This window comes from Paracoccus everestensis (assembly GCF_021491915.1).
Lineage (GTDB): Bacteria > Pseudomonadota > Alphaproteobacteria > Rhodobacterales > Rhodobacteraceae > Paracoccus > Paracoccus everestensis.
On the sequence record NZ_CP090836.1, the window covers coordinates 962849 to 1019868 of the forward strand.

Consider the following 57020-nt stretch of genomic DNA (forward strand, 5'->3'; position numbering starts at 1 on the left):
CCCGCAGCGCGGCAGCCAGCATCCGGCGTGCCCCGTCGCGAGCGATCTCGGTCAGCGGGTCCTCAACAGATTCCGGCTGACGAAGGGGGACGATGTCTGTAGTCTTCTCCATGGCGTATCGTTCCTTTTGGAAGTTCTGGCAGGCTTCAGCACCCGCCACGATACGCCGCCCTCTCAAACCCCGTCACCCATTTCCCCGAATAGCTCAGACTGGATTTGTAGTTGTAGAGCAACTGGAGCGACAAAGAGCATAAGGTGGGGCTTTTCCGAGCGAAAATTTTGGTGCAACAGCTACGAACGTGTCGAGTAGACTAGACGCATATGAAGTAGGCGTTAAGAAGGTGGGGCTTCTTCATACTGTGCAGCTGCGAGCTTAAGCAGAAACAACAGAAGAAAGATTAACTATGGTTTTTGACCCACTTGCGCAAACTGATGGTGCTGTGGCGCATATTGCGGATATTAATTTAACTCTTTCACACGAAAGCTGGTACTTAGGCCTACTAGATTCATCCCTCGCGGATGAGATGGAGGCAGTGGCGCAAGCTATAAAGAGTATTTCTAAGGGAATATTCCTCAAGGACTATGGCGCAGAAGAGGTTCCTCCTCTATTTAGTTCCAAGCTCCGATTAGAAAAACTACACCTAGTTATCGATGGTGTGCATTTTTCTCCTGGTTCGCGTCGGCTGCAAATTGGTCTTGCCATAGTTGCAAGTGTAGTCGGCATAACCGCTGGTGCAACCAGTATAGTAGCAGATTACCCTGATGCCAAAAAAAATCTTCCTGAGCTTCAGAAAGATGTGAAAGCTTTCTCAGAAGATTTATCTCGGAAAATTTCGGAATATATCGGCAAAATTCCTGTAAGGGAGGGTGAGGAGCAGCGTACCCCGGATTTGTTTATCGAAACATCTTGGAGGCGTGGCTACAAGGACCTTGGAAAGCTTTTGATAGATAATGCAGGTCGCAATACCGGGCAGTAGGAGCTTTGGATGCTCTCGGCCGTGCTGGCGTCTACTCTCGCTGTAGAAATTATGCCAGCAACGGCCGCTGCACAGTATCGGGAAGCAATGCGTCGTACTCAGTATCACCTTTCGTTTCGGCTGCAGCCATTCCTTCGTCTCTTTCAACCTGGTTATCCAACTTTTATCCATCCCCGACATGGAGAGGATCGCTTTGCTCCATGGGAAAGGAAATGAACTCTCTCCCCTAATAAGCAGTTCCGAAGCAGGAAGGCGCTTACAAAAAAACAGAAGTAAAAACAGTAACAATAGCTCCTGTTTTTGAAACAACTTCCTGGAAACCCCCGCCCCCCCCTTTGGGACCCCTGTTAGTGTTTTAAGAGGCAGACAGCCATGCCCAGTGCTCAGCGGCTGTCGCTCAAGGGGTTGTCGGGCCGCAGCCGTCTAGCCTGCCATTAGGCCCTGCCCTTGAGGCAGTGCCATCGGGAGTCATTTTGAGCTGTCAATGGAGTAGGTTTCGCCTTTTGGCAGTCCGTCGCTCCGTACGTCTTACACCCTATTGGCAGGAGATCGACCATGACGGCAATCGTTGGATATGCACGTACCAGCACACTTGAGCAGGTGGCAGGCTTTGAGGCACAGCTTCGGGACCTGACTGCGGCAGGCTGCACCAAGCTCTTTCAGGAACAGGTGAGTTCGGTAGCCAAGCGGCAACAGCTTGAGGTCTGCATGGAGTACCTAAGGGAAGGTGACACGCTCATCGTCACGAAACTAGACCGACTGGCCCGCAACGTCGCCCACCTCGGGCAGCTGGTCGCAACCCTGAAGGCTAAGGGCGTTAGCCTCCGCATTCTAGGGCTGGGATTGGATACTAGTACCTCAACGGGTGAACTAATCCTCAACATGATGGGAGCAGTTGCGCAGTTCGAGCGGCAGATGATGCTGGAACGGCAGCGGGAAGGCATCGCTAAGGCGAAGGCTGATGGCAAGTATAAGGGCCGTGCGCCCACGGCCATGAAGCAGGCCCAGAGAGTCCATGAGCTGGCCACAGAGGGGCTGAAACGATCCGAGATAGCCCAGAGGCTAGGCGTATCCGAAAGGTCGGTCTACAGGGCACTGGCGGACTGATTGCCAGCCCCAGACGGCCTAAGGGGTTCAATAGGTCAAGAGCAGTGCTTCCCGTGCTTGCTGCAATGGAAGCCCTTCTTTCCTGTATGAGCCGATGCGGCAACCTATGGGAATGAATAATCTATCAGGTGGGAGGGCGGTAGTTAATGGGGGTTTAGGAAGCACGGACATATCCGTCGTCTAAACCGCCGCTGCTGCGACCGCGAGTTTCACCAACACTGTATGTGAAGGGTTGTTCAGGAGAACCTTTCTTACCATTTCGGAATAGTTTTCAACGGTATCTGGTGCAACGTCTATGAAGCAGGGTGCACAAAACCAGCACTACGTTCCGAAGTTCATCCTTCGAAACTTTCTTGGAAATGAAAAACCCGAGCAAGTCCATGTATTTAGGAAGTCAACAGGCAAAGGCTTTACTACCTCTATTCATAACATCATGGCTGAACGGCGCTTCCATGAGCTCAGGCTGGATGACCAGTACATTGCTAGCTATGAAGACGCGATTGGGCGGATCGAGGACTCTCTCTTGCCCGCCTATCGCAGTGTCATTGAACGAGGCAGCCTCGACGGGTCACCCGAAGAAAAGCTGAGCCTCACTAGCTTTATGGCTTTCCAGTTCGTCCGCACTCGGGCTCAGCGAGACATATTTGAGGATGTGCAGGCACAGGTAGCCAAGCGGATCGGCAAGCTGGCAACTGAAGACCTAGGTCTCGGACGTATGACAGACCAAGAGCGGACGCTCCAGCATATACGGTTCATAGAGGGTGCTACACCCAGCTTCATTGCCGCGCTGATGGATAAGGACCTTGGGTTGATGAAGGCACCTCCTGGGCGGAGCTTCTACCTTTCTGATAACCCTGTGGTCCTGCATAACGATCAAACTTCCGACGGATTTTGGGGGAACCTGGGTCTCGCTGTCAAAGGTATCCAGGTTTACCTACCTTTATCGGCCGAGCTTATGCTTTGTGCATGGTGCCCAAGCTTGGTCGGCGATCTGCGGGATCGAAATGCGGAGAACAAGCGCAGGCTAGCGTCTATCATGCTTGGATCGTTCATGACCAACATCCCCGGTAGCGACAATCTTCAAAACCTGCTGAGCACACTTCGCCCGGCACAGGAGCGTATAGAGACATTGATCAAGCATTTCGATGAAGGAACTCCTGTTTCTCTCAGTGCTGAACACATGGATTTCCATAACGGCCTGCAGGTCATTTCAGCCACTCAGCACATCGTTTGCAAACACGCGGACTTCGCCTTAGCTAAACGCTTCATGACTGAGAACCCCAACCATAAAGGCTTTCATTTTAGGGTGACGTAGTCTGGCTAGGGGCCTTCACTGACCCTTCAATACTGATCCTAAGGGCGTTATGGGGAACGTGTGTAGATTACTATGAACTCTCCTTCAAATTGAAATGCAAAAGCCCGACCATGCTGGACACCAACTTCGCCACCGACGCCACCAAAGATCACCTGACAGCAGCTCGGATGGCGACCCTGCTGCGTGAGGCCAAGAGCCCCAATGCTGTGGCCTTCCGGGAGCAGGTCTTGGCTATGCTGTATGGCGTCAGAACCACGGCCGTAGAGGCTGCAGGGAAGCGCTACAGGCGGCCCCAGCAGGAGGAAGCCGCTGGTCATGCCCGGACACTTGATGCCATCTTGTGCGATCTTCTGTGGGCGTCAGACCATGCTGAGGCGCTGGGCTTCTGCTATCGGAGCGCCAACCGGCAGGCCTTCACGGATGGCGGAACTAAGGCATCGTCGCGAGCCTACGAATGGCAGGTTCCTGTTCTAGTGTCGGCAGAGCTGATTGACGTTCGTGTGGGCTACACAGCATGGGATGATTTTGACGGCGACAGTGTCGTGCTCTTCAGACGCGCCACAAGGATGCGAGCAACCCCTGCACTGATGGCTATAGCTCAACGCCACGGCATATCCGCAGACAACCTGACGGATCATTACCACAAGCTGACGTCCAAGCTGACTCGTTTGGTGGTGCTGAGGGCAGGTAAGACTGCTGGTGGGCGGGGGCAGATGCTCCGGTATCCAGATACCGAGAAGGCTGCTTCAATATGGAGCGAAGTCGAACGGATCAATGCCATCTATTCCCGTCATCAGTTCGTGGGCCTGCCTCAGCCACAGGTCTACCGGCTGTTCAACTGTGCCGATGCAGACGGGTTCGCCTTCAACAAGGGCGGGCGGCTTTACGGTGAGTTTCAGAACACCAGCAAAGAGCGGCGCAAAGATGTCACCATCGACGGACAGCCAGTCGTTGAGCTGGACCTGAAGGCATCGCATCTTACAGCTCTTTATGGCGTCACAAATACACCGATGCCCGAGGGTGATCCCTACTCCATTGAGGGGCTACCCCGTGCTGTCGTTAAAGGCGCAGTCACGGCCATGATTGGCCTAGGTCATACCGCCCTGACACGGTGGTCTTCGAAGAGTATGGCCATTTTGCTTGCTGATCTTGGGACGGAACAACCGTTGGACGCTAAGACCTTCAGCAGGCGCTATCCGGCCAGGATGGTTGCTGAGAAGGTGCTTAAGCGGCATCCGGTGCTGCGCCATCTTTCACCGAATACGTTGGACTGGGCAGACCTTCAGTTCACTGAGGGCGAGGTCTTAGTCAAAGTGATCCTTCAGCTTGGGGAGGAGCATGATATTCCAGCTCTGCCAGTGCATGACAGCATCATTGTCCCCAAGGACGGTGCAGAGATTGCCCGGACCTGCTTGGGAGCCACATTTAAAGCCGTTACTGGGCAGCTGCCCATGATTGAGATGAAGTAGGATGGGCCATTTTCAATGGGCTTAAGGAGGTCCCTGGGGGCCTCTCTAGTATCATCTCTGTATCATACGATCTTGGTATCTACTAAGATTGGGTTCACCCCAGGGACCCTCAAGGATGGCTCAGGGTGGGGCTTGGGGATCATCTTTAGGGGCTTGGTATCATATGAAATTGGGTACTCCCTGAGTAGGGCTTAGGGGAGCACCCAGGGCATTACTATGAACGCTAATATCGGCTAAAGCTGACTGCGCTTGCTCAGGAGGCTCTGACGGTATCATGGACTGCCTAAAGGCAGCACCCAGGGCTACAGAACAACCCTGAGCATGTGCTTTTGTAGCACGTCTAAGCCGTGACCACGTCCATACCCATCCCCAACGCTCTGCCTTGCCCAGCCGCCAATGGCATCCGCAACGTCTATAGGGGCCTCAACGTCCCTGAGTCTGTCCCTCATGGCGTGACGGAAGCTGTGAATGGTCTGGCCTTCCCCAACAAGATCGTTGTCCTTGAGCCACTTGTTAAGTGCTGCTGAGGCCGATGCCGCATTGACTGGGGTGTTAGGCTTGCTTGGGGCGAATGCCGGAAAGAGCAGATCGCCCTTGGTCTTCATGCCTTGTTCGGCTGCCCATAGTGCCTGACCGACAAGAGGGACCTTGCGTTCGGACGCATCAGTCTTCACCCGCCGGAGATCATGGCGCTTGATGATGATGTGCGGAACAGGCGCATCCAGAACAACATCTGACTTCCGAAGGCCAATGATCTCAGCAAGCCGCGCCCCGGTGTGGTCGTGTCTCGGAAGTGGTAGAAATTGGCTGGCGGCGTAATCTCCGGGTGAACCAACACCCACCCAACCGGCGGCGGCAACCGCCAGGGAGATCACGCCATGAAGCAGAATACCGACAGCTCGTCCTTTTCGCTACTGCCCGACGCAGGCGGGTATGATCCGATCGAGGACCGCCTGCGGGCGAATGTCCGTGCCACCATTGAGGCCATGTTTGAAGAGGAACTGGCCGAATTTCTTGGCCGTCTTCGCTATGGTCGCAGTGACGAGGGTGCCAAGGGTTACCGCCACGGGCACCGGGAGCGACAGCTTACCGGCACATTCGGCACCGAGACGGTGCGGGTGCCACGTGCCCGGATCGAGAACGAGACCGGAAAGGTCACCGAATGGCGCTCGAAGGCCCTGCCACGCTACAGGCGGCTGACGAAGAAGGCCGAGGCCCTGATCGCAGCGGTCTACCTGGCTGGCACCAACACGCGCCGCGTCAAGCGGGCGTTGTTCGGGCTGTTCGAAGGCGCGGTGAGCAAGGATGTGGTCAGCCGGGCCTGGCGCAAGGTGAAGGTCGACTGGGACGCCTGGTCCACCCGCGACCTGGCCGAGGAGGATATCGTTCGGCTTATCCTCGATGGCACCGTGATCAAGACCCGGCTGGACCGCAAGGCCACCAATATCTCGGTGCTGGCGGCGATCGGGGTGCGGCGCGACGGGCAAAAGGTTCTTCTCGCCATCAGGAACATGGGCGGCGAAAGCACGGCTGCCTGGAGCAGGTTCCTTGCCGACTTGGATGCCCGGGGCCTGCGGCGGCCCGAATTCGTGATCGTTGACGGCGCCCCTGGCCTTGAGGCCGCGCTTGTGGCGCTCTGGGGCGGGGACCTGCCCATCCAGCGCTGCACGGTTCACAAGCACCGCAACCTGCTCGGCCACGCCCCCAAGCGCCTGCATGACGAGCTGAGTGAAGACTATCGCGACATGATCTACGCTGACACAGCCGCTGAGATCGAGAAGCGTCGCAAGGCGTTCCTTCGCAAATGGACGCTGAAGTGCCGGGCCGTGGCCGATAGCCTTGAGGAAGCAGGAGACCGGCTCTTCAGCTTCACCCGCCTCGATCCCTCGCAATGGAAATCCGCAAGAACCACCAATGCCATCGAGCGCCTGAACGAAGAGTTCCGCCGCCGCATCAAGACCCAGACCGTGCTGCCCTGTGCGGAAACCGTGCCCATGCTGCTCTGGGCGCTCCTGGCCTCGGGCCAAATCCAGATGCGAAAGGTCGACGGCTGGGAAACCCTTTCTCAGCCACTCGTGCCGATGTCCCTTGACCTCGCGGCCTGACTGGAGCCAACGTCACATGCCCGGAGCCCGCTGCCCGGCAATTTCCACCACATTCGCGACACGACCCCCGGTGTCCGAGATCATGGCTATTGCCCAGCGCCGCTGATCGTTCTTGTCACGGCAGCGTTCTTGGATGGTCTTGATTTCGTTGCTGGTAAAGGACTCCCTGGGTTTGCGCTGCCCTTCCGCCTTGTTGGGAATGACCACACCAACAAAGGGGTTGTTCATGCTCAGCTCGAACTCCCTGATGGCCGTGGTGATGACCGGGCTGACCTGCTTGAGGTAGCGTTCAACTGTCGCAGGGCCGTTGCCGTTGGGGCCTTTGCCCCTCGTGATCACCTTCCGAACAAACCGGTTAGCGTGGTCACGGGTCAGGTTGTTCAGGGTAATATCCCCTGTGACCTCCAAGAGGATCGCCCAAGCCCGCTCGAACTGCTGGACTTGCTTGGGTTCCTTGGATCGCTTTCCCAACTCGATATGCTTGTCCCGTGCATCGCTGAGAGTCTTTGGCACATTCCCCGTCATCAGCATGTCACGGGTCATCATGGCCTGACGGCTTGGCTCGGATGGCTCTTCCCATTGGTCAAAGCGGCGATCAAAGAGGTCGTCAATGAAGTCCGTTACGGGGTCCAAGTCAGGATATTTAGCACCATCGCCCGGGGACAGACCCGCTGCCTGCAACTGAGCCATCGAAATCTTGGGGTCAACGTTGCCTTCCCTGTGGGCCTTCCACAGGGCGTCGAAGCGCCGGGTATGGCTGACGGCTAGCTTGCTCGCTTCAGCTTTGTCCGCCGTCTTCAGGGAAAAGTAGACCTGCTCAGGTGCCTTCTTGCTCTGAGGGTCCCTGTGAAGCTCACGGCAATCCTGCGGAATACGCCGCCGATAATACCACCTGTTCCCTTTCGGTTCGATGTGCTGACACATGACCCGGATCGCCCCAACTTCAAAGACTAAGACCACGCTGTGTAACCTCATGTGTAACCTGAGGCAAGCACACGATCCAACTAACCGCTTGTTATCTAAGCAAAAAATTTGGATAGTATGGCGGAGAGGGTGGGATTCGAACCCACGGAACCCTTGCAGGCTCAACGGTTTTCGAGACCGCCCCGTTCGACCACTCCGGCACCTCTCCGCGCTTTGGGTGGTGAGGCGGGGATTTAGAGAGGTGGGGGTTGAAGCGCAAGTGGTTTTGTCGAAAAAAACACTTGTGCCAGAAAGGATATCTGATGCTGCGGTTCCTGAGTCTTTGCCTGATGATCGCGCTTGCCGGACCGGTCCATGCGCAGCCGCGCGCACCGCTTCCCCAGCACCAGCAGACTGCCGTTGCGGTATGGGAGGTGATGCGCCTGGACAACCTTGCGCCGATCCTGCGCGAGGAGGCCGTGGCCGAAGGAACAGAGATGGCTGCGGCCATGTTCCCGCGTGGCGGTACCGGCCGCTGGGTGGACGGGATCCGCGCCATCTATGACCCTGCCCGGATCAGGATGCTGTTCGTGGCGGGCATGGCGGCGGCAATGCCCGCGGCGCGCCCGGAGGATGTGCAAAAGGGGCTGGCCTTTTACGGCACCGTTTTCGGGCAGCGGATGCTGGCGCTGGAGGCTTCGGCCCGCGTGGCGATGCTGGATGCGGATGTCGAGGCAACGGCCCGCGACGCCTTTGCCAGGGCGGTCCGGCAGCGTGACCCCCGGGCCGCACGGATCATCCGGCTGATCCAGGTCGCCGACTTGATCGAGCCGAACGTGGCCGGTGGTCTGAATGCCGCCGTTGCCTTTTCCCGCGGCTTCCAGGCAGGCGGGGGCTTTGCGATGCCCTTGTCGGACGGAGAGATCGTCCGGGATGCCTGGGCGCAGGAATCGCGACTGCGGGGGGATACCGAAGGCTGGATCGGCGCCTATCTGTTTTATGCCTATGCCGTGCTGGGGGATGCGGAACTGGATAGATACATCGCCTATGCCGGATCGGCCGAGGGGCAGGCCTTGTCGCGTCTGATGTTTGCGGGATTTGATGCGGTCTTTGCGCAGACATCCCATGACATGGGCCTGGCTGCTGCGGCAGAACTGCGGGGGCGCCAGCTATGAGCGACACGGTCTTGCTGGTGGGCATCCTGGCACAGCCCGATATGCTGGATGTGTTCGGCCTGACAGGGGTGCCCGAAAGCCTGCCCGGCGGATTGACGGGTGGCGCGCGGGCGGGGATCGACCGCGACGCATGGCCCCGCCTGGCGGCAGGGCAGGGGACGGTTGCCGCGATGCGCGTCGTGCCGAATGCGGCGCTGGTCCGCTATGCGGCCGTGATGGGGCTGGTGGCGCAGGACGGGATCCTGGGCCTGGGCCATGGCACCGCCGAGGGAGAGCCGCAGCCCCCGCTGGCCACAGCCGTTGCACGTCATATCCTGGCGATACCCGCCGACCGGTCCCCAGATGACATTGCCGCGCGGTTGCCGATGATCGGGGTCGTGGCGGCGTCTGAACTGCGCGGGGCAGGCAGCCCTCATTCGGGCGAGCCATTGGTCGAGCGGCGGATGCCGGGCGATGTGCAGATCATGTCGCGGGATGAAACCCATTCGGGTTTTTTCTCGGTCCAGGTCTGCCGCCTGCGCCACCGTACCCATGCAGGCGGCATGACCCCCATCCTGCGGAGAGAGGCGCTTGTATCCGGCGATGCGGTTGTCCTGCTGCCCTGGGATCCGGTCCGGGATCGCGTCCTGCTGATCGAACAGCTGCGGATTGCACCCGTGGTGCGCGCCGATCGGCAGCCCTGGCTGCTGGAACCGATCGCGGGCCGCGTCGATGCTGGCGAAACGGTCGAGGATGCCGCCCGCCGAGAAGCGCGGGAGGAAGCGAACCTGACGGTGACGCGACTGTTTCCGGCGATCCATCATTATCCCAGCCCCGGCGTGCTGGGCGAATACCTGTATCTTTATGTCGCCAGCGCCGAGCTGCCCGACGGGATTGAGGGCGTGCATGGCTTGGAAGCCGAGGCCGAGGATATCCGCGGCCACCTGACCAGTCGCGCCGAATTGACCCGGATGGCAATGTCTGGGCAGGTGAAAAACGGTCCGCTGGCGATGCTCGCGCTGTGGCTGGAGCTGCGGCACACGGCATTGCGTGCGGAACTGGGCATGGCCTGACCGGACGGCGGGGTTGTGCCTTGGCGGCGGTCCTGTGTAGGTAGCGCGGAACCCTAGCCTGACCGAAAGGTTGCTTGTTTATGCGAATTTGCCCTGACCTGGCCGACATGATCGGCAACACGCCCTTGATCCGCCTGCGCCAGGCCAGCGAGGCGACGGGCTGCGAAATCCTGGGCAAGGCCGAATTCATGAATCCCGGCCAATCGGTCAAGGACCGCGCGGCGCTGTACATCATCCGCGACGCGGTGGCACGCGGAGAGCTTCGTCCCGGCGGCACCATTGTCGAGGGAACGGCGGGCAATACCGGGATCGGTCTGGCCCTTGTCGGTGCCTCGATGGGGTTCAAATCGGTCATCGTGATCCCGGAAACGCAAAGCCAGGAAAAAAAGGATATGCTGCGCCTGGCAGGGGCGACATTGGTCGAGGTTCCGGCCGCGCCCTACAAGAATCCCAACAACTATGTCCGCTATTCCGGCCGCCTGGCTGAGGCCTTGGCCCGCACGGAACCCAACGGGGCGATCTGGGCCAACCAGTTCGACAACGTGGCCAACCGCCGGGCGCATCTGGAAACCACGGGGCCGGAAATCTGGGAACAGACCAACGGCAAGGTCGATGGCTTTGTCTGCGCCGTCGGGTCGGGCGGCACGCTGGCTGGGGTTGCCATGGCGCTTCAGCCCAAGGGCGTAAAGATCGGCCTGGCCGATCCCGAAGGCGCGGCGCTGCATTCCTTTTACACGACGGGGGAATTCGACGCGCCGGGAAGCTCGATCACCGAAGGTATCGGGCAGGGACGCATCACCGCGAACCTGGAAGGCTTCACCCCCGATTACAGCTGGCGCATTCCGGACGAAGAAGCCTTGCCCGTGGTCTTCGACCTTCTGGAATACGAAGGTTTGTGCCTGGGCGGATCGTCCGGCGTCAACGTCGCGGGCGCGATCCGCATGGGCGGCGAAATGGGACCGGGCCATACCATCGTCACGATCCTGTGCGATTTCGGCAGCCGTTATCAGACCAAGCTGTTCAACCTGGATTTCCTGCGCGCCAAGGGGCTGCCCGTGCCCGGCTGGCTGACGCGCGAAGCGCCCGACATTCCCGAAGTTTACCAAGGCTGACCTGATGATCCGCGCGTTCCTGGCTGTCGTCGTGACAGTCCTTGCCCTTTGTATGTCGCCTGCCTGGGCGCAGGATCCTGTTCTTCCGAATTACGAAACCTGGGACAGGATCGCCACGCAAAGCGAACAGCTGGTCGGCAATGGCGACACAACCGCCGCGCAACTGAACGACATCCGGGCGCGCATCGTCAATTGGCGAAAACAGTTTCAGGATGCCCAGGGCGTCAACGCCGATCCGATCGCCACGATCGAAAGCCAGATCGCCGCCCTTGGTCCTGCGCCTGCCGAAGGTCAGACGGAGCCTGACGACATCGCTGCGCGCCGGTCGGAATTGCAGGCCCGGCTTTCCGAATTGCAAGCTCCGCGCCTTGCGGCGGTCGAGGCATTCAGCCGCGCCGATACCATCGTGCGGCGGATCGACCAGGCCTTGACAGAACGCCAGGTCATGGAACTTGCACGGCTTTCTCCTTCGCCCCTGCTGCCGGCCAATTGGCTGCTGGCTGCGTCGGAAACGACGCGGCTGGTCAATGGCATCGTGGAAAACACCAGTCAGAGGATTGGGGAGCGGGCAACCTGGGGGGAATTGCGTCCGCGCCTACCGCAGGTGGCCGGCTATCTGATTGCGGCGCTGCTGCTGCTGACGCTGGGGCGATACTGGGTGGATACGCTGCCGCAGCGCCTGTCGGCCCGGACCAAGGATTATTCGCGCGGAGTCGTGGCCTTTATCCTGTCGCTGGCGCAAATCGCGCTGCCGATGATCGGGGTTTACCTATTGATCAGCGCCCTGACGGCGACGGGCATCTTTGGCCTGTGGACCCGGCCTTTCTTGGATGCGCTGCCCGCCGCGGGCGTGATCCTGTTCGGCAGTGCTTGGCTTGCACGGCAGTTGTTTCCCAATAAGTCGGTTGCCTATGACACGCTGAATGTCCCGCATGATGAACGCCAGAAGGCCCGTTGGCTGGTCAATGCGCTGGGGATGGCGCTGGCGGTCCACCACGTCGCCTCGGTCGCCTTTCTGCCCTTGTCGGGCCTGGCCGAACGCAATTCCCGCTTGCAGCGGGTGCCGCTGGACTTTGCGGAAGGCGGAGCCGTCGTCTGGCACTTTGCCCTGATCGTCATTGCCGCCGCCCTGCTGTTCAAGCTGGGCATGATCCTGCGCCGCCTGAAGCCCTGGGCGGATCAGTCCAACACCAGCTATCGCCATCGGGTGCTGTCGCTTGCGGGCACGCTGACCCGGCCCTTGGCCATTTTGGCGGTGATCGCCGCGGCAATCGGCTATGTGAATGTCGGCAATCTGCTGATCTGGCCCTGGATCCAATCCATGGCGCTGCTGGGCGTGCTGATCCTGCTGCAGGACTTTATCGCCGACGTCTTCAACATGCTCAAGCGCGGGCAGGAGGGGGCGCGGGATGGGCTGGCACCGCTGCTGATCGGGTTCGCCCTGGTGCTGCTGTCGATCCCGGTCTTTCTGCTGATCTGGGGTGCCTCGGGCAACGAGCTGGTCGAATACTGGAACCGCTTCCGGCAGGGCCTTACCTTGGGGGGCGTGCGCCTGTCGCCGGGCGCGGTGCTGATGTTCCTGCTGGTCTTTGCCATCGGCTATTCGATAACCCGGGCGGTGCAGGGGGCCTTGCGCACATCCGTCCTGCCCAAGACGAAACTGGACGCGGGCGGGCAGAACGCGGTCGTGTCGGGCATCGGCTATGTCGGCATCATCCTGGCCGCGATCCTGGCCATCACCTCGGCCGGGATCGACCTGTCGTCCTTCGCCATCGTTGCGGGTGCGCTGTCGGTCGGCATCGGTTTCGGGATGCAAAACATCGTGTCGAATTTCGTATCGGGCATCATCCTGCTGATCGAACGCCCAATAAGCGTGGGCGATTGGATCAGCGCGGGCGGCCAGCAGGGCATCGTCAAGCGCATTTCCGTGCGCGCCACATCGGTGGAGACCTTTGACAAGCAGCAGGTGATCGTCCCCAACAGCGACCTGATCAGCCAGCCGGTGATCAACTGGACGCGGCAAAGCAAGACAGGGCGGATCATCATCCCCATCGGCGTCAGCTATGGCACCGACACGCGCAAGGTCCACCGCATCCTCAAGGAAATCATCGAGGATCAGCCCCTTGTCACCATCGACCCGGCCCCTTCGGTGCTGTTCCGGGGCATTACCGTCGATGCGCTGAACTTTGAAATTCGCGCGGTGATATCCGACATCGGATCGGGCCTTGGCGTCACATCCGAGGTGTATCACCAGATCGTCGAACGGTTCATCCAGGAAGGCATCGGGATGCCCTTCACGACCCGCGACATCTGGAAGGACGGCGATCTGCCCTTGGCAGACGAGGCTGAGGACGAAATCCCGGCGCAGGTGGCTCAGGTGGCGCAACGCGAATTGCCCGACGACGGCAAGTAAGCCCTCAGCGGCTGGCCGTGTCGATATCGGCCAGCCCTTCGCGCGACAGCAGGATCGCCACGGGTCGCAGCCAGGGGATGTGCCAGCAGACGATCATGACCGCCACCATGATCGGCACAGCCAGGAAAGCCCCTGCGATTCCCCAGATCGCCCCCCAGAAGGCCAGGGACAGGATGATCCCGAAGCTGGACAGTTGCAGCGTTTGCCCGGTCAGCATAGGATCCAGGATGTTTCCCACCACGAAATGGACCAGCAGGCAGGCAAAGCCCACTGCGATGGTCGCGGTCGAATCGCCGGTCAGCACAAAGGCCAGAGCGACCGTGATGGCCCAGGCGATTACCGAACCGATATTCGGGATGAAGTTCAAGACAAAGGTCAGCAGGGCCATGGCCATCGCCAGTTCCAGCCCCGCCACCACATAGATCAGCCAGACGGCTGCCCCGGTCAGCGCGCTGACGAAGGTCTTGACCACCAGGTAACGGTTCACCCGCCGCATGATCGAGGCCATGATCAGCCTGATCCGCACCGCCTGCGCCGGATCGCCCGTCAACCGTTCGACCTTGACAGGCAGCCAGGTGCGTTCGGCAAACATGAAGCCCACGAACAGGATCACCAGCAGGCTGCCCGACAACAACCCCGAGGCTTGACCCGCAAGCGAGCGCAGCCAGCCGGTGATGTTGAATTCCGTCAGCGCGGCCAGCAGGCGTGTCTGGGCGTCGGGACCGAACCGCTCGATCAGCGTGGTCAAGGCGATCTGCACGGATTCGGTATAGGCGATGGCGCGGCCCACCACCTCGTTGATCTGGGACATGATCGTCGTGGACAGCCAGATCAGCCCAAGGGTGATGCCGATCAGCGCCAGCGTCGTTGCCAACCAGTTCGGCACCTTCAACCGCGAGGAAATGGCCTGGATCGCGTCCGTGGTCAGCGAGAACAGGATGATCGCAATGGCCAGGCAGATCAGCACGAAGCGCGCCTGGAACAGCAAAAACAGGATCAGCGAAAAGGCGATGATACCCAGGAACCCGGTCTGAAGCCGTTGGCGCAGCACGTCTTCGCTGGATGGGGTCAATCGGTCCCTCGCATGGAAAAAGGCCCGGCCAGCCGCCGGGCCTTGGTGTTTCAGCCTTCCGCCGCTTCTTCGTCGCCCTGTTCCGCGATGCGGGCCACGGACACCACTTCCTCGCCCGTGGCGGTGTTGAAGACCCGCACGCCTCCCGCGCTGCGCGACCGGAAGCTGATGCCGTCGACCGGCACCCGGATCGACTGCCCGGTCGATGTCGCCAGCATGATCTGGTCATCCATGTCCACCGGGAAGCTGGCGACCAGGGCGCCGCCCCGCATCGCCTTGTCCATCGCCATCACGCCCTGGCCGCCGCGCCCGCGCACCGGGTAGTCATGGCTAGAACTGATCTTGCCCGCGCCGTTGGCGGTGATGGTCAGGATCAGATCCTCGGCCGCGGACATCTCGGCATAGCGTTCCTGGGTGATCGCGGCCTCGGCCACGGCTTCCTCGTCCTCATCCGCCTCGGCGCCGTCGTCCAGGGCGCCCGCCACCGCGCGGCGCATCTTCAGATAGGCGGCGCGTTCAGCCGGATCGGCCTCGAAGTGGCGGATGACCGACATACTGACAACGCGGTCGTCCTTGGCCAGCCGCACGCCCCGCACGCCGGTCGAATCGCGGCCCTTGAAGACCCGCACATCCGTCGTGGGAAAGCGGATCGCCCGGCCCGATGCCGTGACCAGCATCACGTCGTCATCGGTCGTGGCCATGCGCACGCCGACCAGTTCCACGCCTTCCGGCAGCTTCATGGCGATCTTGCCGTTCGTGCGCACGCTGGTGAAATCCGACAGCGCATTGCGCCGCACGTCGCCCTCCGATGTCGCGAAGACCGCCTGATAGCTGTCCCATTCCGTTTCCGGCGCATCGACCGGCATCAGCGCGGCAATGGAGACACCCGGTTCGATCGGCAGGATGTTGACGATGGCCTTGCCCTTGGCCGTCCGTCCGCCCAAGGGCAGGCGCCAGGTCTTCATGCGATAGACCATGCCGTCGGTGGTGAAGAACAACAGTTCGGTATGGGTGTTGGCCACGAACAGCGTGGTGACGACATCGTCTTCCTTGGTCGCCATGCTGGACAGGCCCTTGCCGCCGCGACGCTGGCTGCGGAATTCTGCCAGGGCCGTGCGCTTGATATACCCGCCCGAGGTGATAGTGACGACCATGTCCTCGCGCTCGATCAGATCCTCGTCCATCATGTCGCCGGACCATTCGGTGATCTCGGTCCGGCGGGGGACGGCGAACAGGCTGCGCACTTCGCGCAACTCGTCGCTGATGATGCCCATGATCCGTTCGCGCGACCCCAGGATCGCCAGGTAATCGCGGATCGAATCGGCCAGTTGCTGCAATTCGCTGGTCACTTCCTGCACGCCAAGCTGGGTCAGGCGTTGCAGGCGCAGATCCAGGATGGCGCGGGCCTGGGTTTCCGACAGGTTATAGGTGCCGTCGTCGTTGACCGGATGCAGCGGATCGTCGATCAGGCGCAGGAATTCCAGGATCTCGTGCGCGGGCCAGCGGCGTTCCATCAGCCGTTCGCGCGCCTCGGAGGCATCGGCCGACGACCGGATCGTCGCCACGACCTCATCGACGTTGCTGACGGCCACGGCCAGGCCACACAGCACATGGCTGCGTTCGCGGGCCTTGCGCAGTTCGTATGCGGTGCGGCGTGCGACGACTTCCTCGCGGAAGCTGAGGAAGTAGGTCAGGAAGTCGCGCAGCGTCAGTTGTTCGGGCCGCCCGCCGTTCAGCGCCAGCATATTGCAGCCGAAACTGGTTTGCAGCGAGGTGAAGCGGAACAACTGGTTCAGCACCACATCGGGCGTGGCGTCCCGTTTCAATTCCACCACGACCCGCACGCCCTGCCGGTCGGATTCGTCCTGGACCGATGCGATCCCCTCGACCCGCTTTTCCTTGGCAAGCTCGGCGATGCGTTCGATCAGGCTGGACTTGTTCACCTGATAGGGAACCTCGTCCACGACAATGGCCCAGCGGTCCTTGCGCAGTTCCTCGATATGCGTCTTGGCGCGGATGATGACGCTGCCGCGCCCTTCCAGGTATGCCTTGCGCGCCCCGGACCGGCCCAGGATCAACGCCCCGGTCGGAAAGTCCGGGCCGGGGATGATCTCCAGCAGGCGCTCGGTCGGCAGGTCGGGGTTCTCGATCAGTTCCAGCGTGGCGTCGATCACCTCGCCCAGGTTATGGGGCGGGATGTTGGTGGCCATGCCCACCGCGATGCCGCCCGCGCCGTTGACCAGCATATTGGGGAACCGCGCCGGCAACACGGTCGGCTCGCGGTCCTTGCCGTCGTAGTTGTCCTGGAAATCGACCGTGTCCTTGTCGATGTCCATCAGCAGGAAGTTCGCGGGCTTGTCCATGCGCACTTCCGTGTATCGCATGGCGGCGGGGGGATCGCCGTCCATGGACCCGAAGTTGCCCTGGCCGTCAAGCAGCGGCAGCGACATGGAAAAGTCCTGCGCCATGCGAACAAGGGCGTCATAGATCGCGGCGTCGCCGTGCGGGTGATACTTACCCATGACATCGCCCACCGGGCGGGCCGATTTGCGATAGGATTTGTCGGGCGTGTTGCCGGATTCGTCCATGGCGTAGAGGATGCGCCGATGCACCGGCTTCAACCCGTCGCGCAGATCCGGGATCGCCCGGCTGACGATGACCGACATCGCGTAATCCAGATAGGATGTCCGCATCTCGGCGCTGATGTCGATGACCGGACCGTCATGGGGCATCACGGTCCGCGTCGCGGCGCCGTTTTCATCGCCTGCCTCGGGGGTGTCGGACAAGTCGTCTTCAGGGGTGTCGGCCACGGGATTTCCTCAACATCTTGTTGGGTTACATATAGGTGATGTGGCCGGGGGGGGCAATGTTTGCGGGGGGATTTGGCGGGTGAAACCCCACCTTACGCCCGTTTCGCCGCCACCCCCCAAACCACCGCCAGAATGCCCGAAAACACCGCGTTCCAGGCCGCCATCGACAGGCCCAGGAACCGCCAGGCCACCTCGTCGCAGCGCACCACGGGGGTGGCGTTCAGCCGGGTCAGCAGATCCTGCGCGGACATGGTCGCCAGGTTGCCCACGGTCCCCGAACAATGCGTCGGTCCCGCCCACAGCTTCAGTTCAACCCCGGTGTGATAGATCGCAAGGCCCATGGCGACGCCAGCCGCGACCATGCCCAGGATGGCCAGGCCGCGTACCCGGCCGGTCCACCAGACCAGCACCGCCACTGCGATGGCGGCGACATGGGGCCAGCGTTGCAGGATGCACAATTCGCACGGGGCATAGCCCGCCGCCTGAAAGCCAAGCGCGGCGATCAGCAACCCCGCCGATCCAGCCCCGGCCAGCAGGGAAAGGTGTCGTCCGTCCATGGTGCCCTCGTCCTTGTTTTGCCCTGTGGATCGTCCCCCGGATCGCCCGCGTCAAGCGCCTTGCGATCTTGTCGCGCCGCTGTGATCATCGGGCCATGCGGGGTTCGTGGAACCTGTGGCACGGCCCCGTGTTTTGGTCTGGAAGGCCGTTTCGGCCAATGGGGGATCACGGATCATGCAATGGCGGGGACGGCGCGGCAGCAGCAATATCGAGGATCGGCGCGGCATGGGCGCCGCAGGGGCGGGGGGCGTCGGCATCGTGGGGATGCTGGCGATCCTGGCTGTCGGCTATTTCTTCGGCATCGACATCAGCCCGGTCGTGCAGGGGCTTGACCAGGGACAATCCCGCCAAGGCCAGCCCCTGACCGAGGAAGACCAGCAATGGGGCGAATTCGTATCCGTCGTGCTGGCCGATACCGAGGAGGTCTGGGGCCCGCTCCTGCCGGAACAGGCCGGCATCGACTATGCTGACCCGCGGCTTGTGCTGTTCAGCGGCGTTGTCCAATCGGCCTGCGGGGGCGCGTCGTCGGCCATGGGACCGTTCTATTGTCCGGGTGACCAGCGGCTTTACCTGGACACGGATTTCTTCGACATGATGGCCAGCCGCATGGGCGCGGGCGGCGATTTCGCCTATGCCTATGTCATCGCGCACGAGGTCGGCCATCACGTGCAGAACCTGACCGGAACCCTGGCCGAGGTGAACCGCCTGCGCGGTCAGGTCAGCGAAAGCGACGCCAACCAGATATCCGTCCTGACCGAACTTCAGGCCGATTGCTATGCCGGTATCTGGGCGCGCCAGGCCCAGGATCGCTTCGGAACGCTGGAACAGGGCGATCTGGAGGAAGCGATGGGTGCGGCACAGGCGGTGGGCGACGACGTGATCCAGTCGAACGCGGGCCGGACCCCGGTTCCCGACAGCTTTACCCACGGCAGCGCGGCGCAGCGTCAGGAATGGCTGATGCGCGGCTTCAATTCGGGCGACATGGCCCAATGCGATACGTTCCAGGCAGCGGGGCGGTAACGCCCCAAGGACAGGAGAAAGACGATGCTGACGATCATGATGATCCTGACAATCGGCTTGGGCGCGGCCGCGTTGCGCCAACACCGGGCGCAGCCTGTCAAGGCACGGGTCCGCTGACCTCTCGCGGGATGCGGGGGGCGCGGCCTTCCTCCAGGCGCGCCCAGTCCGGCCACAGGTTCAGCCATTCCAGGGCGGCAATGGCTAGTCCTGCCGCGACCACCAGCAGCACCAGGCGGACCATCCGTGCGCTTGGCGGGTTGCGCGCCCATTTGGACGCCCGCAGCAGCCAGATCAGGTTGTTCATGGTCGTTGCCTTTTGCTAGATCGGGGCGACTCGATCAAAAACCCGGTCGCGTGACAAGTCCGAACCCTGCGAGATACCATTGCCCCACCATCAGGATACCCGCGACCTTCCCTACAGCGCCCGGCAGATGTTCGACCTGGTTGCCGATATCGAAAGCTATCCCCAGTTCCTGCCCTGGAACAGCGCCGCCCGCATCCGGTCGCGCGAAACACGTCCCGACGGGGCCGAGGAAATCGCAGCCGACCTTGTGATCAGCTTCAAGGTGTTCCGCGAACGCTTTGGCAGCCGCGTGGTGCTGTGGCCCGCCGATCCCGCCACGGGTGCGCTGAAGATCGACACCGAATATCTGGACGGTCCGTTCAAATACATGCGCAGCGGCTGGATCTTCACCGACCGGCCCGGCGGCGGATGCCATGTCGAATTCTTCGTGGATTTCGAATTCCGCAATGCGCTTTTGCAAAGGCTGATCGGCGTGGTGTTCCACGAGGCCATGGTGCGGATCGTGCGCGCATTCGAGAGCAGGGCGAAGGTGCTTTACGGGGCGGGGTAGGGCAGGCGGTGGGGTGGGTTCCACCCCACCATCCTATGACAATGCCGCCTTCAAATCCTCGGCCCGATCGGTCCTTTCCCAACTGAACGCCGTTCCGCGGTTCAATTGATACGGCTGCCGCCCGAAATGGCCATAGCTGGCCGTGGGGCGATAAATCGGGTGCAGAAGGTCCAGATCGCGGATGATCGCAAAGGGCCGAAGGTCGAAAACCTCGCGCACGGCTGCCACGATCTTGTCATGGGCCACGGTTTCGGTTCCGAAGGTGTTCAGGGAAATCGAGGTCGGCTGCGCCTCGCCGATGGCATAGCTGACCTGGATTTCGCAGCGGCTGGCAAGGCCGGCGGCCACGATGTTCTTGGCGACCCAGCGGCCCGCATAGGCGGCGGAACGGTCCACCTTGGAGGGATCCTTGCCTGAAAAGGCGCCGCCGCCATGGCGCGCCATGCCGCCATAGCTGTCCACGATGATCTTGCGCCCGGTCAGGCCGCAATCGCCCACCGGCCCGCCGATCACGAACTTGCCGGTCGGGTTGATGAAATACTTGGTCTTGTCGCTCAGCCATTCGGCGGGCAGGACCGGCTTGATGATCTCCTCGATCACGGCCTCGCGCAGGTCGGACAGCGTGATTTCGGGGTTGTGCTGGGTGGACAGGACCACCGCATCAATCCCTTCGGGGCGGCCGTCCGCACCATAGCGCAGCGTGACCTGCGACTTGGCGTCGGGGCGCAGCCATTTCAGCGTGCCGTTGCGGCGGACCTTGGACTGGCGTTCCACCAGCCGGTGCGCATAGGTGATCGGCGCGGGCATCAGCACGTCGGTTTCGTCCGAGGCATAGCCGAACATCAGCCCCTGGTCGCCCGCGCCCTGATCTTCCAGATTTTCGCGGTCGACGCCCTGGTTGATCTCGGGCGACTGCTTGCCGATGATGTTGATGACCGAACAGGTCGCGCCGTCAAATCCCACGTCGGACGAGGTGTAGCCGATTTCGTTGATGACGCCGCGAACGATGCTTTCCAGATCGACCCAGGCATTCGTCGAAATTTCGCCCGAAATGATGGCGACGCCGGTTTTGACCATGGTTTCGCAGGCCACCCGGGCGCGCGGATCCTCGGCCAGGATGGCGTCAAGGATGGCGTCGGAAATCTGGTCGGCAATCTTGTCGGGATGGCCCTCGGACACGGATTCCGAGGTGAACAGTGAATATTCCATGCATCAATACCGGTAATGTTCTGATTTGAAAGGGCCTTCGGGCGTCACGCCGATATAGTCGGCCTGTTCGCGCGACAGTTCTGTCAGCTTTGCCCCGACCTTGTCCAGATGCAGGCGCGCGACCTTTTCATCAAGCGCCTTGGGCAGGATATAGACGCCGGGCGCGTATTCGTTGCCCTTGGTCCACAACTCGATCTGGGCCAGCACCTGGTTGGTAAAGCTGGCCGACATCACGAAGGACGGGTGGCCCGTGGCATTGCCCAGGTTCAGCAGGCGGCCTTGCGACAACAGGATGATGCGGTTGCCCGAGGGCATCTCGATCATGTCCACCTGGTCCTTGATGTTGGTCCATTTGTGGTTGCGAAGGCTGGCCACCTGGATTTCGTTGTCGAAATGGCCGATGTTGCCGACGATGGCCATGTCCTTCATCTCGCGCATATGCTCGATGCGGATCACGTCGCGGTTTCCGGTGGTGGTGACGAAGATGTCGGCGGTGGCGGCCACGTCTTCCAGCAGCACGACCTCGAAGCCGTCCATCGCGGCTTGCAGGGCGCAGATCGGATCGACCTCGGTCACCTTCACACGCGCACCGGCACCTTGCAGAGAGGCCGCGGAACCCTTGCCCACGTCGCCATAGCCGCAGACCACGGCGACCTTGCCTGCCATCATCGTGTCGGTGGCGCGGCGGATGCCATCGACCAGGGATTCCTTGCAGCCGTATTTGTTGTCGAATTTCGACTTGGTCACGCTGTCGTTCACGTTGATCGCGGGGAAGGGCAGCAGCCCACGCTTGTGCAGGTCATAAAGACGATGGACGCCGGTGGTCGTTTCCTCGCTGACGCCCTTGATGGCGTCGCGCTGCCGGGCAAACCAGCCGGGGGTTTCCGCGATGCGGCGGCGGATCTGGGCGAACAGGGCTTCTTCCTCTTCGCTGGTGGGGGTGTCGATCAGGCCGGTCTCGCCCGCCTCGACCCGTGCGCCCAGCAGGACATACATGGTGGCGTCGCCGCCATCGTCCAGGATCATGTTGCAGGTGCCTTCCGCGAACTGGAAGATCCGGTCGGTATAGGCCCAGTATTCGGCCAGCGTCTCGCCCTTGACAGCGAAAACCGGCACGCCGGAGGCGGCGATGGCCGCCGCCGCATGGTCCTGGGTCGAATAGATGTTGCAGGACGCCCAGCGGACATCGGCGCCCAGGGCCGTCAGCGTCTCGATCAGAACGGCGGTCTGGATCGTCATGTGCAGGCTGCCCGCGATTCGCGCGCCTGCCAGCGGCTTTGCCGCGCCGTATTCCGCCCGCAAAGCCATCAGGCCGGGCATTTCCGTTTCGGCGATGTCCAGTTCCTTGCGGCCGAAATCGGCCAGGGCAATATCACGGATGATGTAATCGGTCACGGCGGTTCGTCTTTCGTCTGCTGTGGTTGGGGATGGGATAGCCCAAGCCCGCCACGACCGAAAGCGAAAATACCCTGCCTGCACCTGCCGGTTCGGACAGGGCCATTGCGGCTGCGGCGGAACCCCAGTATCCGCCGCAGCCCGGAGAACGGCAGTGCGCTGCACGTTCCCCGTCGATGCGACAAGCCTTCGCGGCGGTTGGCACGGGCCATCCCGTCCTGCCGCAGGTTGTCAGAAGAATCTGAAAATTTGATTAAGCCGATGTCGGGTGGCGGGGGCGACCGGGCACGGGTTGAATAGGCAACGGTGAAACGCCATCCGGGGCCTTGGGCGTCAGCCCCGGGACAGGGAATGCTTGGCCGTGGCGCGGGCGATCCGCTTGACAAAGTCCGCAAGCGCCTGTTCCGCGGCCTCAAGGGGGGTGCGGCCCGGCAGCCAGGCATCCACCCGGCCATCGACCACCATTTGCGCCAGGCCGTGGGCAAAGATCCGCGACGACAGGACCAGCCTGAGGATGTCCTCGTCATCGCGCAGGCGACCAGCAGTGCGGGCGCGTTCCAGCATCCGCGTCATCAGGTCAACGACCGAATCCACATAACGGCGAAGTTCCGGAACCTTGTCCGCATTCAGCGTCGGGTGGCTGGAGATAATGCGAAACTGGACACTGTGATCCGCAGCCCAGCGGATGTAGGCGTTGCCAAGCGCGAGGAACTGCCCCACCGCATCGTCGGGGTTGATCTTGACGACCGCCTTTGTGCAGGAATCCATGAGCCTGATCAGGGCCTGCTCTGCTACGGCGATCATCAGGCTGTCATCGTCGGGAAAGATCCGCCGCAGGGTGTCGGCTTCGGTGCCGATCCGGCTGGCAACCTGGTCCAGCCCCGGATTGCGCTTGCCCAGGTCGACCATCATTTCCAGGGCCGCGACGACGGCTTGGCCGTGCAGCCCCAGTCCCTTCATGATGTCGTCATGTCTGCTCACGTTCAGATCCTGGTCCACAAGGCTCATGTCGAGGCAAACCAACGGACGTTCCGCCCGTTGTTCCTTCCCGTACAGGAACCGATCACATTCCTTGCAGTTCCCTGCCGCTGCCCGGAACCGGCGGGCAAATGCCCGGACGGCTGCATGAACAGGAGTGCCGGACAAGGCGACGAAACCGGATGACCAGATACCACGAACATGCGCCGACGATCCCGACACGGGCTCCACCATCCAAGGATACCACACGGCCGGGCGGCTGCGAACCTCGCTAAAACGACAGGTTGACGTGGGGGAAGCTTATGCTTCCGCCCGTGCCTGGCGCTTGCGTTCGTGAGGGTCTAGGTGGCGCTTGCGCAGGCGAATGTTCTTGGGCGTCACTTCGACCAGTTCGTCGTCGTCGATATAGGCGATGGCTTCTTCCAGCGACATCCGCACCGGCGGCGTCAGGCGAACCGCCTCATCCGTGCCCGAGGCGCGGACGTTGGTCAGCTGCTTGCCCCGCAGGGGGTTCACTTCCAGATCGTTGTCGCGGGAATGTTCACCAATGATCATGCCCTGATAGATCTGTTCCTGCGCGCCGATGAAGAACTTGCCGCGATCTTCCAGCTTCCACAGCGCATAGGACACAGAAACGCCGTTTTCCATCGAGATCAGCACGCCCTGGCGACGCCCCTGGATCGGTCCCTTGTGCGGAACCCAACCATGAAAAATGCGGTTCAGGACGCCGTTGCCGCGCGTGTCGGTCATGAATTCGCCGTGATAGCCGATCAGCCCGCGCGACGGCACATGGGCGATGATCCGGGTCTTGCCGACGCCTGCCGGGCGCATGTCCACCATCTCGCCCTTGCGTTCGCCGGTCAGCTTTTCGATGACCACGCCGGTATAATCATCGTCCACGTCGATGATGACTTCCTCGACCGGCTCCAGCCGCTGGCCGTCTTCCTCGCGATAAATGACGCGCGGACGGCTGATAGACAGTTCGAATCCTTCGCGGCGCATATTTTCGATCAGCACGCCCATCTGCAATTCGCCGCGGCCGGACACGACAAAGGCGTCGCCGCCCGGCGTGTCCTCGACCTTGATGGCGACGTTGATCTCGGCCTCGCGCATCAGGCGTTCGCGGATGACGCGGGACTGGACCTTCTTGCCGTCCTGACCGGCCAAGGGAGAATCGTTGATGCCAAAGGTCACGCTGATGGTGGGCGGGTCGATCGGCTGGGCGGGCAGGGCGGTGTCCAACTCCGGCGCGGCGATGGTATCGGCGACCGTGGCCTTGGACATCCCCGCAAGCGTCACGATGTCGCCTGCCTGCGCCTCGTCGATCGGGGTCTGGGTCAGGCCGCGAAAGGCCAGCACCTTGCTGATGCGGAACTGCTCGATCCGCTCGCCGTCGCGCGACAGGGCCTTGACGGTATCGCCCGCCTTGGCGCGGCCCGCCTCGACCCGGCCCGTCAGCAGGCGGCCCAGGAAGGGGTCGGCCGACAGCGTGGTCGCCAGCATCTGGAACGGTTCACCAGCGCGCGCGATCTGCTTGGGCGGCTGGACATGGCTCAGGACCAGGTCGAACAGCGCCGACATATCCTTGCGCGGGCCGTCCAGCGTCGCATCCGCCCAGCCGCCGATGCCCGAGGCATAGAGATGGGGGAAATCCAGTTGTTCGTCGCTGGCACCCAGGTTCGCGAACAGGTCGAAGACATCGTTCAGCGCATTGTCAGGTTCTGCCGCGGGCTTGTCGACCTTGTTCAGCACCACGATGGGGCGCAGCCCAAGCGCAAGCGCCTTGGCCAGCACGAACTTCGTTTGCGGCATCGGCCCTTCGGCGGCATCGACCAGCAGGCAGACGCCATCGACCATGGACAGGATCCGTTCCACCTCTCCGCCGAAGTCGGCGTGGCCGGGCGTGTCCACGATGTTGATGCGGGTGCCCTTCCATTCGACCGAGGTGGCCTTGGCAAGGATGGTGATGCCCCGTTCGCGTTCGATGTCGTTGCTGTCCATTGCCCGTTCGGCGACGGCCTGGTTTTCGCGAAACGACCCCGACTGGCGCAACAGCTGATCGACCAGCGTCGTCTTGCCGTGGTCAACGTGAGCGATGATGGCGATGTTGCGGATATCCATGGGCGACCTTTGTGATTTGCGGTGGCCCTAAACAATCACAGGCCAAAAGGCCAGATGAAAACTGGGCAAGGCGGATGGGCTGAATGCCACGAAAAACCCCGCCACGGGCCTGTGGCGGGGTCGATATAACCTATGACGACAGGGGTCAGCGGTTGCGGATGCCGCGATGCAGGCCAGACCAGACGCGGCCTTCGTCGCGATCCCGTCCGCCGCGGATGGCGGCAAGAAAGGCCACAGCGCCCGCGATCAGGGTCGATGCGGCCAGCAGGAAGGCCGACCACACGGCGGCGCTGCGGGCAGCCTCGGCCGCGTCGATGGCAGCCTGGCGGGCTTCTTCAAGGCGCTGTTCGGCCGCTTGTTGCAGGCGCTGCGCTTCGGCTTGTGCCGTATCCAAGGCCTCTTGGGCCTGGGCCTGGACATCGGCCAGGCGCTGCTCGGCCTCGGCCCGCAGATCCTGCACCTCGGTCACTGCCTGGTCGACGCGGGCTTCCACCTCTTGCGGGGAAAGCTGGGTCCGGGCAGCCACGGCGCGCACCAGATAGTCGCGGTCTTCCTGGGGCAGTTCGCCGGTGCGCAGAACGGTGCCGACAATGCCCGCGATCTCGCCACGGATCGCCTCGTCCGAGAAGGCGTTGGGGGCGGTTTCCTGGGGGCGCAGCAGGCGGTTCGTGATGTAGTCCATCGGGTTCTGCTGCATCCCTGCAGGCAGCATATCCTGCAGCGTGTCGCCGCCTGCGGCCTCGCCCGCGCCTTGCAGGGCGCCGCCAGCCGCCTGGCCCGCGCCGCTGATGACGCCGCCTGCGACCTGGCCCACGCCGCCCACGACGCCGCCCGCCAGCTGGCCCGCCCCTTGCAGGGCACCGCCGACGGCGGATCCGCCAGCCTCGATGGCGGTGCTGGCCGCCGATCCTACGGCGCGCACGCCGCTGGATACGACGCCAATGGTCAGCATGGCACCGACCAGCGTGCCGATGGCCCAGACGGTCAGGCCATGGACGCCGTCACGGGCATGGGTTTCATCGGCCGCGATGCCGGAAACGGGGGTGCGCATCCGCCCGGCGACATAGCCGCCCAAGGCATAGGACGCCAGCGTGCTGAGGAATGCGAACAGGCCAACCAGGATGCTGGCGAATGTCCCCAGCCCTTCGCCCGGTTCCGCCGAAACTGATCCCAGGCCGATGGCGGCGGTGAATCCTGTAAAGACGACCATGGCCCCTGCGGCGATGGCCGCGCCCGACAGGATCGCGGGCCAGTCCATGATGCTGCGGGGCGGGGTCGCGTCGGGGTTGATGCTCATGTCGGATCAGCCTTGTGTGGGCCGCGCTTCAGCGAAGGCCAAGGAAGGACAGGATGAACAGAACGACGACCACCAGGCCGACAATATAGATGATGGAATTCATGGGTTGTCTCCGCTGTTGATCATGCGCCAGGAATGGGTTTTTCCGAACGGCGTCATGGCGATAACGCGGGCCGGGAACCCCGGTTCCCTGCAGGCGGCCTTTGTCAGGAAAGCGGGGGCCGCAGCCAGTCCAGACCCTTGGCCGTCAGGCCGGCAGGTTCGTATTCCGCACTGACCCAGCCACGATAGCCTGATCGGTCCAGGGCCGCGAAAAACCCGGGATAGTCGATCATCCCGCCCGACGGTTCGTGCCGCCCCGGCACCCCGGCAATCTGGATATGGCGGGTGATGCCCGCGTGCCTGCGCCAGACGGCCATCGCGTCGCCGGTAATCAGCTGCGCGTGATAGGTGTCCAGTTGCAGCCCCAGGTTGGTGGCGCCGATCTGCGCGATGAGATCGGCGGCCATGTCGAAATCCGCCAGGAAATAGTCCGGCTGGTCGATGGGATTCAGCGGCTCGATCGTCAGGCTGACATGGGGGGCGCGTTCTGCGGCCCAGGCCAGGTTGCGGATGAACGTCTGGCGTGCCTCGGGCCCTTGGGCATAGCCCGCCATGACATGGATATGGCGCGTCCGCAACACGCCTGCAAAGCGCAGGGCGCGGTCGAAATCGCTGCGGAAACGGTCCTCGCGCCCGGGTTCGGCGGCAAAGCCGCGCGGGCCGCCCGCCCAGTTCGGCGGCGGCGTGTTCATCAGCACGAATTCCAGCCCGGCGGCGATGGCGGCGCGAGACAGGTCGCGGGCCGGGATGTCATAGGGGAACAGGATCTCGACCCCGGCGAAACCCGCATCGGCGGCGGCGGCGAATCGGTCCAGCATCGGCAAGTCGGTAAACAGCATCGTCAGGTTGGCAGCGAAACGGGGCATCAAGGCTCCAACGGAAAAAAGACACCGCCGGATCTGATGCCGCTGCGTCCTGCATCCTCGGTCGCGGCGGCGGCCAGGCGATAGAAGGTCTTGCGGTCGATCAGCGCATCCAGCCCCGCGCGGACATGGACATAGGGGCGGGGCGCGTCCCCGGTGCCGCGCAGCGTGATGGGATTGTCCGGTCCCGCCGTCACCCGGTCGCCGACATTGGTGGTGAATGTCACCGCATCGGCAAGGATATCGGCATCGACCGCCACGAAAGGCGCGTCAACCACGCGGATCCCGACCTTTTCCACCGGCGTTACCAGGAAGAAGCCGTCCCCTTCGCGCTTCAGGATCGTGGAAAAAAGCCGCACCATGGCAGGCCTGCCGATGGGCGTGCCTTGATAGAACCAGGTGCCGTCCGCCCGGATCTCCATGTCCAGGTCGCCGCAAAAGGGCGGGTTCCACAGATGGACCGGCGGCAGGCCCCCCTTGGCGGCCTTGCTGGCGGCGCTTGCAATGCCCTCGGCGCTCACAGCTTTGTCACCGCGATCTGCCATTCGCTATAGTCGCCTTTCGGTTATCCCCTTATGGTCCGGGTGTAGAGCAGTCAGGGGGCATTGTCATGGCTTCGGATGAAATTCTGGTGCAGCGTGTGGAACAGCTTGGGCAAACCCTTGCCGATGCCCGCGCCAGCATCGAGCGGCGCTTTGTCGGACAGCACCAGGTGGTCGAACAGGTGCTTGCGGCGATCCTGGCAGGCGGCCATGCGCTGCTGGTGGGCCAGCCGGGCCTGGGCAAGACCATGCTGGTCGATACGCTGTCCACGGTCCTGGGCCTGGGCAGCCAGCGGATCCAGTTCACCCCCGACCTGATGCCCGCCGACATCCTGGGGTCCGAGGTTCTGGACGTGCTGCCCGACGGATCGCGCGCCTTCCGCTTTATCGAAGGCCCGGTCTTTACCCAGCTTCTGATGGCCGACGAGATCAACCGCGCATCCCCCCGCACGCAATCCGCGCTGTTGCAGGCCATGCAGGAACGAGAGGTCACGATCAGCGGCCAGCACCGCCCCCTGGGCCGACCGTTCCATGTTCTTGCGACCCAGAACCCCATCGAGCAGGAAGGGACATATCCCTTGCCCGAGGCGCAGCTTGACCGCTTCCTGTTGCAGATCGACGTGGACTATCCCGACCGCGACACCGAACGCGCCATCCTGCTGGCCACCACCGGGGTCGAGGATGCCCGCGCCCATGCGGCCTTCGACGCCGAGGGCCTGATCGCCGCGCAACGACTGATCCGCCAGATGCCCGTGGGCGAGGGTGTCGTGGAATCGATCCTGGATCTGGTCCGCGCCTGCCGTCCCGGAGAGGCGGATTCGGCCTCGTTCCTGGGCGACGCGCTGCTGTGGGGGCCGGGGCCGCGTGCCGCGCAGGCCTTGATGCTGGTCACGCGGGCGCGCGCCGTGCTGAACGGCCGTTTCGCCCCCACGCTGGAGGATGTCGAGGCTCTGGCTGCCCCCGTGCTGCGCCATCGCATGGCGCTGTCCTTCGCCGCCCGCGCGCGGGGCGAAACGGTGGACGGCGTGATCGCCCGCCTGCTGGGCGACCGTTTCGGCAGCCGCCAAGCCGCATGAGGGTGTCTTGACCCGGTCCCCCGCCGATCTTCGCGCAGCCACGCTTCGGTCAGGGGCGCAGACGGCCAGCGGCCATCTGCCGGCGCTGATCCTGTCCGCCGAACGGCTTGCGGCAATGATCGCGCCCGGCGCCCACGGGTTGCGCCGCAGTGGCCCGGGCGAGGATTTCTGGCAATACCGTCCCGCCGCCCAGGGCGATTCCGCCCGTGCCATAGACTGGCGCCGCTCTGCCCGGTCGGACGCCCAGTTCGTCCGGGACCGAGAGGCGCAGACAGCGCAGGCGGTTGGGTTGTGGATATCGGCGGGGCAGGGGATGGGCTATTCCGGTGCGCCGGATCGCCCGGCAAAGGCGGACCGTGCGCATCTGCTGGCCCTAGCCTTGGCGATGGTCCTGCTGCGGGGCGGCGAAAAGGTGGGCCTGCTGGGTCAGCCCGCGCGCGCGGGTCGGGTGCAGGCAGACCGGCTGGCGGAACAGATCGCCGCGACGGCGCTGACCGGAACCGATGATGACGCCCCCCCGCCCGACACGCTGCGCCCCAACCAGCGGCTGGTGATCCTGTCGGATTTCCTGGGCGATCCTGCCTGGGTCGATGCGCTGCTGTCGCGGGCATCGGGCATCGGTGTGACGGGCGTGCTGATGCAAGTCCTGGACCCGGACGAAGAGGCGTTTCCCTGGTCCGGCGCCGTGCTGTTCCGGTCCCTGTCGGGTGCTGTCCGCCATGACAGCCGCGATGCAGGAGGGCTGCGAGACGCTTATCTCGCGCGGCTTGCGGAACGGCGCGACTGGCTGCGCCACCGCGCCATGGGGGCGGGCTGGCAGTTTGGGCATCATTCGACCGGCCATCCGCCCGCCACCGCGTTAAGCTGGCTGTATCAGGTGCTTGCGGGCTGATGCTGATCCTTGGTCCCATAGGCTTCGCGGCCCCCTGGGTGCTGACCGCGCTGATCGCGTTGCCGGTGCTGTGGGTGATCCTGCGCGCCTTACCGCCCGCGCCGCGCCTTGTGGACTTTCCCGGCGTGGCGCTGTTGCGCGGGTTGGTGGACCGCGTGCCCATCGCGCGGCGCACGCCCTGGTGGCTGCTGCTGCTGCGCCTGGCGGCGGTGGCCGCGCTGATCCTGGCCTTTGCCGGGCCAAGCTGGAAACCGGCGGTGCCCAGCGGGCAGGACGGCCCGCTGCTGGTGGTGCTGGATGCCGGCTGGTCCGCCGCCCCCGACTGGCCCGCTCGGCTGACCCGCGCCGAGGCCGCGTTGAACGATGCCGCCGCCCAGGGCCGTCCCGCTGCCCTGCTTCTGGCCGATGGCCGCGATGTTCCGGCCGCGCTGCCCTTTGCCCCTGCCGATACGCTGCTGGCAAGCCTGCGGGCCGCGCAGCCGGTGTCCTGGGGGACTGGCCTGCCCGAGGATCCCGCCGCTGCCCTGGCCTCTGTTCCCGAGGGCCAGCTTGCGACCTTGTGGATCAGCGACGGGCTGGATCATCCCAACCGCGCGGCCTGGCTGTCGGCCTTGGCAGACCGTGGTCCGGTGACGGTGGTCCCGCCCGCCCGTGCGCTGCGGTCGCTGTCCCTGCACGGGGGCGACACGCCGTCCCTGACGCTGACAATGACGGACGACGCCGCGCCCGCGATCCTGGCCATCGGTCCCGATCCCCAGGGCGTGGAACGCGAACTGGCCCGCCTGACCCCCGGCGATGCCGCCAATGCCGCCGGGATCGCCAGCCGCCCTACCGCCATCGACCTGCCGCCGGAACTGCGCAACCGCATCACCCGCTTCCAGATCGAGGGCGAGGCTCATGCAGGCGCCGTCGTGCTGGCCGACGACCGTGTCAAGCGCCGCAAGGTGGGCCTTGTGGGCGAGGCCGACCGTCAGGCGGAAGGCCAGGAACTGTTGTCGCAACTTCACTATCTTCGCCGTGCCCTGACACCCACGACCGATCTGGTGGAAGGCGGCCTGGGCGATGTGCTGGACACCGCGCCCGATGTGATCGTGCTGGCCGACCAGGTCGATCTGGCCGAAGCCGACGACCTGTCCTCCTGGGTCGATGACGGCGGGCTGCTGATCCGTTTTGCCGGTCCCCGCATGGCTGCCTTCGAGGAGTTGCAGACCGAACCGCTGGTTCCCGTTGCGCTGCGGCAGGGCGGGCGCGACATCGGCGGGGCGTTGTCCTGGGGCGATCCCCGGGGCATCGCCCCCTTTGCCGCCGACGGCGTCTTCGCGGGGCTGACCGCGCCCGGGGATGTCGCGATCCGCGCGCAACTGATGGCCCAGCCCGCCCCCGATCTGGCCGGCAAGACCCTTGCCGCGCTGTCGGACAACACGCCCCTGGTCACGCGCGACCGGGTGGGGCAGGGGCAGGTGGTGCTGTTCCATGTCACCGCCAATGCCGAATGGTCGAACCTGCCGATCTCTGGCCTGTTCGTGGAAATGCTGAACCGCCTGGTCCAGACCGCCCGCGTTGCCCCGTCCGAGGAAGGAACGGACGACCGCGACCAACCCTTCTGGACGCCGGAAACGGTGCTGGACGGCTTTGGCCGCGCCGCGCCTGCGGACGGCCTGGCCCCAGTGGCGGCAGCGGATCTGGCGCTTGACCCCGGTCCCGACCGCCCGGCGGGCATTTATGCGGCAGGCGACCGGCGGGTTGCATTGAACGCTGGCGGGCCGCTGGTCCTGGCCGACTGGCCGGGCGCCACGGTCGAGGCTTCCGGCGCCGCTGCGGGCCAAGACCTGCGCGGGCCCCTGCTGGCACTGGCCGCGCTGATCCTGGCCCTGGATGCGCTTGGATCGGCGATGATCGCGCGGGGCGGGCGGGTTGCGGCGGCGCTGCTGCTGGCGCTGCTGGTCCAGCCCGCGCCCCCTGCCATGGCGCAGGATCCGAACCCCGAACTGGCCCGTGCCGCGAACGAGGTCGTCCTGGCTTATGTGATCACTGGCGACGAACGGATCGACGAAACGTCGCGCGATGGCTTGCGCGGGCTGTCGATGCTGCTGGCAAGCCGCACCTCGGTCGAGCCGGGGGATCCGGTGGCCATCGACCTGGACGCGGACGATCTGTCGGTGCTGACGTTTCTGTACTGGCCTATCACCGACACCCAGGCCCCGCCCTCGCCGCAGGCCTATGTCCGGCTGAACCATTTCATGCGGTCGGGGGGCATGATCCTGTTCGACACGCGCGACGGCGATGTGGCGGGCGTCGGCGGGCCGGATATGTCGCAGGCGCTGCAAGCCCTGGCCTCGCCTCTGGAGATACCCCCGCTGTCGCCGGTCCCCGAGGATCATGTCCTGACGCGCAGCTTTTATCTGCTGGGCGACTTTCCGGGCCGTTGGCAGGGCAATCCCGTCTGGCTGGAAGCCCCGCCCGCCGGGGCCGAGGCTGCCGAGGGTGTGCCCTTCCGCCAGTTGAACGACGGCGTCAGCCCTGTGGTGATCGGCGGCAATTCCTGGGCCGAGGCTTGGGCCGTGGATGAAAACGGCTATCCTGCCTTTCCCATCGGGCGCGGCTGGGAAGGCGAGGCGCAGCGCGAGATGGCGTATCGGTTCGGCGTGAACCTGATCATGTATGTCCTTACAGGCAATTACAAATCCGACCAGGTCCATGTTCCCGCCCTTTTGGACCGGATGCGGACCGAGGAGACGCTTGGCCCATGACCCAGCTTCGCTTCGATCCCTTGTTGCCTTGGTGGGCCATCGCCGCGCTTGCCGTTCTTGCGCTGCTGGTGGCTGGGTTCGCGCTGTGGCGGGGCTTGCGGGGCTGGGCCTGGCGCGGGCTTGCGGGGCTTGCAGCGGCCCTTGCGCTGGCCGGTCCCGCCCTGGAAATCGGCAGCCGGTCCGGGCTGTCGGACATCGTGATCCTGATCGACGACCGGTCCGCCAGCCAGGGTCTGCCCGAACGGACCGCGCAGGCGGACGCGGCGGTGGATGCCATGACGCGCCAGATTACCGCCCTGCCCAATACCGAACTGCGCCGCGTGACGGTGGGCGACAACGACGACGGCACCTTGCTTGCCACCGAAATGGCCCGCGCAATTGCCGCCGAACCCGAAACCCGGCTGGCGGGCGTGATCGCCGTGACCGATGGGCGGCTGCACGACCCGGCCATGCTGCCGGTCGCCGTTCCCGCGCCGGTCCATGTCCTGCTGACCGGACGCCCGCAAGACTGGGACCGCCGCCTGGTGATCGAGGAAGCCCCGGCCTTTGGCCTGATCGACCAGCAGGTCGCCATCCGCCTGCGGATCGAGGATCAGGGCGCCGTCCCGGCCCAAGCCCAAACGGGTTCCGTCAACCTGCGCCTGTCCATCGACGGAGAGGACGAGCAGGTGGTGGCCGTGCCTGTGGGCCAGCCCATCACCTTGCCGCTGACCCTGGACCATGCAGGCCAGAATGTCGTCCAGATCGCCTTTGACGCGCCCGAAGGGGGCGAACTGACCGACCGCAACAACAGCGCGGCCATCAGCATCAACGGCGTGCGCGACCGGCTGCGCGTGCTGCTGGTGTCGGGCGAACCGCACGCGGGCGAACGGACCTGGCGCAACCTGCTGAAATCGGATGCGGCGGTGGACCTGATCCACTTCACCATCTTGCGCCCGCCCGACAAATCCGACGGCGTGCCCGTCAACGAACTGTCGCTGATCGCCTTTCCGACCCAGGAACTGTTCATGGAACGGATCGGCGACTTCGACCTGATCATCTTTGACCGCTACAGCGTGCGCGGCATCCTGCCGCCCGATTATTACGCCAACATCGCCCGTTATGTCGAAGGGGGCGGGGCGATTCTGGTTTCCGCCGGGCCGGAAATGGCGGGGGTGGAAAGCCTGTATCTGTCGCCGCTGGGCCAGATCCTGCCCGCACGCCCCACGGGCGGGGTGCTGGAACAGCCATTCCTGCCGCGCCTGACCGAAGAGGGCCAGCGCCACCCCGTCACCGCCGCCCTGCCGGGATCCGAGGGCGAGGATCCCACCTGGGGCCGCTGGCTGCGCATGGCAACGGTCCAGCCCGACCCGGATGCGCAGGTCGCCATGACAGGCATCGACGGCGAACCCCTGCTGATCCTGGACCGTGTGGGCGAGGGGCGGGTGGCGCTGCTGACCTCGGACCAGGTGTGGTTGTGGGGGCGCGGCTTCGAAGGCGGCGGGCCGCAATTGGAATTGCTGCGCCGCATCGCCCATTGGTCGATGAAGGAACCGGAACTTGAGGAGGAGGCGTTGCTGGCCGATGTCTCGGGCGACATGACGGTCCGGTTCACGCGCCGCACCATGGCCGAGGACGCCGGGCCGCTGGTCGTGACCCGCCCCGATGGCGAAACCGAGGAGGTTCCCCTGACCGAGGCCGGGCCGGGCCGCTTTACCGCAGACTGGGCCGCACCGGAACCGGGGCTTTACCGCCTGCAGGACGGCGATCTGCGCCGGGTGCTGGCGCTTGGCCCGGCGGCACCGCGAGAGTTCGAACAAACCGTCGCCAGTGCTGCCCTTCTTGATCCGCTGGTCCAGGCCACCGGCGGCGGCGTGGTTGCCCTGTCGGACGGGATCCCCGATCTGCGCACGGTGGCGCCGGGCCGCAATGCCCATGGCGCCGCCGCCCTGGGCGACTGGATTGCCATCACTCCGCGCGATGCGGCATCGGTCACCGGGCTGGAACGCCGCCCCTTGCTGCCCGGCTGGGCCTGGCTTTTGCTGGTGTCGGGGTTGATCCTGACAGGCTGGCTGCGCGAGGGCCGTGCAGGCAAGGCCGCGCCCATTGTCCCTGCCGCCCCCGGCTGAACGCTTGCCAAGGGGCAGGCGCATTGCTAACCGGGGAAAAATGTCCCGAAGGAACGCTCATGGCCGATGAAACGCGCGCCCCCGCCCTTTATGCCGGGGCCGACCTGTCGCTGATCAAGCGCATCATTCCGCACCGCTATCCGTTCCTGTTCATCGACAAGGTGCGCGACATCGTCCCGCACGAAAGCGGCGTGGGCATCAAGATGGTCACCTGCAACGAGCCGCATTTCCAGGGCCATTTTCCCGACGAGCCCGTCATGCCGGGCGTCACCATTGTCGAGGCGATGGCCCAGACGGCGGCGGTGATCGTGGGCATCAGCATGAACATCATCGACAAGCCGCTGGCGACCTATTTCATGGGCATCGACAAGTGCAAGTTCCGCCGCATGGTGGTGCCGGGCGATATGCTGGAACTTCATGTGAAGGCCCTGCGCGGCGGCGGCAAGATCTGGAAGTTCGAGGGCCGTGCCCTGGTGGACGGCCAGCTTTGCGCATCCGCCGAATTCACCGCCATGATGGCCCTGAAGGCCAATGCTTGACATCCATCCCACCGCCGTGATCGAGGACGGCGCGCAGATCGGCGCGGGCGTCCAGATCGGCCCGTTCTGCGTTGTCGGACCCAATGTGCGGCTGGCCGATGGCGTGGTGCTGAAATCCCATGTCGCCCTTGCCGGGGATACCGCGATCGGCGAAGGGACCGTGGTCTTTCCCTTTGCCTCGATCGGCGAGGTGCCGCAGGATCTGAAATTCAAGGGCGAGGATGTGCGCCTGGAGATCGGCGCGCGCAACCGCATCCGCGAATACGTCACCATGAATCCCGGAACAGGGGGCGGAGGCGGCGTCACGCGGATCGGCGACGACGGGCTGTTCATGGCGGGCTGCCATGTGGGCCATGATTGCCAGTTGGGCGACCGCGTGATCCTGGTCAACAACGCCTCGCTTGCGGGGCATTGCCACCTGGACGACGACGTGATCATCGGCGGGCTGTCGGGCGTGCATCAGTTCGTGCGCATCGGGCGCGGCGCGATGATCGGCGCGGTGACGATGGTGACGGCGGATGTGATCCCTTACGGGTTGGTCCAGGGACCGCGCGGGCATCTGGACGGGCTGAACCTTGTGGGCCTGAAACGCCGAGGCGCCAGCCGGGCCGACATCCTCGAACTGCGGGAAATGCTGGACAGGCTGGGCGGCGGCAGCTTCCGCGACACCGCGCGCCATCTGGCCGAAGGGGAAAGCGGCGCGATGGTCCGCGACGTGCTGGATTTCATCCTTGGCCCGTCCGACCGCAGCTTCCTGACGCCGAGGCCCGCATGACCCGCACCGTCGTCATCGCGGGACAGGGCGCCCTGGCCCCCGCCGTCATCGCGGCCCTTGACGCGCCGCTGGTCTACGCCCTGGACGGTTTCGCGCCCGAAGGGGTTGATGCGCAACCCTTCCGGCTGGAACGGCTGGTCCCGTTTCTGGACAGCCTGCTGGACCAGGACGCGTCGCAGGTGGTTTTTGCCGGGGCCATCCGTCGCCCCCGCCTGGACCCGGAACTGTTCGACAATCGCACGGCGCAACTGGTGCCACGCATCATGATGGCGATGCAGTCGGGCGACGACGGCGCGCTGCGGGCGGTGCTGGAGGTGTTCGAGGAACACGGGCTGGCCATCGCCTCGGTCGCCGATGTCGCGCCCGACCTGATCCCCGGCGAAGGCGTGCTGGCGGGCGAGCCATCCGCCGCCGACCGGCGCGATGCAGCGCGGGCGGCGCTGATCCATGCAACGCTGGGACCGCTGGACGTGGGGCAGGGGAATGTGGTGGGGCAGGGCCAGTGCCTTGCCATCGAAACCCTGCCCGGCACGCAGGCGATGCTGGACTTTGCCGGGCGTCATGCCGGGCTGCGGCCCAACCCGGACGGCGCGAAGGGCGTGTTCTTCAAGGCCCCGAAGCCCGGCCAGGATATGCGCATCGACTTGCCCACGCTTGGGCCCGACAGCGTGACCCAGGCCGCCGATGCCGGGCTTGCCGGCATTGCCTGGCAGGCGGGCGGTGTGATCCTGCTGGACCGGGACGAGGCCATCCGTCGCGCGCAATCGGCAGGGTTGTTCTTGTGGGCCATGCCTCCTGCCTGACATAATCGTGCCGGAGGTAGGCGCATGAAATTCTTCCTGATCGCGGGAGAGCCTTCGGGCGACCAGCTTGGCGCGGCGCTGATGGCGGGCTTGCGGGAACTGGCGCCTGACGTGGAAATCGTCGGCATCGGCGGCGATGCGATGGCCGCCCAAGGCCTGGAGAGCCTGTTTCCCATGCGGGAACTGAGCCTGATGGGGATATGGGAGGTTCTGCCGAAATACCGCCACCTGAAACGCCGCATCTCGGAAACCGCAGTCCGCGTCGTCGCCGAAAGCCCGGACGCGCTGATCGGCATCGACAGCCCCGATTTCTGCCTGCGCGTGGCCCGCGCGGCACGGGCGCAGCGGCCCGACCTGCGGGTGATCCACTATGTCGCGCCCTCGGTCTGGGCCTGGCGGCCGGGGCGGGCCTTGAAGATGGCCGAGGTGGTGGATCACGTGCTGGCGATCCTGCCCTTCGAGCCGCCCTTGATGCAGGCCGCAGGCATGACCTGCGATTTCGTGGGTCATCCCATTGCCACCATTCCCGTGGCTGGCCCCGACGAGGCTGCGCTGTTTCGGGCGGGCCACGGGATCGCCCCCGAAAGCCCCGTGGTCCTGTGCCTGCCCGGATCGCGCACGGGCGAGGTCGGGCGGCTGCTGCCCCGTTTCGGGCAGGCGCTGGCCGATCTGCGCCGTCATGTCCCTGACACGCAGGTCGTGCTGCCGACCGTGCCGGGCGTTGCGGGTCAGGTGCGGCACCTGACGGCCGGGTGGCCGGTCCGTCCCCTGGTGGTCGAGGATGCGGACCAAAAGCGCGGAGCCTTTGCCGCAGCCGATTTGGCGCTTGCGGCGTCGGGGACGGTCAGCTTGGATTTGGCGGCCAACCGGGTGCCGATGGTGATCGGCTATGACATGGCGCCCCTCAGCCGGATGCTGATCGGGATGCTGCTGAAGACGGACACGGTGACGCTGGTCAACCTAGTCAGCGATACTCGCACGGTGCCGGAATTCCTGGGCCGCGATTGCCATCCCGCGCCCATGGCCCAGGCGCTGCTGCGGCTGCTGGACGACCCCCGGGCACGGCAGGCCCAACTGGATGCGATGGACCTGACCATGGACCGGCTGGGCAAGGGCGGCGAGGCGCCGGGCCTGCGTGCCGCCCGGTCCGTGCTGCAGGCGGTTACAGAACTGCGGTGACGATCACCTCGACCTTGTAGTCGGGGGTGGCCAGCTTCGCCTCGCCCGTGGCACGCGCGGGGGTATGGCCCTGCGGCACCCATCCGTCCCAGACCGCGTTCATTTCCGCAAAATCGGCCATGTCGGCCAGCCAGATCTGGGCGGACACGATGCGCGTCTTGTCGGTTCCGGCCAGGGCCAGCAGGCGGTCCACCTGTTCCAGCACGACGCGGGTCTGGTCGGCAACCGACGCGCCCGGCTCGCCCACCTGGCCTGCCAGCCAGACGGTGCCATTGGCGATGACCGCCTGGCTCATGCGCGGGCCGGTTTCGATGCGCTTGATGTCGTTCATGCTCATGCTCCTTGAATGAGACGCCAGAAAAAGATTGCGGTCATGCCAAAGCCGATCACGGCGATCAGCAAGCGCAGGATATTGCGGGGTATGCGCCGGGCCACGGGTGCGCCGGCATAGCCGCCGGTGATGGTGCCCACGGCCATGATCGCCGCTGGTCCCCAGGCCACCGACCCGCCCGCCGCGAAGATGGCAAAGGCCACCGCGGACAGCGCGAAGCTCAGCCAGCACTTCAGCCCGTTCATCTGATGCAGGTCCGTCATGCCCCACATGGCAAAGACCGCCAGCAACACGATCCCCAGGCCGCCGTTGAAATATCCGCCATAGATCACGACCGGCAGCAGGATGCCCAAACCAAAGGGCAGGACCACTGACCGCCACCGCGACGCCATGCGGCGCACGTCGTCGGCAAAGGAAAACACCAGCGTCGCGACCAGCAGCAGGAACGGCACAAGGGCCGAGAAAGCCTCGTTCGAACTGACCAGCAGCAAGCCGCTGCCAATGGCGCCGCCGATCATCGTCCAGATCGTCAGCTTGGCGAAGGGCGCGTCGTGGATGGCGCGGATGTCGCCCCGGAACGCGATGGCCGAGGAAAGGTAACCGGGCAGCGCCGCCACGGTGCTGGTCGCATTGGCGTCGACCGGGGGAATGCCGGTAAAGACAAGCGCGGGAAAGGTGATGAATGTGCCGCCCCCGGCGACCGCGTTCAGCATCCCGCCGAAAAACCCGGCGGCGAACAGAAGCAGGGCTTCCAGCATGGCAGTCCTTCGGTCAGGCGCGAAGGACGGGTGTCCTTGGCTGGTGGCGGATTCGGATCGGCCGCGACGCTAGCCGCAGGGTTGCAGGGACACAAGGCCATGCGCCTGTGCCCGCATTCCCGGCAGGGACGCCGATTGCACGGGCGGGCACCGCCAATGACTGTAAGCGACCTTCACCCCGCAAGAAATGTCGCAAACAGTGTTGCACAGACGCCAAGCCGCCGCGTAACCTGTTGATGCGCTGAACAACGAAAATCGATAACAGGGAGAGCGCCTTTTGCTGGACGACCGCCACGGCGATACCTTCGTTGCCTTTGAGCACGTGCAAAAAAGCTATGATGGACAGACTCTTGTCGTCAAAGATTTGAACCTGTCCATCGGCAAGGGAGAGTTCCTGACGATGCTCGGGCCATCAGGTTCGGGCAAGACAACCTGCCTTATGATGCTTGCGGGGTTCGAAACCGCGACTCATGGGGAAATCCGGCTGGCCGGGCGGCCGATCAACCAGGTGCCGCCGCACAAGCGCGGCATCGGCATGGTGTTCCAGAACTATGCCCTGTTTCCGCACATGACCGTGGGCGAGAACCTGTCCTTCCCGCTGGAAGTCCGGGGAATGTCCAAGGCCGACCGCGAAACCCGTGTCGCCCGCGCACTGGACATGGTGCAGATGGGCAAGTTCATCAACCGCCGCCCCGCGCAACTGTCGGGCGGCCAGCAGCAGCGGATCGCGCTGGCCCGCGCCCTGGTCTTCGACCCCGAGCTGGTGCTGATGGACGAACCCTTGGGCGCCCTGGACAAGCAACTGCGCGAACACATGCAGTTCGAGATCAAGCACCTGCACGAACGCCTTGGAATCACCTGCGTCTATGTGACCCACGACCAGGGCGAGGCCTTGACCATGTCGGACCGCGTGGCGGTCTTCAACGACGGCCGCATCCAGCAGCTTGCGGCGCCCGCCGACCTCTACGAGCGCCCGGAAAACAGCTTCGTCGCCCAGTTCATCGGCGAGAACAACAAGCTGCCCGGCGTGATCGAGGAACTGTCGGGCGACAAGGCCCTTGTGCGCCTGTCCACCGGCGAGGTGATCGACGCCACCCCGGTGAACGTGACTTCCAAGGGACAGCAGGTGCTGGTGTCCATCCGCCCCGAACGGGTCGAGTTCAAGCCCGAGATGATGCCCCCCGGCGCCCACATGATCGGCGCCGAGGTGTGCGAGGTCGTCTATATGGGCGACATCCTGCGCGCCCGCCTGAAGGTGGCGGGCAGCGCCGATTTCGTCATGAAGATGCGCAATACCATCGGCCAGACCCGGCTGGAGCCGGGCCAGCAGATCAAGATCGGCTGGCATCCCGCCGATGCCCGCGCCCTCGACCCTGTCTGAGGGCCAGGGGATACCCTTGGGCCACGAATGACGGCAAATGCCGCGTATCCTTGCAGTTGGAGTGATAGATGAAAAAGACGCTTGCCCTGACCACCGCACTTGGCTTGGTCGCCTTTCCCGCGCTGGCGGATGTGAACCTGCTGTCCTGGGGCGGTGCCTATGGCAACAGCCATGTCGAGGCCTATGCCAAGCCTTTCGAGGCCGAGACCGGCATCAAGGTGAACATCGCCGACGCCGACAACCCCGCCACCCCCATCAAGGCCATGGTCGAGGCGGGCAACGTGACCACCGACGTGGCCTCGGTGGAATACGCCGATGCGGTGCGGCTGTGCGATGAAGGGCTGCTGGAGGAAATCGACCCGTCGATCCTGGTCGCTGCCCAGGATGGCACGGCCGCGACCGACGATTTCATCGACGGCGCGATCACAGAATGCTTTGTCGCGACCGACGTTTATTCGATGGTCCTGGCCTTCGACGAAAGCAGGTTCCCGGATGCCAAGCCCGCCAGCCCGGCGGATTTCTTCGACCTGGAAAAATTTCCCGGCAAGCGCACCATGCGCAAGGGCGCCAAGTTCAACCTGGAACTGGCGCTGATGGCCGACGGCGTTCCTGCCGCCGAGGTGTATGAGATCCTGGGCACGCCAGAAGGCGTGGACCGGGCATTTGCCAAGCTGGAAACCATCAAGGACGACGTGATCTGGTGGGAAGCCGGTGCCCAGCCGCCGCAACTGCTGGCGGATGGAGAGGTCGTGATGGCCTATGCCTTCAACGGCCGGATCTTCAGCGCAGCCCAGGAAGAAGGCAAGCCCTTCCAGATCATCTGGGATGGCCAGATCTATGAGATGGAAGGCTGGGTCGTGCCGAAAGGCGCGAACAACCTGGAAGACGCGCTGAAATTCGTGGCCTGGACGACATCGCCCGCCCCGCAGGCACGCGCGGCCGAATTCATCAGCTATGGTCCGCCGCGCAAGTCGGCGGCCGCCCTGGTCGGCAACATCGAAGGCTCGGACACGCCCATGGGTCCGAACCTGCCCACGACCGAGGCGAACATGACCAATGCGTTGGGATCCAACCTGGAATTCTGGGTCGATCGCGATGCGGAACTGAACGAACGCTTCAACAGCTGGCTGGCCAGCTGACCGGATCGGGGCGGGCAGACCAATGCCCGCCCCTTGCCCCAAGGGGGCCAAGAACATGGGGCAAAGACCCCTCATCAACGGGAGTTCGAGAACGTGAAAACCACACTGGTCCTATCCACCGCCCTTGTCGGCATGGCGTTTGCGGCCACGGCGCAAGAGGTCAATGTCGTGTCCTGGGGCGGCGCCTATGAGGTCAGCCAGGTCGAGGCCTATAACAAGCCTTTCACCGAGGCGACCGGCATCAAGGCCAACATGATCGCAGCCGACGATCCGGCCACGCCCCTGAAGGCGCAGGTCGAGGCCAGAAATGTCACCGGCGATGTCTTCGATCTGGCGATGGCCGATGCGATCCGGCTGTGCGACGAAGGCGCACTGATGGAATTCGATCCCGCCGATCTGCCCGCAGGTGCCGATGGCACCCCTGCCGCCGAGGATTTCGTCGATGGCTCGCTGGGTGACTGTGCGGTGGGCAATATCGTCTGGGGCACGGTGATCAGCTACGACAAGACCAAGTTCGAAGGCGAGGCTCCGACCACCGTCGCCGATTTCTTCGACACCGAGAAATTTCCTGGCAAGCGCGGGCTGCCCAAGTCGCCCAAGCGGACGCTGTATCTGGCACTGATCGCCGATGGGGTGGCGGCCGACGACATCTATGACACCCTTGCCACGCCCGAAGGCGTGGACCGCGCCTTTGCCAAGCTCGACACGATCAAGAACGACGTGGTCTGGTGGGAAGCCGGCGCGCAGCCCATGCAGCTGCTGGCCGACGGCGAGGTGGCCATGACCACCGTCTATAACGGCCGTGTCTTCGATGCGATGGTGGGCGAGGGCAAGCCCTTCGACGTGATCTGGGACGGCCAGTACCTGGAGATCAACGCCTTTGTCGTGCCGAAGGACGCCCCCAACCCCGAGGCTGCTCTGGAATACGTGAAGTTCGCCACCGGCACCCAGCCCTTGGCGGATCAGGCGAAATACATCGCTTATGGCCCGGCGCGCAAATCCTCGGCGCCGCTGGTTGGGATGTATCAGGACGGCACGACCGAAATGGCACCGCATATGCCGACCGAACCCGACCACCTGACAACCGCCGTCGTGGACAACCCGGAATTCTGGGCCGACCACGATGCCGAACTGTCTGAACGCTTCAACAGCTGGCTGGCTGGTTCCTGATCGGGCGGCGCCGGCATGGCGCCGCCTTCACCCAAGGGTTTCGAAAGAGCAAAGCATGACCAGACGACTGATTGCAGGCACGGCCCTGGCGCTGATGTCCGGGGTTGCGGCACAGGCCCAAGAGGGGCCGATCAACATCACCACCTATGGCGGCGCCTTTGGGGCCGCAGTGAACGAGGCCTTCGTCAAGCCCTTCACGGCCGAGAAGGGCATCCAGGCCACGATGGTGGACAACGACAATCCGCCTGCAACGCTGAAAGCCCAGGTCGAGGCGGGCAACATCACCAGCGACGTCTTTGACGTCGAGCAGTCGGACGTGCTGAGGCTGTGCGACGAGGGCCTGATCGAGCCGATAGACCCTGCGATCCTGCCTGCCTCGGCGGACGGCACCCCGGCGGCCGAGGATTACCTGCCCCAGGCGCTGCATGAATGCGCAACGGCGATCATGGTGTGGTCCACGGTCATCGCCTATAATACCGAAGCCTTCCCGGACGGTGCGCCCACGAGCGTTGCCGATTTCTTCGAAACCGAGAAATTCCCCGGCAAGCGCGGCATTATCAAGCGGCCGAAATACGTCATGGAATTTGCCTTGCTGGGGGACGGCGTGCCGGCCGACCAGGTCTATGACGTGCTGTCCACCCCCGAGGGCGTTGACCGCGCTTTCGCCAAGCTGGACAGCATCAAGGACGAGGTCGTCTGGTGGGAAGCGGGCGCCCAGGCGCCGCAGCTTCTGGCCGACAAGGAAGTGACGATGACGCTGGCCTATAACGGCCGGATCTTCGATGCCATCGTCGATGAAGGCAAGCCCTTCGCCTTTGTCTGGGATGGTGCGAACCTGGACATGGACTATTGGGTCGTGCCGATGGGTGCGCCGAACAAGGAGGTGGCGATGGACTTCATCGCCTTTGCCTCGGACCCGACGCGGCAGGCGGACCTGTCGAAATACATCGCCTATGGTCCGCCGCGCGAATCGGCCTCGGCCAGTGTCGGCACCTACAAGGACGGCACCACGGAAATGGCGCCGTACCTGCCGACGACACCCGAGAATGCCGAGCGCGCCCTGGTCAACGATGCAGGATTCTGGGCCGACCACGATTCCGAACTGACCGAGCGCTTCAACAGCTGGCTGGCCGGTTCTTGACAGAATGATTGCCGCCGCCCGTGCCGGTGCCGGGCGGCGGCCCTGATACTTTGAGGAATTCATGGCAAACGCTCTTGATCCGCACGCAGCCATTGCGACAACGGCCACCGGCCTGACCGACGGGGCGCTGCGGACCACCGATGGCATGCCGTTGGTCCGCGCCCTGGCCCGGTCGCAAAAGCGCGCACGCCGCCGCGCCTTTCTGCTGGTGCTGCCGCTGCTGGCCTTTATCCTGATCACCTTCGTGGTCCCGATCGGGCAGATGCTGCAACGGTCGTTCTATAACGACGGTTTTTCGGCCCATATGCCGCAACTGTCGCAATGGTTCGACGACAATCCGCGCGGCGCGGAACCCGACGAGGCCGCCTGGGCCGCCCTTGCCACCGACCTGCAGGCCGCGGCCGAGGCACGCACCATCGGCATCGTCGGCACCCGCATCAACTATGACGTGCCGGGCACGCGTTCGCTGTTCACCTCGACCGGCAGGCAAGTCCGCCGGGGGCTGGAGCCGCCCTATCAGGCGGCCCTGCTGGACATCAACGACGACTGGGGAAGTCCTGCCCTGTGGTCCGCAATGCGCGAGGCGTCCAGTCCCGTCACCAGCAACTTCTATCTGGCCGCGGTGGACCGCACCCGCGCCGACGACGGCAGCATCGCCCCCGTCGAGGAACGCCAGCAGGTTTACGTGATGCTGTTCATGCGCACCTTCTGGCTGTCGCTTGTCATCACCGCCACCACCTTTCTGCTGGGCTTTCCCATCGCGCATCTGCTGGCAACGCTGCCGATGCGGAAATCGAACCTGCTGATGATCTTGGTGCTGCTGCCCTTCTGGACCTCGCTTCTGGTGCGGACCACAAGCTGGATGGTGCTGCTGCAACAGCAGGGGGTCATCAACGACATCCTGGTCTGGCTGGGGGTGATCGGGGGCAGCCAGCGGCTGCAGATGATCTATAACCAGACCGGCACGATCATCGCCATGACGCATATCCTGCTGCCCTTCATGATCCTGCCGCTGTATTCGGTGATGCGCACGATCAACCCGTCCTATGTCCGGGCGGCGCGCAGCCTGGGGGCGACAAGCTGGACGGCCTTCCGCCGGGTTTATTTCCCGCAAACGCTGCCCGGCCTTGGGGCAGGGGCGCTGTTGGTGTTCATCCTGGCCGTGGGCTACTACATCACGCCCGCGCTTGTGGGTGGATCGTCGGGGCAGCTGATTTCCAACATGATCGCGATGCACATGACCGATACGCTGAACTGGTCGATGGCGGCCGCGCTTGCCGCGCTGCTGCTGGGCGCGGTCCTGCTGCTGTATTGGGTGTACGACCGGATGGTCGGCATCGACAACCTGAAGCTGGGGTGATCCATGGCTGTTCCGACCTATGCAACCCCGCTGGAGCGCATCTGGCACTATTCCTATCTGGTGATCTGCGGGCTGATCTTCTTTTTCTTGATCGCGCCCATCGTGGTGATCATCCCGTTGTCCTTCAACGCCGAGCCGTATTTCACCTTTACCGACCGGATGCTGTCCTTTGACCCCGAAGGCTACAGCACCCGGTGGTATCGCAGCCTGCTGACCTTTGGGATGCAGAACCCGGACGCGACCGGCTGGGCCTTCTGGTCGGATGCCTGGAACAACGCCAACTGGGTCAAGGCCGCGAAGAACTCGATCATCATCGGGGTATTTTCGACGATCCTGGCCACGGTCCTGGGGACACTGGCCGCCCTTGGCCTGTCGCGCCCCGAGATGCCGTTCCGCCGGGCGATCATGGCGATCCTGATCTCGCCCATGATCGTGCCGCTGATCATCACGGCGACGGGGATGTTCTTCTTTTATTCGAACCCTTGCGAGTTGCTGGGCATCGTTGGCCTGCCCACCAATTGCGGGCGGCTGGCCGGCACCTATCTTGGCGTGATCCTGGCCCATGCGACGCTGGGGATCCCCTTTGTCATCATCACCGTGACTGCGACGCTGGTGGGGTTCGACCAGTCGCTGAACCGGGCGGCGGCGTCGCTGGGGGCCAACCCGCGCACCACCTTTTTCCGCGTGACCATGCCGCTGATCCTGCCCGGCGTGATTTCCGGCGCGCTGTTCGCCTTTGTCACCTCGTTCGACGAGGTGGTGGCGGTGCTGTTCATCGCCGGACCCGAACAGCAGACCATTCCGCGCCAGATGTGGAACGGCATCCGCGAGCAGATTTCACCCGCCATCCTGGCGGTGGCGACGCTGCTGGTGATCTTCTCGATCGCGCTGCTGACCACGGTGGAACTGCTGCGCCGCCGGTCTGAACGAATCCGGGGCGTGACGCCAAGGTAAAGCCGGGGGTTTCACACCCCCGGACCCCCGCGGGATATTTGGGCCAAGGCAAAAGGGCCGGGTCAGGGCAGGATCGCCAGCCACATCCAGATCGACAGGATCGAAACGGCGGTGCCGACAAGGACCGTGGTCGCCGCGACCCGCTTGGCGGCGCCGTAAAGATTGGCGAACAGGTAGGCGTTCACGCCGGGCGCCATGGCGGCGGTCATCACCGCCGATCGCAAGCCCGCATCGTCCAGGCCCGTGATGCGGCCCAAGGCATAGGCGATGCCCGGATGGACCAGCAGCGAACAGGCGCAGCACATTGCAATGGCGCCCATGTCGCCTTCGGGGCGATAACGGTAGAGGACGCCACCCAGACCAAAAAGCGCGGCGGGCAGGGCGGCAGCGGCGATCATGTTGACGGCGGCCCAGAAGCCCTCGGGCATGACAAGGCCCGCCTGTTGCAGCACGTTCATGGCCATGCCCGCCATGATCCCGATCACCAGCGGCGTTCGCAGGACGCCGGTGATCGCGCGCAGGGCAACCCGGCCCACTGACAGTCCGCTGCCCCGGGCGCGGGTGAACTCCATGAAGGTGATGCCGAAGGTGTATAACAGCGGCGAATGGATCGCGATGATCGCCCAGTTGCCCGACAGCGCGTCCGGCCCATAGGCGCGTTCCATGATCGGAATGCCCAGCAGCAGACTGTTGGAAAACAGGCAGACGAAGCCGATCGCCACGCAATCCATGGGCGGACGGTTGAACAGGAAGCGGGCCCCGGCCCAGCCGATGAAGAAGCTGGAAAAGGCCCCGACATAGAAAGGAAGCAGCAGTGCGGGGCGGAACTCGGTCCCCAGGTCCAGCCGCGACATCGACGCGAACAGCAGCGTGGGCGCGGCAAAGTTCTGCGCGAAGACCATCAGCCCGTCCACCGCGCTTTCGCGGAAGATGCCGCGCCAGGCCACGAGATAGCCGAAGCCCACGATCAGGAAGACCGGGACGATGATGTTGAACAGCGCGCTCATAGCGCGGCGGGATGGTCGGGGGTATCTGATGTCGTTTCGATCACCATGCCGTCGAAGGCAGGGACGACATGGTCGGGCGTGGTGGCCGCGACGGTGGCGTAATCCATGTCGATATGCATATTCGTCAGCACCGCGCGCGGGGTTTGCGCATGGGCTATCCAGTCAAGCGCCTGGGCCAGATGGGCATGGCTGGGATGGGGCTGCGGTCGCAGGGCGTCGCAAACAAAGACCTCGGCCCCTTGGATAAGGGGCCAGGAGGCGTGGGGAATATCGGACACATCGGGCAGATAGACCAGCCCGCCAATGCGCAGGCCCAGGGCGGTGATCTCGCCATGCTGGACGCGGAACGGGATCAGCGTGACCGGACCGCCGGGGCCATTCACGACGATGGGGCCGTCGATCACGTGCAGGTCGCAGATCGGCGTGTAATAGCTGCCGGGCGGGGTCTTGAAGATATAGCCGAAGCGGTCCAGCAGCTGTTCCGAGGTGGACATATCGGCCCAGGCGGGGATCAGGCGGCCGGCGTTATAGGCCACCTGCCGCAGGTCGTCGATGCCGTGGATATGGTCGGCATGGGCATGGGTATAGACCACCGCGTCCAGCGTCGCGACATTCGCATCCAGCAGTTGCGGCACCAGGTCGGGGCCGGTATCGATCAGCACCTGCGTTGTGCCATCGGGACCGGGACGTTCCACCAGCAGCGAACAGCGGCGGCGGCGGTTCCTTGGCTCGGCCGGATCACAGGCACCCCAGCGGTTCCCCAGCCGGGGCACCCCGCCCGAGGATCCGCAGCCCAGGATCGTTGCCCGGATCATGCGGCCGCCTTCGGGAACAGACGGTTGAAATTGGCCGAGGTCTGGGCGGCGAACTGGGGGTAATCCATGCCAAAGACCTGGGCGACGAGGGCCGCGGTTTTCGCCACATAAGCCGGTTCGTTGCGCCTGCCCCGATGGGGGGGCGGGGCCAGGTAGGGGCTGTCGGTTTCCACCAGGAGGCGGTCCACCGGGGCCGCAGCAAAGATCGCGCGCAATTCGGTTGAACGGGGAAAGGCCGCGATCCCGGACATCGACAGATAGAAGCCTAGGTCAAGGGCCGTCTGCGCCAAGCCTGCGCCCGAGGTGAAGCAGTGCATCACGCAGGCAAAGCCGCCGGCGCGGTGTTCCTCGGTCAGGATCCGGGCCATGTCCTCGTCAGCGTCGCGGGAATGGATAATGAGGGGCAGGCTCGTGCGGCGCGCGGCCTCGATATGGATGCGGAGGCTTTCCGCCTGAAGGGCGGCGCTTTCGGCGGTATAGTGGTAATCCAGCCCAGTCTCGCCGATCCCCACGAATTTCGGATGGTCCGACAGGGCGACAAGCTGGTCCAGCGTGGCCATCGGTTCCTCGGCCACGCTCATCGGGTGGGTGCCGGCGGCGTAGAAGACGCCATCGTATCGTTCGGCCAGGGCGCGGACCTGGGGTTCCTGCCGCAGGCGGGTGCAGATCGTGACCATGCGGGTAACGCCTGCCGCGCGGGCGCGGTCGACCAGGGCGTCGTGTTCGCCTTCGAAATCGGGGAAATCCAGATGGCAATGGCTATCGACGATCGGCGGAGGGGCCGACTGAAAGGCCTCATGGGACATGGATCAACCTTTGGCTGGCGGGGCGGATCGCGCGGGCGGCAGATGCGCCAGTTCGATCAGCATATCCATCACCAGCGCGGCGGGGTCAAGGTTGACCGCCCGCCCGGTCCGGGCGCGGGCCGACAGCCGCGCCTGCGCATCGGCCCAGGCGCGCGCTGCCGTGTCGTCGGGGGAAAGGCGGGCCAGCAGCGCGCCCTCGCCCCGCGCGGCCTGGGGCAGGGGGGCACCCATCAGGCCCGCCCGGGCAGTCCGGGCCAGAAAGCGGTCCAGCACCGTCATCGTCAGGTCGAAAGGATCGCCATCGACCCCCGCACGCCCCGCCGCACCCTCGGCAAAGGCGGCAGCCAGAGGACGGTCCAGTCGAGGCAGGGTGGACATCAGTTCGGTCAGTTGCTGGTAACGGTCAAGGCCTCCCTGGCCCGCCAATCGCAGAGCCTCGCCCACCGAACCGTCGGACAAGGCGGCCAGCGCCTCGGCATCGTCGTCGATTCCCAGATGGGCCAGCACGTTGCCCATCCGCGTGGGATCCAGCGGCAGCAGGCGCAGGGTGCGGCAACGGGATCGGATGGTCGGCAAAAGACCCGCAGGCTGATGGGCGACGATCAGGATCAACGCGTCCGCGGGCGGTTCCTCCAATATCTTCAAAAGCGCGTTGGCGGCATTGGGGTTCATGTCGTCGGCGGCGTCGATGATGGCGACACGGCGCCCGCCCTCGGCAGCCGACAGGTGAAAGAATGACAGCAGCCGCCGGATTTCATCGACCGTTATCTGCGCTGACAGGCGGCCCGCCTTGTCGTCCCAGGGGCGGCGGACCAGATGCAGGCGTGGTTCGGACAAGGCGGCGATGCGCCGCGCCTCGGGCGTGTCGGTGGTGCCAAAGGAACCGGTCCCCAGCATCCAGCGGGCGATGGCCCAGGCCAGCGTGGCCTTGCCCACGCCACGCGGGCCGGTCAGCAGCCAGGCATGGTGCAGGCGTCCGCCCTGGGCGGCGTCCATGAATTCCGCAATGGCCCTGTCCTGGCCGATCACCCGGTCGGTGTGGCGCGGATGGGGGGCGCCCGGCACGCGGTCGGGTTCGGGAATGTCGTCGGGATCGGCCTTCACAACGCGGCCCGGATGCGGGCTGCGACATCGCCCGCGCTGCCGCTGCCGTCGATCAGCCGGACGCGCGCGGGAAATTCCCGGACCAGGGCGCGAAAGCCTTCTGCCAGCCGTTTCTGGAAATCCAGGCCCAGGCTTTCGAAGCGGTCCTCGGCCCCGCCGCGCGCATTGCCCCGGCCAAGGGCTGTTTCCGGGTCCAGGTCGATTACAAAGGTCAGGTCAGGCTCGACCCCGATCGCAAGGTCGTGCATCCGGTCCACAAGCCCGCGCAGATCGCCGCGCGTGGCGCCCTGGTAAACGCGGGTGCTGTCGGCAAATCGGTCGGTGATGACGGTGTTCCCGGCATCCAGGGCGGGGCGGATCGTTCGTTCCAGGTGATCGCGGCGGGCGGCGGTGAACAGCAGGCATTCGGTTTCCGCCGACCAGCGTTCGCCCGCGCCTTCGACCAGCAGGCGTCGGATCTCCTCGGCGCCCGGGCTGCCGCCCGGTTCGCGGGTCAGGACGACCTTGCGGCCGTCGCTGCGCAGGGCATCGGCCAGCAGGCGGGCCTGCGTGGACTTGCCGCAGCCGTCGATCCCCTCGAAGCTGATGAACATCAAAGGCCTGCGGCCTCGACCGCCTTGTGGCCCAAGCGCATGACGGCGCCCTTCATCCGGCCTGCGAAACCTGCTTCGGGCACATCCTCGGCGGCCAGCAAGGGGGTGATGGCATCCTGCGCGCCAGGGACGGTCACGACCAAGCGACCGATCTGGTCGCCCTTGGCGATGGGGGCGGGAATGGGGGAATCGTACACGGCCTCGACCTTGACCTGATCCTTGGATCCGGCGGGCACCAGCACGTTGACGCCGTCCCTGGTGGTCATTCCGATCCGGGGCGCGGTACCCAGCCAGACCGGAGCCTCCAGCACGGTATCCCCGGCAGGCACCAGGGTTTCCATGCTGAACTGGCGGAAGGCCCAGTTGACAAGGCGTTCGGATTCCTCGGCCCGCGCGGTTTCGCTTTGCAATCCGCTGATGACAAAGATCACCCGGCGCCCGTTCTGGACGGCGGATCCGACCAGGCCATAGCCCGCTTCCTGCGTATGGCCGGTCTTCAGGCCGTCTGCGCCGATGTCCAGCTTCAGGATCGGGTTGCGGTTGAAGCGGTTCGACGGCACCCGGTCCATATAGCGGAATTCGGTCAGGGAAAAATCGCCGTAGTATTGCGGGAAATCCTGGATCAGGTGCATGGCCAGCATCCCCAGATCCTCGGCCGACATGACATGGCCCTCGGCAGGCCAGCCGGTCGAATTTCTGAAGACCGAATGCTTCAGGCCCAAGGTCTTGCCACGCTCGGTCATCTGGCGGGCAAAGGCTTCCTCGGTCCCCGCCAGCCCTTCCGCCAGGACCACGCAGGCGTCGTTGCCGGACAGCACGATCACGCCCTTGATCAACTGTTCCACCGTCGGCGTGTCGCGGGGTTCCACGAACATCTTGGACCCGCCCATCTGCCAGGCCTTCGTGGACACGGGCAAGGTGTCTGTCAGTTTCAGGCGGCCGTTCTCCAGCGCCTCGAACACCATGTACAGCGTCATCAGCTTGGACATGGATGCGGGCGGGATCGGCGCTTCGGCATTCTTGGACATCAGCACGGTGCTGGTGTTCACGTCATAGACCCAGGCAGATGTCGCGTTTGTTTCGAACGCCTGCACCGGGGCGGCCAGACACAAAAGGGCGAGAAGCCGCAGCAGGAACGCGCGCATGGAAGATCCTTTGCCTGTTTGGGGCCGATGGTTACAGCAAGGCCAGGGCTGTCGCAACGCGGGCGATACAGCTTCCAATAGAATTGATGCTCAGTTGCCCGTGGCCTCGCGCCAGTGGCGGCGGCACAGGGACACATAGGTCTCGTTGCCTCCGACCTGGACCTGCGCGCCCTCGGTGATCGCGCGGCCTCCTTCGTCGCGGCGGATCACCATGGTGGCCTTGCGCCCGCAATGGCAGATGGTGCGGACTTCGCGCAGATCGTCGGCCAAGGCCAGAAGGGCTGCCGATCCAGGAAACAGCTCGCCCCGAAAATCGACACGCAGGCCATAGCACATGACGGGGATATGCAGGTCGTCGGCCACGCGCGCCAGCTGCCAGACCTGGGCCGGAGTCAGAAACTGCGCCTCGTCCACAAAGACGCAAGCGCAGCCCGGGCGGTCCCCGATCAACGCGGCCATGTCGGTTTCCGCGTCGAAGGTCAGCGCATCGTCCCCGATGCCGATGCGGCTGGCAATGCGGCCCCGGCCCGCGCGGCTGTCCAGGGCGGCGGTCAGCAACAGCGTGTCCATCCCCCGTTCGCGATAGTTATAGGACGCTTGCAACAGCAGCGTGCTTTTGCCCGCGTTCATTGTCGAATAATGGAAATACAGCTTGGCCATGCCGCCAGATAACGCCGGACCCGGACGGCATCAAGGCTTGCGAACAAGCCGCCGGGCGCGAACCCGGCGGCTTCTTCTTCATTCAAATATCCCACAGGGGGTCCGGGGGACGTGAAGTCCCCCGGCCTCAGGCCATACGGCTTTTCGGCTGACGCGAGGGGCGGCGGGCCGGACGCTTGTTTGCGCCCGCACCCATCGGCTTGCCCATGCCCGAACCACGACCGCCCTGCGGACGGGCCGAAGGGATCGGACCCACCGGAACCTCACCGCCGATCACCGGAATCGCGGCTTTCATGGCCTTCTCGATGGCGCGCAGTTCGCCAACCTCGGCAGGCGCGCACAATGCCACGGCGCGGCCATCGCGGCCCGCGCGCGCGGTGCGCCCGATCCGGTGGACATAGTTTTCCGGCACGTTCGGCAGGTCATAGTTATAGACATGCGCGACCTCGGGAATATCCAGACCGCGCGCGGCCACGTCGGTTGCGACCAGCACCCGCGTCTGCCCCTTGCGGAAGGCGTCAAGCGCGCGTTCCCGTTGGCCCTGGCTTTTGTTGCCATGGATCGCGGCCACGGCAAAGCCCCATTTCTCCAGCAGCTTGGCCAGCTTCTCGCACCCATGCTTGGTGCGGCCAAAGACCATGGCCAGTTCATCCGTGTGCTTGGACAGGTATTCCGCCAGCAGGGTTGCCTTGTCGCCCTGGCCCACGAAATGCACGCCTTGCTCGATCTGCTTGGCCGCCTGCCCCGGAGGGTTCACGGCTACCCGGACCGGGTCGGTCAGATAGGTATCCGACAGTTCCGACATCAGCTTCGGCATGGTGGCCGAGAACATCAGCGTCTGGCGTTCCTTGGGCAGCATCCGGGCGATCTTGCGCAGGGTATGGATGAACCCGATGTCCAGCATCTGGTCGGCCTCGTCCAGCACCAGATAGGTGGTGGCCTCGAGGCTGATCGCGCGGCGCTCGATCAGGTCCATCAGACGGCCCGGGGTGGCAATCAGCACATCGACGCCACGCGACAGACGCTCGGTCTGGGTGTTGATGGATGCGCCGCCGACGACGCGGAACGACCGGATCGGCGTGCCTTCGGCATAGGCGTCGATATTGGTGGCGATCTGGGTCGCCAGTTCGCGGGTTGGCGCCAGGATCAGCGCGCGGCAGGTCTTGGGGTCGGGCTTCTTGCCGAAATTGATCAGCCGGGTCAGCATCGGCAGACCGAAAGCCGCCGTCTTGCCGGTGCCGGTCTGCGCCAGTCCCAGAACGTCGCGTCCCTGAACGATCGCGGGGATCGCCTGGTCCTGGATCGGGGTGGGCTTGGTCAGTCCGATGGCGGCGATATTGGCGTTGATGCGGTGGTCGATGCCCATGTCCGCAAAGGGACCAGTGGGCAGCGGTTCGCGCGCGGGCGCCCGACGGCCTTCGTTCGCGTCGAAATGGGGCGCGGTGCGGGGCTTCGGTTTGTGGCCGCGTGCGGGGCGGCGGGTATTGTTGTCCATCAAAGGCTTTCGTGCCCCGTCCCCCGTATCGGACGCAAGGCAATGGCCGCGACCAATGCGCGGCGTTCAGCAGGGATGCGGGCGCGATACGAGGATGCCCGCAAGCCTCCCCGCGTGAATGGGAAACTGGAATGAGGTGCCGGACCCTTGGGCGTAAAACGCGGCTGCTCACGCGGCAGCAGGCATCGGCTGGACCCCACATGGGGCGGTTTGACGTGAAAGTCAAGTCGTACCGGCAGGCCTGCCAATTTGTTAACGATGTTTAACAATGGCAGTGGCAAGGCTTTTCCGCCAATGGCACGATGTGCAGACAAAGCCGCTTTGACTTTGTTCCAGTTTACGTTTTTCAGGAGTGTGGGTCATGGCGACCGTCAAGGCATATTACGGCATCGACAGCCAGATGCTCGATCTCAACTTCTATTCCCGCCATTTTTTGAGGATTTCTTCTACGAGGACATCGACTTCAGGTATGAAGGCCGAACGTATCAAGACATCTATTCTATCAACGGATGGGACTTGCAGAACGACCTTGTGATTTCGGTCTTGGGCAGGGGCTTCGGCTTCAATTCGTGGGGCACGGTTATCCAGGGAACCGTGACCGCAATAACGGAAGAAATCTATGACGGTGCCATGATCTGGATCGCCAAGGATGTGTCCGTCTCCGCAGGGTGGCGTTCTGGTCCAGGGCAACACGAATGGCAACAAGACCACCGATTTCGAGATCTGGGTGGACGATGCGACGCGACTGGGCGCCACCGATTTCCTGCTCTAGGCGCGGTCGGCCGTGTCCAGCCAGATCGTCACCGGCCCGTCATTGACCAGCCGCACCGTCATGTCGGCGCCAAAGCGGCCGGTTTCGACCGTGACCCCCTGCGCGGCCAGGCTGACGGCGAAGCGCTCGTAAAGCCGCTGCCCGTCGTCCGGTGCGGCAGCGGATGAAAAGCCGGGGCGGTTGCCGGTGCGGGTGTCGGCCGCCAGGGTGAACTGGCTGACGACCAGGGCGCCGCCGCCCATGTCCAGCAGGGATCGGTTCATGCGGCCCCCGTCGTCGCGGAAGATGCGCAGCTTGGCCACGCGCAGGGCCAGCCGGTCGGCGCCGTCCTCGTCATCCCCTGCCATGGCGCAGACCAGCACCAGCAGGCCCGGACCGGTCTGCCCGACGACGGCGCCGTCCACCTCGACCGAGGCTTCCGTCACGCGTTGGACCAGGGCGCGCATCAGCCCAGCACGATCCCGGTGATGACCAGCAACAGCCCGATCATCGACAGCGCCAGGGCACCCATGTTGACCGCCAGCACGGGCCGCATCCGGTCGCGCAGCGCGGAGTCGTCCAGGCCCGCCCGGCGCGCCCGCGCCACTGCCAGGATGCACCAGATCAGCGCCGCAACCCCCCCCAGCGTCAGCACGGCGCCACCCCAGATCAACCCGTCAAAGACCGTCATCGGATCACCCCGCCAATATCAGTCCCGCGCCCTAGCGGCGATTGCGCCTCCCGGCAAGACCGCCTAACAGATGCCGCCAAGAACGGGCAGGATCAAGCGGAAGGACACCCCATGATGGACGATCAGGCATACAGCGTCGCGGCCGATGAGCTGCGCCAGTTCATCGAACAATTCGAGCAGCTGGAGGCGGAAAAGAAGGACATCACCGAACGCCAGAAGGAAGTGATGGGAGAGGCGAAGGCCCGTGGCTATGACACCAAGGTGATGAAAAAGATCGTTGCCCTGCGCAAGCGCGACCGCGACGACATCGCCGAGGAAGAAGCGATCCTGGAAATGTACAAGCAGGCCCTCGGCATGGGCTAAAGGCCACGCACGGCCTTTATTCCTTTGACTTTTGCCCCCGGTCTGTCTAGAAGCGCCCTTTCGGCTTCGGATTTCCGGGGCGGCGGGCTTGGGAGATGTCTGTCGCAAGGATCGCGGTGCCTTCACGGGTGTCCGCACCCCCATTCTGGCGAAGACATGACAAGCAACACAATAGCCGCGCCCTTGGCTGCGGCCCTGGCAGCCAAGGGCTATGCCAGCCTTACCTCGGTTCAGCAGGCGGTTCTGGAAAGCGATGCCGATGGCCGCGACCTGCTGGTGTCGGCCCAGACCGGGTCGGGCAAGACCGTGGCATTCGGACTGGCCATTGCGCCGCAACTGCTGGACGGCGACGCGCTGCCCGACGCCTCTGCGCCGCTGGGCCTGGCCATCGCGCCGACCCGAGAGCTTGCCTTGCAGGTCGCCGCGGAACTGTCCTGGCTTTACGCCGATGCGGGCGCCCGCATTGCCACCTGCGTCGGCGGCATGGATTACCGGGGCGAACGCCGTGCCTTGGAACGGGGCGCCCATATCGTCGTGGGCACCCCCGGCCGCCTGCGCGACCACATCGAACGCGGGTCGCTGGACCTGACCGCCCTGCGCGTCGCCGTTCTTGACGAGGCGGACGAGATGCTGGATCTGGGTTTCCGCGAGGATCTGGAATTCATCCTGCAGTCCGCGCCCGAGGAACGGCGCACGCTGATGTTTTCGGCCACCGTGCCGCCCGCGATCGAACAACTGGCCCGCACATTCCAGGACGATGCCCTGCGCATCATGGCCCAAGGCGA

54 protein-coding genes and 1 tRNA gene (2 of these 55 running past the window's edge) are annotated in these 57020 nt (G+C 64.3%); 28 read left to right on the top strand and 27 right to left on the bottom strand.

The genetic code is table 11. The features are described 5' to 3' along the window. On the bottom strand, positions 1-112 hold the 5' end (the start) of the coding sequence (locus tag LZ585_RS04765) for an IS256 family transposase (protein WP_234855278.1). The gene continues 1157 nt to the left of window position 1, outside the view; only the first 112 of its 1269 coding nucleotides appear in the window; it begins with the start codon at positions 110-112; the stop codon falls past the left edge of the window. Positions 113-404: 292 nt separating this feature from the next. Here LZ585_RS04765 and LZ585_RS04770 point away from each other — a divergent pair, with 292 nt between their 5' ends. The 4 genes from LZ585_RS04770 to LZ585_RS04785 all read left to right on the top strand — a co-directional run bounded on the left by LZ585_RS04770 (position 405) and on the right by LZ585_RS04785 (position 4868). Then, positions 405-977 (top strand): hypothetical protein, encoded by a 573-nt coding sequence (locus LZ585_RS04770; RefSeq protein WP_234855279.1) that lies wholly within the window; start codon positions 405-407, stop codon positions 975-977. A gap of 555 nt (positions 978-1532) precedes the next feature. Next, the gene (locus LZ585_RS04775) at positions 1533-2084 is read left to right on the top strand and encodes a recombinase family protein (protein ID WP_234855280.1); all 552 of its coding nucleotides are present in this window, start codon (positions 1533-1535) and stop codon (positions 2082-2084) included. Positions 2085-2379: 295 nt separating this feature from the next. Then, positions 2380-3399 carry a DUF4238 domain-containing protein gene (locus tag LZ585_RS04780; protein ID WP_234855281.1) on the top strand — a complete coding sequence of 340 codons (1020 nt, stop codon included), beginning with the start codon at positions 2380-2382 and terminating at the stop codon, positions 3397-3399. A gap of 110 nt (positions 3400-3509) precedes the next feature. Then, positions 3510-4868: a hypothetical protein gene (locus LZ585_RS04785; protein WP_234855282.1), complete on the top strand. Its 1359-nt coding sequence runs from the start codon at positions 3510-3512 to the stop codon at positions 4866-4868. Between the two features lie 302 nt (positions 4869-5170). Here LZ585_RS04785 and LZ585_RS04790 read toward each other — a convergent pair whose 3' ends face one another. After that, positions 5171-5743: a tyrosine-type recombinase/integrase gene (locus LZ585_RS04790; RefSeq protein WP_234855283.1), complete on the bottom strand. Its 573-nt coding sequence runs from the start codon at positions 5741-5743 to the stop codon at positions 5171-5173. 3 nt (positions 5744-5746) lie between these two features. Between LZ585_RS04790 and LZ585_RS04795 the strand changes: the two genes are divergently transcribed. Continuing rightward, on the top strand, positions 5747-6973 hold the full coding sequence (locus LZ585_RS04795) for an IS256 family transposase (protein ID WP_234853242.1): 1227 nt from the start codon (positions 5747-5749) through the stop codon (positions 6971-6973). Between the two features lie 12 nt (positions 6974-6985). Here LZ585_RS04795 and LZ585_RS04800 read toward each other — a convergent pair whose 3' ends face one another. Further along, the gene (locus LZ585_RS04800; RefSeq protein ID WP_234855284.1) at positions 6986-7897 is read right to left on the bottom strand and encodes a DUF6538 domain-containing protein; all 912 of its coding nucleotides are present in this window, start codon (positions 7895-7897) and stop codon (positions 6986-6988) included. Positions 7898-8015: 118 nt separating this feature from the next. Next, positions 8016-8105 (bottom strand) — tRNA-Ser (locus LZ585_RS04805). 94 nt (positions 8106-8199) lie between these two features. Between LZ585_RS04805 and LZ585_RS04810 the strand changes: the two genes are divergently transcribed. The 4 genes from LZ585_RS04810 (at position 8200) to LZ585_RS04825 (ending at position 13628) form a co-directional block, all read left to right on the top strand. After that, complete coding sequence (locus LZ585_RS04810; protein ID WP_234855285.1) at positions 8200-9051, top strand: hypothetical protein; 852 nt, start codon at positions 8200-8202, stop codon at positions 9049-9051. After that, complete coding sequence (locus LZ585_RS04815; protein WP_234855286.1) at positions 9048-10103, top strand: NUDIX domain-containing protein; 1056 nt, start codon at positions 9048-9050, stop codon at positions 10101-10103. Before LZ585_RS04810 ends, LZ585_RS04815 begins: the two co-directional genes overlap by 4 nt. Positions 10104-10183: 80 nt before the next feature. Further along, a complete protein-coding gene (locus LZ585_RS04820) occupies positions 10184-11215 on the top strand; it encodes a cysteine synthase A (RefSeq protein ID WP_234855287.1) in 1032 nt (343 codons plus the stop codon). A 4-nt stretch (positions 11216-11219) separates the two neighbouring features. After that, positions 11220-13628: a DUF3772 domain-containing protein gene (locus LZ585_RS04825; RefSeq protein WP_234855288.1), complete on the top strand. Its 2409-nt coding sequence runs from the start codon at positions 11220-11222 to the stop codon at positions 13626-13628. Between the two features lie 4 nt (positions 13629-13632). On the opposite strand, the gene LZ585_RS04830 is transcribed toward LZ585_RS04825, so the two are convergent. The 3 genes from LZ585_RS04830 to LZ585_RS04840 all read right to left on the bottom strand — a co-directional run bounded on the left by LZ585_RS04830 (position 13633) and on the right by LZ585_RS04840 (position 18067). After that, positions 13633-14700: an AI-2E family transporter gene (locus tag LZ585_RS04830; protein WP_234855289.1), complete on the bottom strand. Its 1068-nt coding sequence runs from the start codon at positions 14698-14700 to the stop codon at positions 13633-13635. Positions 14701-14750: 50 nt separating this feature from the next. After that, positions 14751-17486 (bottom strand): DNA gyrase subunit A, encoded by a 2736-nt coding sequence (gene gyrA, locus LZ585_RS04835; RefSeq protein ID WP_390625111.1) that lies wholly within the window; start codon positions 17484-17486, stop codon positions 14751-14753. 116 nt (positions 17487-17602) lie between these two features. Further along, the gene (locus LZ585_RS04840; protein WP_234855290.1) at positions 17603-18067 is read right to left on the bottom strand and encodes a disulfide bond formation protein B; all 465 of its coding nucleotides are present in this window, start codon (positions 18065-18067) and stop codon (positions 17603-17605) included. Positions 18068-18242: 175 nt separating this feature from the next. On the opposite strand from LZ585_RS04840, the gene ypfJ reads away from it, so the two are divergent. Beyond that, positions 18243-19088 (top strand): KPN_02809 family neutral zinc metallopeptidase, encoded by an 846-nt coding sequence (gene ypfJ / locus LZ585_RS04845; protein WP_234855291.1) that lies wholly within the window; start codon positions 18243-18245, stop codon positions 19086-19088. A gap of 97 nt (positions 19089-19185) precedes the next feature. Here the strand turns inward: ypfJ and LZ585_RS04850 are convergent, their stop codons facing one another. Next, positions 19186-19392: a hypothetical protein gene (locus tag LZ585_RS04850; protein WP_234855292.1), complete on the bottom strand. Its 207-nt coding sequence runs from the start codon at positions 19390-19392 to the stop codon at positions 19186-19188. A 79-nt stretch (positions 19393-19471) separates the two neighbouring features. Here LZ585_RS04850 and LZ585_RS04855 point away from each other — a divergent pair, with 79 nt between their 5' ends. After that, positions 19472-19942, top strand: coding sequence for a type II toxin-antitoxin system RatA family toxin (locus LZ585_RS04855; protein WP_234855293.1), 471 nt, complete (start codon positions 19472-19474; stop codon positions 19940-19942). Positions 19943-19975: 33 nt separating this feature from the next. On the opposite strand, the gene metK is transcribed toward LZ585_RS04855, so the two are convergent. The 7 genes from metK to LZ585_RS04890 all read right to left on the bottom strand — a co-directional run bounded on the left by metK (position 19976) and on the right by LZ585_RS04890 (position 28452). Beyond that, complete coding sequence (gene metK, locus LZ585_RS04860; RefSeq protein ID WP_234855294.1) at positions 19976-21151, bottom strand: methionine adenosyltransferase; 1176 nt, start codon at positions 21149-21151, stop codon at positions 19976-19978. 3 nt (positions 21152-21154) lie between these two features. After that, the gene (ahcY, locus tag LZ585_RS04865) at positions 21155-22546 is read right to left on the bottom strand and encodes an adenosylhomocysteinase (RefSeq protein ID WP_234855295.1); all 1392 of its coding nucleotides are present in this window, start codon (positions 22544-22546) and stop codon (positions 21155-21157) included. 333 nt (positions 22547-22879) lie between these two features. Further along, the gene (locus LZ585_RS04870) at positions 22880-23527 is read right to left on the bottom strand and encodes a TetR/AcrR family transcriptional regulator (RefSeq protein WP_234855296.1); all 648 of its coding nucleotides are present in this window, start codon (positions 23525-23527) and stop codon (positions 22880-22882) included. Between the two features lie 297 nt (positions 23528-23824). Further along, positions 23825-25645: a translational GTPase TypA gene (typA, locus tag LZ585_RS04875; RefSeq protein WP_234855297.1), complete on the bottom strand. Its 1821-nt coding sequence runs from the start codon at positions 25643-25645 to the stop codon at positions 23825-23827. Between the two features lie 145 nt (positions 25646-25790). Further along, positions 25791-26942, bottom strand: a complete 1152-nt coding sequence (locus LZ585_RS04880) for a hypothetical protein (protein ID WP_234855298.1) — start codon at positions 26940-26942, stop codon at positions 25791-25793. Positions 26943-27148: 206 nt separating this feature from the next. Continuing rightward, on the bottom strand, positions 27149-27910 hold the full coding sequence (locus LZ585_RS04885) for a hydroxypyruvate isomerase family protein (RefSeq protein ID WP_234855299.1): 762 nt from the start codon (positions 27908-27910) through the stop codon (positions 27149-27151). Further along, positions 27910-28452, bottom strand: a complete 543-nt coding sequence (locus LZ585_RS04890; RefSeq protein ID WP_234855300.1) for a DUF1285 domain-containing protein — start codon at positions 28450-28452, stop codon at positions 27910-27912. Before LZ585_RS04890 ends, LZ585_RS04885 begins: the two co-directional genes overlap by 1 nt. A 65-nt stretch (positions 28453-28517) precedes the next feature. Here LZ585_RS04890 and LZ585_RS04895 point away from each other — a divergent pair, with 65 nt between their 5' ends. The 8 genes from LZ585_RS04895 to lpxB are packed head-to-tail and all read left to right on the top strand — an operon-like array spanning position 28518 to position 38571. Next, complete coding sequence (locus LZ585_RS04895) at positions 28518-29525, top strand: AAA family ATPase (RefSeq protein WP_234855301.1); 1008 nt, start codon at positions 28518-28520, stop codon at positions 29523-29525. A gap of 7 nt (positions 29526-29532) precedes the next feature. Next, on the top strand, positions 29533-30417 hold the full coding sequence (locus LZ585_RS04900; RefSeq protein ID WP_234855302.1) for a DUF58 domain-containing protein: 885 nt from the start codon (positions 29533-29535) through the stop codon (positions 30415-30417). Next, on the top strand, positions 30417-33167 hold the full coding sequence (locus LZ585_RS04905) for a DUF4159 domain-containing protein (protein WP_234855303.1): 2751 nt from the start codon (positions 30417-30419) through the stop codon (positions 33165-33167). The genes LZ585_RS04900 and LZ585_RS04905 overlap by 1 nt, the downstream gene beginning before the upstream one ends. Then, positions 33164-35275: a hypothetical protein gene (locus LZ585_RS04910; RefSeq protein WP_234855304.1), complete on the top strand. Its 2112-nt coding sequence runs from the start codon at positions 33164-33166 to the stop codon at positions 35273-35275. The genes LZ585_RS04905 and LZ585_RS04910 overlap by 4 nt, the downstream gene beginning before the upstream one ends. A gap of 59 nt (positions 35276-35334) precedes the next feature. Next, positions 35335-35814 (top strand): 3-hydroxyacyl-ACP dehydratase FabZ, encoded by a 480-nt coding sequence (gene fabZ, locus LZ585_RS04915; RefSeq protein ID WP_234855305.1) that lies wholly within the window; start codon positions 35335-35337, stop codon positions 35812-35814. Then, positions 35807-36589 (top strand): acyl-ACP--UDP-N-acetylglucosamine O-acyltransferase, encoded by a 783-nt coding sequence (gene lpxA, locus LZ585_RS04920; RefSeq protein WP_234855306.1) that lies wholly within the window; start codon positions 35807-35809, stop codon positions 36587-36589. Before fabZ ends, lpxA begins: the two co-directional genes overlap by 8 nt. Beyond that, positions 36586-37392 carry an LpxI family protein gene (locus LZ585_RS04925; RefSeq protein ID WP_234855307.1) on the top strand — a complete coding sequence of 269 codons (807 nt, stop codon included), beginning with the start codon at positions 36586-36588 and terminating at the stop codon, positions 37390-37392. The genes lpxA and LZ585_RS04925 overlap by 4 nt, the downstream gene beginning before the upstream one ends. Positions 37393-37416: 24 nt before the next feature. Continuing rightward, positions 37417-38571: a lipid-A-disaccharide synthase gene (gene lpxB / locus LZ585_RS04930; protein ID WP_234855308.1), complete on the top strand. Its 1155-nt coding sequence runs from the start codon at positions 37417-37419 to the stop codon at positions 38569-38571. Here lpxB and LZ585_RS04935 read toward each other — a convergent pair. Continuing rightward, the gene (locus tag LZ585_RS04935) at positions 38555-38902 is read right to left on the bottom strand and encodes a RidA family protein (protein ID WP_234855309.1); all 348 of its coding nucleotides are present in this window, start codon (positions 38900-38902) and stop codon (positions 38555-38557) included. The two genes, lpxB and LZ585_RS04935, sit on opposite strands and share 17 nt — an antisense overlap. A 2-nt stretch (positions 38903-38904) precedes the next feature. Further along, positions 38905-39660: a sulfite exporter TauE/SafE family protein gene (locus LZ585_RS04940; protein ID WP_234855310.1), complete on the bottom strand. Its 756-nt coding sequence runs from the start codon at positions 39658-39660 to the stop codon at positions 38905-38907. A 277-nt stretch (positions 39661-39937) separates the two neighbouring features. Here LZ585_RS04940 and LZ585_RS04945 point away from each other — a divergent pair, with 277 nt between their 5' ends. From LZ585_RS04945 to LZ585_RS04970, 6 genes are all read left to right on the top strand, one after another. Beyond that, on the top strand, positions 39938-41041 hold the full coding sequence (locus LZ585_RS04945; RefSeq protein WP_234855311.1) for an ABC transporter ATP-binding protein: 1104 nt from the start codon (positions 39938-39940) through the stop codon (positions 41039-41041). Between the two features lie 68 nt (positions 41042-41109). Continuing rightward, entirely contained in the window at positions 41110-42180 is a 1071-nt protein-coding gene (locus LZ585_RS04950; RefSeq protein WP_234855312.1) for an ABC transporter substrate-binding protein, read from the top strand. A 93-nt stretch (positions 42181-42273) separates the two neighbouring features. Beyond that, complete coding sequence (locus tag LZ585_RS04955; RefSeq protein WP_234855313.1) at positions 42274-43350, top strand: ABC transporter substrate-binding protein; 1077 nt, start codon at positions 42274-42276, stop codon at positions 43348-43350. A 55-nt stretch (positions 43351-43405) separates the two neighbouring features. Next, positions 43406-44491 carry an ABC transporter substrate-binding protein gene (locus tag LZ585_RS04960; RefSeq protein ID WP_234855314.1) on the top strand — a complete coding sequence of 362 codons (1086 nt, stop codon included), beginning with the start codon at positions 43406-43408 and terminating at the stop codon, positions 44489-44491. A 61-nt stretch (positions 44492-44552) separates the two neighbouring features. Then, positions 44553-45851, top strand: coding sequence for an ABC transporter permease (locus LZ585_RS04965; RefSeq protein ID WP_234855315.1), 1299 nt, complete (start codon positions 44553-44555; stop codon positions 45849-45851). A gap of 3 nt (positions 45852-45854) precedes the next feature. After that, positions 45855-46805, top strand: coding sequence for an ABC transporter permease (locus tag LZ585_RS04970; RefSeq protein ID WP_234855316.1), 951 nt, complete (start codon positions 45855-45857; stop codon positions 46803-46805). Positions 46806-46867: 62 nt separating this feature from the next. Here the strand turns inward: LZ585_RS04970 and LZ585_RS04975 are convergent, their stop codons facing one another. The 8 genes from LZ585_RS04975 to LZ585_RS05010 all read right to left on the bottom strand — a co-directional run bounded on the left by LZ585_RS04975 (position 46868) and on the right by LZ585_RS05010 (position 54301). Then, positions 46868-47812, bottom strand: a complete 945-nt coding sequence (locus tag LZ585_RS04975; RefSeq protein WP_234855317.1) for an AEC family transporter — start codon at positions 47810-47812, stop codon at positions 46868-46870. Continuing rightward, positions 47809-48627 carry an MBL fold metallo-hydrolase gene (locus LZ585_RS04980; RefSeq protein WP_234855318.1) on the bottom strand — a complete coding sequence of 273 codons (819 nt, stop codon included), beginning with the start codon at positions 48625-48627 and terminating at the stop codon, positions 47809-47811. The genes LZ585_RS04975 and LZ585_RS04980 overlap by 4 nt, the downstream gene beginning before the upstream one ends. Beyond that, positions 48624-49433, bottom strand: coding sequence for a TatD family hydrolase (locus tag LZ585_RS04985; protein ID WP_234855319.1), 810 nt, complete (start codon positions 49431-49433; stop codon positions 48624-48626). The genes LZ585_RS04980 and LZ585_RS04985 overlap by 4 nt, the downstream gene beginning before the upstream one ends. A gap of 3 nt (positions 49434-49436) precedes the next feature. Then, positions 49437-50537 (bottom strand): DNA polymerase III subunit delta', encoded by a 1101-nt coding sequence (locus tag LZ585_RS04990; RefSeq protein WP_234855320.1) that lies wholly within the window; start codon positions 50535-50537, stop codon positions 49437-49439. Then, positions 50534-51130 (bottom strand): dTMP kinase, encoded by a 597-nt coding sequence (gene tmk, locus LZ585_RS04995; protein WP_234855321.1) that lies wholly within the window; start codon positions 51128-51130, stop codon positions 50534-50536. Before tmk ends, LZ585_RS04990 begins: the two co-directional genes overlap by 4 nt. Further along, positions 51130-52275: a D-alanyl-D-alanine carboxypeptidase family protein gene (locus tag LZ585_RS05000; protein ID WP_234855322.1), complete on the bottom strand. Its 1146-nt coding sequence runs from the start codon at positions 52273-52275 to the stop codon at positions 51130-51132. Before LZ585_RS05000 ends, tmk begins: the two co-directional genes overlap by 1 nt. A 90-nt stretch (positions 52276-52365) precedes the next feature. Next, on the bottom strand, positions 52366-52935 hold the full coding sequence (locus tag LZ585_RS05005; protein ID WP_234855323.1) for a thymidine kinase: 570 nt from the start codon (positions 52933-52935) through the stop codon (positions 52366-52368). A gap of 127 nt (positions 52936-53062) precedes the next feature. Continuing rightward, positions 53063-54301, bottom strand: a complete 1239-nt coding sequence (locus LZ585_RS05010) for a DEAD/DEAH box helicase (RefSeq protein ID WP_234855759.1) — start codon at positions 54299-54301, stop codon at positions 53063-53065. A gap of 778 nt (positions 54302-55079) precedes the next feature. Between LZ585_RS05010 and LZ585_RS14855 the strand changes: the two genes are divergently transcribed. Continuing rightward, positions 55080-55202 (top strand): hypothetical protein, encoded by a 123-nt coding sequence (locus tag LZ585_RS14855; protein WP_256445650.1) that lies wholly within the window; start codon positions 55080-55082, stop codon positions 55200-55202. Here the strand turns inward: LZ585_RS14855 and dtd are convergent. Further along, positions 55199-55648, bottom strand: a complete 450-nt coding sequence (gene dtd, locus LZ585_RS05015) for a D-aminoacyl-tRNA deacylase (RefSeq protein ID WP_234855324.1) — start codon at positions 55646-55648, stop codon at positions 55199-55201. The two genes, LZ585_RS14855 and dtd, sit on opposite strands and share 4 nt — an antisense overlap. After that, complete coding sequence (locus LZ585_RS05020; protein ID WP_234855325.1) at positions 55648-55872, bottom strand: hypothetical protein; 225 nt, start codon at positions 55870-55872, stop codon at positions 55648-55650. The genes dtd and LZ585_RS05020 overlap by 1 nt, the downstream gene beginning before the upstream one ends. A gap of 111 nt (positions 55873-55983) precedes the next feature. Here LZ585_RS05020 and LZ585_RS05025 point away from each other — a divergent pair, with 111 nt between their 5' ends. Together LZ585_RS05025 and LZ585_RS05030 are read left to right on the top strand one after the other, a co-directional pair. Next, positions 55984-56235 carry a DUF2312 domain-containing protein gene (locus LZ585_RS05025; RefSeq protein ID WP_234855326.1) on the top strand — a complete coding sequence of 84 codons (252 nt, stop codon included), beginning with the start codon at positions 55984-55986 and terminating at the stop codon, positions 56233-56235. Positions 56236-56391: 156 nt separating this feature from the next. Further along, positions 56392-57020, top strand: the 5' portion of a protein-coding gene (locus tag LZ585_RS05030) for a DEAD/DEAH box helicase (RefSeq protein WP_234855327.1). 1252 nt of this gene lie beyond the right edge of the window; 629 of the gene's 1881 nt are visible here — the first part of the coding sequence; it begins with the start codon at positions 56392-56394; its stop codon lies off the right edge, out of view.

Excerpts from the sequence above, each read along its gene's own strand:
- LZ585_RS04940 (WP_234855310.1), bottom strand. The coding sequence starts at position 39,660 with ATGCTGGAAGCCCTGCTTCTGTTCGCCGCCGGGTTTTTCGGCGGGATG.
- typA (WP_234855297.1), bottom strand. The coding sequence starts at position 25,645 with ATGGATATCCGCAACATCGCCATCATCGCTCACGTTGACCACGGCAAG.
- lpxB (WP_234855308.1), top strand. The coding sequence starts at position 37,417 with ATGAAATTCTTCCTGATCGCGGGAGAGCCTTCGGGCGACCAGCTTGGC.
- tmk (WP_234855321.1), bottom strand. The coding sequence starts at position 51,130 with ATGTTCATCAGCTTCGAGGGGATCGACGGCTGCGGCAAGTCCACGCAG.
- LZ585_RS05020 (WP_234855325.1), bottom strand. The coding sequence starts at position 55,872 with ATGACGGTCTTTGACGGGTTGATCTGGGGTGGCGCCGTGCTGACGCTG.
- LZ585_RS04800 (WP_234855284.1), bottom strand. The coding sequence starts at position 7,897 with ATGTGTCAGCACATCGAACCGAAAGGGAACAGGTGGTATTATCGGCGG.
- LZ585_RS04935 (WP_234855309.1), bottom strand. The coding sequence starts at position 38,902 with ATGAACGACATCAAGCGCATCGAAACCGGCCCGCGCATGAGCCAGGCG.
- LZ585_RS04975 (WP_234855317.1), bottom strand. The coding sequence starts at position 47,812 with ATGAGCGCGCTGTTCAACATCATCGTCCCGGTCTTCCTGATCGTGGGC.
- fabZ (WP_234855305.1), top strand. The coding sequence starts at position 35,335 with ATGGCCGATGAAACGCGCGCCCCCGCCCTTTATGCCGGGGCCGACCTG.
- LZ585_RS04795 (WP_234853242.1), top strand. The coding sequence starts at position 5,747 with ATGAAGCAGAATACCGACAGCTCGTCCTTTTCGCTACTGCCCGACGCA.
- dtd (WP_234855324.1), bottom strand. The coding sequence starts at position 55,648 with ATGCGCGCCCTGGTCCAACGCGTGACGGAAGCCTCGGTCGAGGTGGAC.
- metK (WP_234855294.1), bottom strand. The coding sequence starts at position 21,151 with ATGGAATATTCACTGTTCACCTCGGAATCCGTGTCCGAGGGCCATCCC.
- LZ585_RS04815 (WP_234855286.1), top strand. The coding sequence starts at position 9,048 with ATGAGCGACACGGTCTTGCTGGTGGGCATCCTGGCACAGCCCGATATG.
- LZ585_RS04850 (WP_234855292.1), bottom strand. The coding sequence starts at position 19,392 with ATGAACAACCTGATCTGGCTGCTGCGGGCGTCCAAATGGGCGCGCAAC.
- LZ585_RS04985 (WP_234855319.1), bottom strand. The coding sequence starts at position 49,433 with ATGTCCCATGAGGCCTTTCAGTCGGCCCCTCCGCCGATCGTCGATAGC.
- LZ585_RS05010 (WP_234855759.1), bottom strand. The coding sequence starts at position 54,301 with ATGGGCATCGACCACCGCATCAACGCCAATATCGCCGCCATCGGACTG.
- LZ585_RS04880 (WP_234855298.1), bottom strand. The coding sequence starts at position 26,942 with ATGAGCATCAACCCCGACGCGACCCCGCCCCGCAGCATCATGGACTGG.
- LZ585_RS04885 (WP_234855299.1), bottom strand. The coding sequence starts at position 27,910 with ATGCCCCGTTTCGCTGCCAACCTGACGATGCTGTTTACCGACTTGCCG.
- LZ585_RS04785 (WP_234855282.1), top strand. The coding sequence starts at position 3,510 with ATGCTGGACACCAACTTCGCCACCGACGCCACCAAAGATCACCTGACA.
- LZ585_RS14855 (WP_256445650.1), top strand. The coding sequence starts at position 55,080 with ATGTGTCCGTCTCCGCAGGGTGGCGTTCTGGTCCAGGGCAACACGAAT.
- lpxA (WP_234855306.1), top strand. The coding sequence starts at position 35,807 with ATGCTTGACATCCATCCCACCGCCGTGATCGAGGACGGCGCGCAGATC.
- LZ585_RS04820 (WP_234855287.1), top strand. The coding sequence starts at position 10,184 with ATGCGAATTTGCCCTGACCTGGCCGACATGATCGGCAACACGCCCTTG.
- LZ585_RS04895 (WP_234855301.1), top strand. The coding sequence starts at position 28,518 with ATGGCTTCGGATGAAATTCTGGTGCAGCGTGTGGAACAGCTTGGGCAA.
- LZ585_RS04905 (WP_234855303.1), top strand. The coding sequence starts at position 30,417 with ATGCTGATCCTTGGTCCCATAGGCTTCGCGGCCCCCTGGGTGCTGACC.
- LZ585_RS04970 (WP_234855316.1), top strand. The coding sequence starts at position 45,855 with ATGGCTGTTCCGACCTATGCAACCCCGCTGGAGCGCATCTGGCACTAT.
- ypfJ (WP_234855291.1), top strand. The coding sequence starts at position 18,243 with ATGCAATGGCGGGGACGGCGCGGCAGCAGCAATATCGAGGATCGGCGC.
- LZ585_RS04965 (WP_234855315.1), top strand. The coding sequence starts at position 44,553 with ATGGCAAACGCTCTTGATCCGCACGCAGCCATTGCGACAACGGCCACC.
- LZ585_RS05025 (WP_234855326.1), top strand. The coding sequence starts at position 55,984 with ATGATGGACGATCAGGCATACAGCGTCGCGGCCGATGAGCTGCGCCAG.
- LZ585_RS04960 (WP_234855314.1), top strand. The coding sequence starts at position 43,406 with ATGACCAGACGACTGATTGCAGGCACGGCCCTGGCGCTGATGTCCGGG.
- LZ585_RS04910 (WP_234855304.1), top strand. The coding sequence starts at position 33,164 with ATGACCCAGCTTCGCTTCGATCCCTTGTTGCCTTGGTGGGCCATCGCC.
- LZ585_RS04890 (WP_234855300.1), bottom strand. The coding sequence starts at position 28,452 with ATGGCAGATCGCGGTGACAAAGCTGTGAGCGCCGAGGGCATTGCAAGC.
- LZ585_RS05000 (WP_234855322.1), bottom strand. The coding sequence starts at position 52,275 with ATGCGCGCGTTCCTGCTGCGGCTTCTCGCCCTTTTGTGTCTGGCCGCC.
- LZ585_RS04770 (WP_234855279.1), top strand. The coding sequence starts at position 405 with ATGGTTTTTGACCCACTTGCGCAAACTGATGGTGCTGTGGCGCATATT.
- LZ585_RS04980 (WP_234855318.1), bottom strand. The coding sequence starts at position 48,627 with ATGATCCGGGCAACGATCCTGGGCTGCGGATCCTCGGGCGGGGTGCCC.
- LZ585_RS04775 (WP_234855280.1), top strand. The coding sequence starts at position 1,533 with ATGACGGCAATCGTTGGATATGCACGTACCAGCACACTTGAGCAGGTG.
- LZ585_RS04780 (WP_234855281.1), top strand. The coding sequence starts at position 2,380 with ATGAAGCAGGGTGCACAAAACCAGCACTACGTTCCGAAGTTCATCCTT.
- LZ585_RS05005 (WP_234855323.1), bottom strand. The coding sequence starts at position 52,935 with ATGGCCAAGCTGTATTTCCATTATTCGACAATGAACGCGGGCAAAAGC.
- LZ585_RS04925 (WP_234855307.1), top strand. The coding sequence starts at position 36,586 with ATGACCCGCACCGTCGTCATCGCGGGACAGGGCGCCCTGGCCCCCGCC.
- LZ585_RS04810 (WP_234855285.1), top strand. The coding sequence starts at position 8,200 with ATGCTGCGGTTCCTGAGTCTTTGCCTGATGATCGCGCTTGCCGGACCG.
- LZ585_RS04825 (WP_234855288.1), top strand. The coding sequence starts at position 11,220 with ATGATCCGCGCGTTCCTGGCTGTCGTCGTGACAGTCCTTGCCCTTTGT.
- LZ585_RS04950 (WP_234855312.1), top strand. The coding sequence starts at position 41,110 with ATGAAAAAGACGCTTGCCCTGACCACCGCACTTGGCTTGGTCGCCTTT.
- LZ585_RS04840 (WP_234855290.1), bottom strand. The coding sequence starts at position 18,067 with ATGGACGGACGACACCTTTCCCTGCTGGCCGGGGCTGGATCGGCGGGG.